58 protein-coding genes and 1 tRNA gene (1 of these 59 running past the window's edge) are annotated in these 55,034 nt (G+C 71.2%); 35 read left to right on the top strand and 24 right to left on the bottom strand.

The annotated features are described in order from the left end of the window. The 3 genes in view from ACH4ZA_RS27915 to ACH4ZA_RS27905 are tightly spaced (each overlapping or abutting the next) and all read left to right on the top strand, a layout consistent with a single transcriptional unit that may run on beyond the window. Window positions 1–99: the final stretch of a hypothetical protein gene (locus ACH4ZA_RS27915; RefSeq protein WP_398432158.1), read on the top strand. Its footprint begins 945 nt before the window's first position; only the last 99 of its 1,044 coding nucleotides appear in the window; its start codon lies beyond the left edge, outside the window; the stop codon is at window positions 97–99. After that, window positions 96–674, top strand: a complete 579-nt coding sequence (locus ACH4ZA_RS27910; RefSeq protein ID WP_319279177.1) for a hypothetical protein — start codon at window positions 96–98, stop codon at window positions 672–674. The genes ACH4ZA_RS27915 and ACH4ZA_RS27910 overlap by 4 nt, the downstream gene beginning before the upstream one ends. Beyond that, on the top strand, window positions 671–1,414 hold the full coding sequence (locus tag ACH4ZA_RS27905; protein ID WP_319279175.1) for an ATP-binding cassette domain-containing protein: 744 nt from the start codon (window positions 671–673) through the stop codon (window positions 1,412–1,414). Before ACH4ZA_RS27910 ends, ACH4ZA_RS27905 begins: the two co-directional genes overlap by 4 nt. Before the next feature lie 165 nt (window positions 1,415–1,579). Here ACH4ZA_RS27905 and ACH4ZA_RS27900 read toward each other — a convergent pair whose 3' ends face one another. Next, complete coding sequence (locus ACH4ZA_RS27900; RefSeq protein ID WP_057574627.1) at window positions 1,580–2,116, bottom strand: HNH endonuclease; 537 nt, start codon at window positions 2,114–2,116, stop codon at window positions 1,580–1,582. A 324-nt stretch (window positions 2,117–2,440) separates the two neighbouring features. Between ACH4ZA_RS27900 and ACH4ZA_RS27895 the strand changes: the two genes are divergently transcribed. From ACH4ZA_RS27895 to ACH4ZA_RS27830, 14 genes are all read left to right on the top strand, one after another. Next, window positions 2,441–3,553: a mechanosensitive ion channel family protein gene (locus ACH4ZA_RS27895; RefSeq protein WP_319279174.1), complete on the top strand. Its 1,113-nt coding sequence runs from the start codon at window positions 2,441–2,443 to the stop codon at window positions 3,551–3,553. A 274-nt stretch (window positions 3,554–3,827) separates the two neighbouring features. Continuing rightward, complete coding sequence (locus ACH4ZA_RS27890) at window positions 3,828–5,039, top strand: ROK family transcriptional regulator (RefSeq protein ID WP_319279173.1); 1,212 nt, start codon at window positions 3,828–3,830, stop codon at window positions 5,037–5,039. 116 nt (window positions 5,040–5,155) lie between these two features. Next, window positions 5,156–6,505: an ABC transporter substrate-binding protein gene (locus ACH4ZA_RS27885; protein ID WP_319279172.1), complete on the top strand. Its 1,350-nt coding sequence runs from the start codon at window positions 5,156–5,158 to the stop codon at window positions 6,503–6,505. 2 nt (window positions 6,506–6,507) lie between these two features. Next, the gene (locus tag ACH4ZA_RS27880; protein WP_319279171.1) at window positions 6,508–7,452 is read left to right on the top strand and encodes a sugar ABC transporter permease; all 945 of its coding nucleotides are present in this window, start codon (window positions 6,508–6,510) and stop codon (window positions 7,450–7,452) included. A 5-nt stretch (window positions 7,453–7,457) separates the two neighbouring features. After that, window positions 7,458–8,351: a carbohydrate ABC transporter permease gene (locus tag ACH4ZA_RS27875; RefSeq protein WP_398432157.1), complete on the top strand. Its 894-nt coding sequence runs from the start codon at window positions 7,458–7,460 to the stop codon at window positions 8,349–8,351. A gap of 6 nt (window positions 8,352–8,357) precedes the next feature. Beyond that, on the top strand, window positions 8,358–9,623 hold the full coding sequence (locus tag ACH4ZA_RS27870) for a 6-phospho-beta-glucosidase (RefSeq protein ID WP_398432156.1): 1,266 nt from the start codon (window positions 8,358–8,360) through the stop codon (window positions 9,621–9,623). Beyond that, on the top strand, window positions 9,614–10,585 hold the full coding sequence (locus ACH4ZA_RS27865) for an N-acetylglucosamine kinase (protein ID WP_398432155.1): 972 nt from the start codon (window positions 9,614–9,616) through the stop codon (window positions 10,583–10,585). Before ACH4ZA_RS27870 ends, ACH4ZA_RS27865 begins: the two co-directional genes overlap by 10 nt. Before the next feature lie 343 nt (window positions 10,586–10,928). Next, window positions 10,929–12,323 (top strand): hypothetical protein, encoded by a 1,395-nt coding sequence (locus ACH4ZA_RS27860; RefSeq protein WP_398432154.1) that lies wholly within the window; start codon window positions 10,929–10,931, stop codon window positions 12,321–12,323. 14 nt (window positions 12,324–12,337) lie between these two features. Then, window positions 12,338–13,372: a glutamate ABC transporter substrate-binding protein gene (locus tag ACH4ZA_RS27855; RefSeq protein WP_398432200.1), complete on the top strand. Its 1,035-nt coding sequence runs from the start codon at window positions 12,338–12,340 to the stop codon at window positions 13,370–13,372. Window positions 13,373–13,458: 86 nt separating this feature from the next. Then, a complete protein-coding gene (locus ACH4ZA_RS27850; RefSeq protein ID WP_319282496.1) occupies window positions 13,459–14,787 on the top strand; it encodes a hypothetical protein in 1,329 nt (442 codons plus the stop codon). 2 nt (window positions 14,788–14,789) lie between these two features. Continuing rightward, on the top strand, window positions 14,790–17,519 hold the full coding sequence (locus ACH4ZA_RS27845) for a tetratricopeptide repeat protein (protein WP_398432153.1): 2,730 nt from the start codon (window positions 14,790–14,792) through the stop codon (window positions 17,517–17,519). A gap of 3 nt (window positions 17,520–17,522) precedes the next feature. Further along, complete coding sequence (locus ACH4ZA_RS27840) at window positions 17,523–18,956, top strand: protein phosphatase 2C domain-containing protein (RefSeq protein WP_398432152.1); 1,434 nt, start codon at window positions 17,523–17,525, stop codon at window positions 18,954–18,956. A 170-nt stretch (window positions 18,957–19,126) separates the two neighbouring features. Beyond that, complete coding sequence (locus ACH4ZA_RS27835; protein ID WP_398432151.1) at window positions 19,127–20,473, top strand: VWA domain-containing protein; 1,347 nt, start codon at window positions 19,127–19,129, stop codon at window positions 20,471–20,473. A gap of 66 nt (window positions 20,474–20,539) precedes the next feature. Then, window positions 20,540–22,264 carry an FHA domain-containing protein gene (locus tag ACH4ZA_RS27830; RefSeq protein ID WP_398432150.1) on the top strand — a complete coding sequence of 575 codons (1,725 nt, stop codon included), beginning with the start codon at window positions 20,540–20,542 and terminating at the stop codon, window positions 22,262–22,264. Window positions 22,265–22,387: 123 nt separating this feature from the next. On the opposite strand, the gene ACH4ZA_RS27825 is transcribed toward ACH4ZA_RS27830, so the two are convergent. Then, a complete protein-coding gene (locus ACH4ZA_RS27825; RefSeq protein WP_398432149.1) occupies window positions 22,388–23,449 on the bottom strand; it encodes a methyltransferase domain-containing protein in 1,062 nt (353 codons plus the stop codon). 87 nt (window positions 23,450–23,536) lie between these two features. Between ACH4ZA_RS27825 and ACH4ZA_RS27820 the strand changes: the two genes are divergently transcribed. Further along, entirely contained in the window at window positions 23,537–23,950 is a 414-nt protein-coding gene (locus ACH4ZA_RS27820; protein WP_319278426.1) for a globin, read from the top strand. 27 nt (window positions 23,951–23,977) lie between these two features. On the opposite strand, the gene ACH4ZA_RS27815 is transcribed toward ACH4ZA_RS27820, so the two are convergent. Genes ACH4ZA_RS27815 through ettA form a run of 3 tightly spaced genes read right to left on the bottom strand, consistent with a single transcriptional unit; the run spans window position 23,978 to window position 26,739 of the window. Continuing rightward, window positions 23,978–24,658 carry a hypothetical protein gene (locus ACH4ZA_RS27815; protein WP_319278425.1) on the bottom strand — a complete coding sequence of 227 codons (681 nt, stop codon included), beginning with the start codon at window positions 24,656–24,658 and terminating at the stop codon, window positions 23,978–23,980. Next, window positions 24,655–25,068, bottom strand: coding sequence for a thioesterase family protein (locus ACH4ZA_RS27810; RefSeq protein WP_266717795.1), 414 nt, complete (start codon window positions 25,066–25,068; stop codon window positions 24,655–24,657). Before ACH4ZA_RS27810 ends, ACH4ZA_RS27815 begins: the two co-directional genes overlap by 4 nt. A gap of 6 nt (window positions 25,069–25,074) precedes the next feature. Then, complete coding sequence (gene ettA, locus ACH4ZA_RS27805) at window positions 25,075–26,739, bottom strand: energy-dependent translational throttle protein EttA (protein WP_319278424.1); 1,665 nt, start codon at window positions 26,737–26,739, stop codon at window positions 25,075–25,077. 1,074 nt (window positions 26,740–27,813) lie between these two features. Here ettA and ACH4ZA_RS27800 point away from each other — a divergent pair. Together ACH4ZA_RS27800 and ACH4ZA_RS27795 are read left to right on the top strand one after the other, a co-directional pair. Beyond that, window positions 27,814–29,013, top strand: coding sequence for a YqcI/YcgG family protein (locus ACH4ZA_RS27800; RefSeq protein ID WP_398432148.1), 1,200 nt, complete (start codon window positions 27,814–27,816; stop codon window positions 29,011–29,013). Between the two features lie 415 nt (window positions 29,014–29,428). Next, a complete protein-coding gene (locus ACH4ZA_RS27795) occupies window positions 29,429–29,989 on the top strand; it encodes an HD domain-containing protein (protein WP_398432147.1) in 561 nt (186 codons plus the stop codon). Here ACH4ZA_RS27795 and ACH4ZA_RS27790 read toward each other — a convergent pair. Both ACH4ZA_RS27790 and ACH4ZA_RS27785 read right to left on the bottom strand, forming a co-directional pair. Beyond that, window positions 29,977–30,447 (bottom strand): NUDIX domain-containing protein, encoded by a 471-nt coding sequence (locus ACH4ZA_RS27790; protein WP_319278419.1) that lies wholly within the window; start codon window positions 30,445–30,447, stop codon window positions 29,977–29,979. The genes ACH4ZA_RS27795 and ACH4ZA_RS27790 overlap by 13 nt on opposite strands. A gap of 34 nt (window positions 30,448–30,481) precedes the next feature. After that, complete coding sequence (locus tag ACH4ZA_RS27785) at window positions 30,482–31,213, bottom strand: XRE family transcriptional regulator (RefSeq protein ID WP_319278416.1); 732 nt, start codon at window positions 31,211–31,213, stop codon at window positions 30,482–30,484. Window positions 31,214–31,369: 156 nt separating this feature from the next. Between ACH4ZA_RS27785 and ACH4ZA_RS27780 the strand changes: the two genes are divergently transcribed. The 13 genes from ACH4ZA_RS27780 to ACH4ZA_RS27720 all read left to right on the top strand — a co-directional run bounded on the left by ACH4ZA_RS27780 (window position 31,370) and on the right by ACH4ZA_RS27720 (window position 38,665). Beyond that, on the top strand, window positions 31,370–31,726 hold the full coding sequence (locus ACH4ZA_RS27780) for a hypothetical protein (RefSeq protein WP_200735154.1): 357 nt from the start codon (window positions 31,370–31,372) through the stop codon (window positions 31,724–31,726). Between the two features lie 2 nt (window positions 31,727–31,728). Continuing rightward, window positions 31,729–33,084, top strand: coding sequence for an FtsK/SpoIIIE domain-containing protein (locus ACH4ZA_RS27775; protein WP_398432146.1), 1,356 nt, complete (start codon window positions 31,729–31,731; stop codon window positions 33,082–33,084). Between the two features lie 84 nt (window positions 33,085–33,168). After that, complete coding sequence (locus ACH4ZA_RS27770; RefSeq protein WP_319278411.1) at window positions 33,169–33,333, top strand: hypothetical protein; 165 nt, start codon at window positions 33,169–33,171, stop codon at window positions 33,331–33,333. Beyond that, entirely contained in the window at window positions 33,333–34,004 is a 672-nt protein-coding gene (locus ACH4ZA_RS27765; RefSeq protein ID WP_398432145.1) for a DUF2637 domain-containing protein, read from the top strand. Before ACH4ZA_RS27770 ends, ACH4ZA_RS27765 begins: the two co-directional genes overlap by 1 nt. Window positions 34,005–34,025: 21 nt before the next feature. Further along, window positions 34,026–34,220: a hypothetical protein gene (locus ACH4ZA_RS27760; RefSeq protein ID WP_319278405.1), complete on the top strand. Its 195-nt coding sequence runs from the start codon at window positions 34,026–34,028 to the stop codon at window positions 34,218–34,220. A 1-nt stretch (window position 34,221) separates the two neighbouring features. Further along, window positions 34,222–34,413 carry a mobile element transfer protein gene (locus ACH4ZA_RS27755; protein WP_062641684.1) on the top strand — a complete coding sequence of 64 codons (192 nt, stop codon included), beginning with the start codon at window positions 34,222–34,224 and terminating at the stop codon, window positions 34,411–34,413. Between the two features lie 12 nt (window positions 34,414–34,425). Continuing rightward, the gene (locus tag ACH4ZA_RS27750; RefSeq protein WP_398432144.1) at window positions 34,426–34,584 is read left to right on the top strand and encodes a hypothetical protein; all 159 of its coding nucleotides are present in this window, start codon (window positions 34,426–34,428) and stop codon (window positions 34,582–34,584) included. A gap of 12 nt (window positions 34,585–34,596) precedes the next feature. Beyond that, complete coding sequence (locus tag ACH4ZA_RS27745; protein ID WP_398432143.1) at window positions 34,597–34,920, top strand: SpdD-like protein; 324 nt, start codon at window positions 34,597–34,599, stop codon at window positions 34,918–34,920. A 92-nt stretch (window positions 34,921–35,012) separates the two neighbouring features. Then, window positions 35,013–35,564, top strand: a complete 552-nt coding sequence (locus tag ACH4ZA_RS27740) for a diguanylate cyclase domain-containing protein (RefSeq protein WP_398432142.1) — start codon at window positions 35,013–35,015, stop codon at window positions 35,562–35,564. An 85-nt stretch (window positions 35,565–35,649) separates the two neighbouring features. After that, complete coding sequence (locus ACH4ZA_RS27735) at window positions 35,650–35,835, top strand: hypothetical protein (RefSeq protein ID WP_398432140.1); 186 nt, start codon at window positions 35,650–35,652, stop codon at window positions 35,833–35,835. Then, the gene (repSA, locus tag ACH4ZA_RS27730) at window positions 35,828–37,204 is read left to right on the top strand and encodes a replication initiator protein RepSA (RefSeq protein WP_319278392.1); all 1,377 of its coding nucleotides are present in this window, start codon (window positions 35,828–35,830) and stop codon (window positions 37,202–37,204) included. Before ACH4ZA_RS27735 ends, repSA (ACH4ZA_RS27730) begins: the two co-directional genes overlap by 8 nt. A 1-nt stretch (window position 37,205) precedes the next feature. Further along, window positions 37,206–37,403 (top strand): helix-turn-helix domain-containing protein, encoded by a 198-nt coding sequence (locus tag ACH4ZA_RS27725; RefSeq protein WP_319278391.1) that lies wholly within the window; start codon window positions 37,206–37,208, stop codon window positions 37,401–37,403. Beyond that, window positions 37,403–38,665: a site-specific integrase gene (locus tag ACH4ZA_RS27720; protein WP_319278389.1), complete on the top strand. Its 1,263-nt coding sequence runs from the start codon at window positions 37,403–37,405 to the stop codon at window positions 38,663–38,665. Before ACH4ZA_RS27725 ends, ACH4ZA_RS27720 begins: the two co-directional genes overlap by 1 nt. Window positions 38,666–38,922: 257 nt before the next feature. Here ACH4ZA_RS27720 and ACH4ZA_RS27715 read toward each other — a convergent pair whose 3' ends face one another. From ACH4ZA_RS27715 to ACH4ZA_RS27695, 5 genes are all read right to left on the bottom strand, one after another. Continuing rightward, the gene (locus ACH4ZA_RS27715) at window positions 38,923–39,144 is read right to left on the bottom strand and encodes a hypothetical protein (protein WP_057574844.1); all 222 of its coding nucleotides are present in this window, start codon (window positions 39,142–39,144) and stop codon (window positions 38,923–38,925) included. A 591-nt stretch (window positions 39,145–39,735) separates the two neighbouring features. Then, window positions 39,736–41,154 (bottom strand): TQXA domain-containing protein, encoded by a 1,419-nt coding sequence (locus tag ACH4ZA_RS27710; protein WP_398432138.1) that lies wholly within the window; start codon window positions 41,152–41,154, stop codon window positions 39,736–39,738. 285 nt (window positions 41,155–41,439) lie between these two features. Beyond that, complete coding sequence (locus ACH4ZA_RS27705) at window positions 41,440–41,925, bottom strand: single-stranded DNA-binding protein (RefSeq protein ID WP_319278383.1); 486 nt, start codon at window positions 41,923–41,925, stop codon at window positions 41,440–41,442. Between the two features lie 447 nt (window positions 41,926–42,372). Then, a complete protein-coding gene (locus tag ACH4ZA_RS27700) occupies window positions 42,373–44,259 on the bottom strand; it encodes a GTPase (RefSeq protein ID WP_398432199.1) in 1,887 nt (628 codons plus the stop codon). Between the two features lie 486 nt (window positions 44,260–44,745). Further along, a complete protein-coding gene (locus ACH4ZA_RS27695) occupies window positions 44,746–46,353 on the bottom strand; it encodes a dynamin family protein (protein ID WP_398432137.1) in 1,608 nt (535 codons plus the stop codon). 320 nt (window positions 46,354–46,673) lie between these two features. On the opposite strand from ACH4ZA_RS27695, the gene ACH4ZA_RS27690 reads away from it, so the two are divergent. Beyond that, a tRNA-Arg gene (locus tag ACH4ZA_RS27690) sits at window positions 46,674–46,746 on the top strand. A gap of 179 nt (window positions 46,747–46,925) precedes the next feature. On the opposite strand, the gene ACH4ZA_RS27685 is transcribed toward ACH4ZA_RS27690, so the two are convergent. From ACH4ZA_RS27685 to ACH4ZA_RS27630, 12 genes are all read right to left on the bottom strand, one after another. Beyond that, complete coding sequence (locus ACH4ZA_RS27685; RefSeq protein WP_398432136.1) at window positions 46,926–48,320, bottom strand: tyrosine-type recombinase/integrase; 1,395 nt, start codon at window positions 48,318–48,320, stop codon at window positions 46,926–46,928. Further along, window positions 48,320–48,517, bottom strand: a complete 198-nt coding sequence (locus ACH4ZA_RS27680; protein ID WP_351004246.1) for a helix-turn-helix domain-containing protein — start codon at window positions 48,515–48,517, stop codon at window positions 48,320–48,322. Before ACH4ZA_RS27680 ends, ACH4ZA_RS27685 begins: the two co-directional genes overlap by 1 nt. Continuing rightward, a complete protein-coding gene (gene repSA / locus ACH4ZA_RS27675) occupies window positions 48,514–49,923 on the bottom strand; it encodes a replication initiator protein RepSA (protein ID WP_398432135.1) in 1,410 nt (469 codons plus the stop codon). The genes ACH4ZA_RS27680 and repSA (ACH4ZA_RS27675) overlap by 4 nt, the downstream gene beginning before the upstream one ends. Before the next feature lie 91 nt (window positions 49,924–50,014). Then, the gene (locus tag ACH4ZA_RS27670; RefSeq protein WP_398432134.1) at window positions 50,015–50,332 is read right to left on the bottom strand and encodes a SpdD-like protein; all 318 of its coding nucleotides are present in this window, start codon (window positions 50,330–50,332) and stop codon (window positions 50,015–50,017) included. Between the two features lie 11 nt (window positions 50,333–50,343). Continuing rightward, window positions 50,344–50,499 (bottom strand): hypothetical protein, encoded by a 156-nt coding sequence (locus ACH4ZA_RS27665; protein WP_334455440.1) that lies wholly within the window; start codon window positions 50,497–50,499, stop codon window positions 50,344–50,346. 11 nt (window positions 50,500–50,510) lie between these two features. Next, entirely contained in the window at window positions 50,511–50,702 is a 192-nt protein-coding gene (locus ACH4ZA_RS27660; RefSeq protein WP_398432133.1) for a mobile element transfer protein, read from the bottom strand. A gap of 1 nt (window position 50,703) precedes the next feature. After that, window positions 50,704–50,898, bottom strand: coding sequence for a hypothetical protein (locus ACH4ZA_RS27655; RefSeq protein ID WP_266717820.1), 195 nt, complete (start codon window positions 50,896–50,898; stop codon window positions 50,704–50,706). A 20-nt stretch (window positions 50,899–50,918) separates the two neighbouring features. Continuing rightward, a complete protein-coding gene (locus tag ACH4ZA_RS27650; RefSeq protein ID WP_398432132.1) occupies window positions 50,919–51,581 on the bottom strand; it encodes a DUF2637 domain-containing protein in 663 nt (220 codons plus the stop codon). Continuing rightward, a complete protein-coding gene (locus tag ACH4ZA_RS27645) occupies window positions 51,581–51,739 on the bottom strand; it encodes a hypothetical protein (protein ID WP_398432131.1) in 159 nt (52 codons plus the stop codon). The genes ACH4ZA_RS27650 and ACH4ZA_RS27645 overlap by 1 nt, the downstream gene beginning before the upstream one ends. Before the next feature lie 87 nt (window positions 51,740–51,826). Next, window positions 51,827–53,182: an FtsK/SpoIIIE domain-containing protein gene (locus tag ACH4ZA_RS27640; RefSeq protein ID WP_398432130.1), complete on the bottom strand. Its 1,356-nt coding sequence runs from the start codon at window positions 53,180–53,182 to the stop codon at window positions 51,827–51,829. A gap of 2 nt (window positions 53,183–53,184) precedes the next feature. Beyond that, window positions 53,185–53,547, bottom strand: a complete 363-nt coding sequence (locus ACH4ZA_RS27635) for a hypothetical protein (RefSeq protein ID WP_351004240.1) — start codon at window positions 53,545–53,547, stop codon at window positions 53,185–53,187. A gap of 139 nt (window positions 53,548–53,686) precedes the next feature. Next, window positions 53,687–54,466, bottom strand: coding sequence for a GntR family transcriptional regulator (locus ACH4ZA_RS27630; RefSeq protein WP_398432129.1), 780 nt, complete (start codon window positions 54,464–54,466; stop codon window positions 53,687–53,689). Between the two features lie 30 nt (window positions 54,467–54,496). Between ACH4ZA_RS27630 and ACH4ZA_RS27625 the strand changes: the two genes are divergently transcribed. Further along, window positions 54,497–54,988, top strand: a complete 492-nt coding sequence (locus tag ACH4ZA_RS27625) for an NUDIX hydrolase (protein ID WP_398432128.1) — start codon at window positions 54,497–54,499, stop codon at window positions 54,986–54,988. Window positions 54,989–55,034 lie beyond the last annotated feature (46 nt).

Raw genomic sequence — 55,034 nt, 5'->3', positions numbered from 1 at the left:
ATCAAGACCGACGTCACCCGGGTGCTGGCCGAACCCGCGGCCGAGCAGACCAAGTGGATCAAGCAGCAGCTCGACACCTGTCAGGCGAACCCGTCGTGAGGTGGTGGTTCAAGGCCCGGCGGGGGCACACGCTGCTGCCGCTCGCCCTCGTCGTCTTCACCGCCGCCCTCTACGCCGTCCAGGACACCACGGTGCTGCTGCCGGCCATCACCGGCAGTCCCAGGGTCGCGCTCGCCCTGTTCGTCCCGGTGCCGCTGTTCGCCATCCTGATGGCGATGCTGGAGTCCCGGCTGCCCGCGGCCGAGGTCTCCGGGGTACGGTCCGTCACCCGGCTCGACAACCTGCTCGTCACCGGGGTCGTGGCGACCGCCGTGCTGTGCAGCATCGTCGTCGCCGCCCTGCAGGGAACCGGGACGGCCACGACCGGAGGGCGCAACGCCCTGTTCCTGACCGGCCTCATGCTGCTCGGACGCGCCTGGGTCGGACAGGGAGCCGTGATGCTCCCCGTGGGATGGTTGGTCACCGTCGCAGTCATCGGGTTCCGTGGGAACGTCCCGCGCTCGTGGACCGTCATCGCGCTTCCTGCGGACGACCTGTTCGCAGCAGCCGCCTCCCTGGTGGTGTTCGCCCTCGGACTCGCCGCCCAGATCCGCTCGTCGAGGAAAACAGCGTGACACTCGAACTCCGCAACTGCACCTACGGCTACCGGCGCTGGAAGCAGCCCGTGCTGCAGGACTTCTCCTACAGCCTGCCGGAAGGCCTCACCGTGCTGCTCGGTCCCAACGGGGCCGGCAAGTCGACGCTGCTGAAGCTCGCGGCCTCGGTGACCGCCCCCCAGAAGGGGCGCGTCGCCCTGGACGGGGCGCCGGCCGGCACCGCGGCGTACCGGCAGGCCGTGGCCTGGATGCCGCAGGACATCGTGCCCATGCCGACGCTCACCGCCCGCGAGTACGTCGCCTACATCGGCTGGCTCAAGGGCATGAACCGCACGGACGCCTGGAAACAGGCCCGTAAGGCCCTGGCCCGTGTGGAGCTGACCGACAAGATCGACGCCCGCACGAGCCAGCTCTCCGGCGGCCAGCTGCGGCGCGTCGGCGTGGCGGGGGCGCTGGTGCACGGCGCCCGGGTCCTGCTGCTGGACGAGCCGACCGCCGGCATGGACCCCTACCAGCGCCGTGTGTTCCGCGACATCCTGCGCGGGCTCACCGGTGACGTGCGCGTCCTGCTGTCCACGCACGACGTCGCCGACCTTGCGGAGGAGGCGGACCACGTCACGGTCATGTTCGGCGGAGCCGTCCTCCACCACGGGACCACCCACACGTTCCTGGCCCACACTCCGCCGGGAACCCTCGAGGGGCGCGCCGCCGAAGCGGCGTACACCGCGCTGCTGAGAAGCCACAACGTCGCCGCATGAAGCCCGGGGCCGACCGCCGGGGTCGTATGCGAGGCCCCGGCGGCGGCGCGCGGCACCCATGGCGGCCCGGGGCGCATGGCCGGCCCGGGGCGACCGGACAGACACCGGCGCCGTGACCGGAAGGGTCTGCCGCGAGGCTCACGGCGCGCCTTCGCGGCCACGGCCCTAGGCGGAGATGCCGTCGATCCTGGCCAGGGCGTCGTCCGCGCCGTACGGCTGAAGGTACGGCAGCCAGCGCGGATCCCGGTGGCCGGTGCCGATGATGCGCCAGGCGAGGCCGGAGGGCGGCGCGGGCTTGTGGCGCAGTCGCCAGCCGATCTCGACGAGGTGCCGGTCGGCTTTGGTGTGATTGCAGCGGCGGCAGGACGCCACGACGTTGTCCCACACGTGCTTGCCCCCGCGGCTGCGCGGGACGACGTGGTCGACGCTGGTTGCGACGCCACCGCAGTACATGCACCGGCCCCCGTCCCGGGCGAACAGCGCCCGGCGGGTCAGCGGGACGGGCCCCCGGTAGGGGACCCGGACGAATCGCTTGAGCCGGACCACGCTGGGTGCGGGGACTGTGACGGTCGCGCTGTGCAGGAAGGCGCCGGATTCCTCGAGGGAGACCGCTTTGTTCTCCAGGACGAGGACGAGCGCGCGGCGGAGCGGTACGACGCCGAGTGGTTCGTACGACGCGTTGAGGACCAGGACGTGCGGCACGGATGCCTCCTTGGGCGTCGGCGGCGCGTGGCTCGCGCCGGGACGATCTGTGGTCAGTGTCCCCTCTCGCCTGCTGGACGCGCCACCATGTCCCGGTAACGGGCTGGGAGTGTTTTCGACCACACCCTGTCGCCTCCCCGGGATCATGGCCTGTTCAAGCGCAGGTGAGCACCGTCTCTCCTTCACCGATCGCGCCGAGCCACTCACAATGCCCCGTTAGTGTGGTGGTTCTGTCCGTCCGGTGACCTTTCCGTGACCTCGCCGAGCGCGTCGCCCCCGACCGCCGCACCGGATGGAGCAGTGCAGCACCTGGAGGTACCTGCCGTGTCCTTGCCCGCCGTCCTACTGGCCGCCGACTCGTCGCCGTCGCCGACTCCCTCGGAGTCGCCGTCGGCGGTGACGGTCCCGTCGCTCCAGGACGCCCAGGAGAGCGCGACGAACGCGGCCAGCTGGGTCGAGCAGAACTGGTCGACGTGGCTGGCGATCGGTCTGCGGGTGCTGCTGATCCTGGTGATCGCGGTGGTGCTGAGAGTGGTGGTGCAGCGGGCGATCACCAAGCTGATCGACCGGATGAACCGCACCGTGGCCTCGGTCGACGGCACGGCGCTGGGCGGACTGCTGGTCAACAACGAGCGGCGGCGTCAGCGCTCGCAGGCGATCGGCTCGGTGCTGCGCTCGGTGGCGAGCTTCCTGATCATGGGCACGGCCGCGCTGATGGTGCTGGGCACCTTCGAGATCAACCTGGCCCCGCTGCTGGCCTCGGCCGGTGTGGCGGGTGTCGCGATCGGTTTCGGCGCGCGCAACCTGGTCACCGACTTCCTCTCCGGCGTGTTCATGATCCTCGAGGACCAGTACGGCGTCGGCGACCAGATCGACGCGGGCGTGGCCGCCGGCGAGGTCATCGAGGTGGGCCTGCGGGTGACCAAGCTGCGCGGCGACAACGGGGAGATCTGGTACGTCCGCAACGGCGAGGTCAAGCGGATCGGCAACCTCTCCCAGGGCTGGGCGACGGCCGGCGTCGACGTGACCGTCAAGGCGTCCGAGGACCTGGACAGGGTGAAGGCCACCCTCGACGAGGTCGCGGAGAAGATGAGCAAGGAGGAGCCCTGGAACGAGCTCCTGTGGAGCCCGATCGAGGTCCTGGGCCTGGACAGCGTCCTGCTCGACTCGATGGTGGTCCGCGTCTCCGCGAAGACGATGCCGGGCAAGTCCGCGGCGGTCGAGCGGGAGCTGCGCTGGCGGGTCAAGCGCGCCTTCGACGCGGCCGACATCCGCATCGTGGGCGGCGCGACCGCCACCGCGACGGAGGACCCTGCGGACCCGTCTCCCGCGGTCGCGGCCCCCTCCGCGTTCGCCGACGCGGAGTCCCCGCAGTCGGCGGCGGCGACGCCGATCGCCCAGCCCCGCGCGGCGACGACCACCCCCTCGCCGAGGTAGCGGAACACTTCGGAACAGCTCAGCACACCCGTTCGAGACAGGGGCGGGGATTCCGACGGCGTCGGAGTCTCCCGCCCACGGGCGAACAAGACGCTCCCCCGGTAACGACTGCGTTGCCTCGGGGGCGTTTGTCGTTTCGCACCTTGACGACCCCTTCGCCCCGGGCTTACGTTCCCTTCCACCGATAGGAAACTTTCCTAACAGTGACCGGATGTGGACGTGCGTCCGGCGGACTTGAGAAGCTGGGCAGTTCAGAGAGGCAGGTGTCGACCCCATGGCAGGAACCGCCGGCACGCCGGGCACCCCGCGCGTCCTGCGCGCCATGAACGACCGCGCCGCGCTCGACCTCCTGTTGACGCACGGCCCGCTGTCACGTACCCGCATCGGCAAGCTCACCGGCCTGTCGAAGCCCACCGCCTCCCAGCTCCTGGCCCGCCTGGAGGCGGCGGGGCTGGTCCTCGCGACCGGCACCACGGCGGGGCGACCCGGCCCCAACGCCCAGCTCTACGCGGTCAACCCGGTCGCCGCGTACGCCGCCGGGCTCGACGTCACCCCCGAACGCGTCCTCGCCTCCGTCGCCGACATCACCGGCCGGACCGTGGGCGCGCACGAGGTGCCCACGCCCGGCAGGAACACCGCCGGAGCCGTCGTACGGCAGGTCACCGACGCCCTTGACGGCGCCGTCAAGGCCGCCGGCCTCACCCGGGACGACGTGCGCCGGCTCGTCGTCGCCACCCCCGGCGCCTTCGACCCCACCACCGGTCGGCTGCGCTACGCCTCGCACCTGCCCGGCTGGCACTCCCCCGCGCTGCTCGACGAACTCGCCGCAGCCCTGCCGATGCCGGTCGAGTACGAGAACGACGTCAACCTCGCCGCGGTCGCCGAACAGCGGCTCGGCGCGGCCCGCGGCCACGAGGACTTCGTCCTGCTGTGGAACGAGGGCGGGCTCGGCGCCGCCCTCGTCCTCGGCGGCCGGCTGCACCGCGGCTGGACCGGCGGCGCGGGCGAGGTCGGCTTCCTGCCGGTGCCGGGCGCACCCCTGGTCCGTCAGGTCACCAAGGCCAACAGCGGCGGCTACCAGGAGCTGGCGGGCTCGCAGGCCGTCCCCCGGCTGGCCCGGGAACTCGGCATCGACGACGTCCCCGAGGGGCCGTACGCCGAGGTCGCCGCCGCGCTCGTACGGCGGGCCGCCGCCGAGGACACGGCCCTGCACCGGCTGCTGCTCCAGACCTACGCCACCCGGCTAGCGACCGGTCTCGCCTCGCTGGTCTCCGTACTCGACCCCGAACTCGTCGTCCTCAGCGGCGCCTCCCTGACGGCCGGCGGCGAGGTGCTGCGCGCCCTCGTCCAGGACGAACTGGAGGAGCTGGCGGCGTCCCGGCCGAAGCTGGTCATGGGCGACGTCACCGAACGGCCCGTGCTGCGCGGCGCGTTGGAGAGCGCGCTGGCCGCCACCCGCGACGAGGTCTTCGACACCTCGCGCTGAGCCACACCCCGCACCCCTCGCCCGTCATTCCGTGAACCCGTAACCCGCGGCGGACCCGTCCTCCGCCTCTTCACCTCGCCTCACCTCACCCCGCCCTGTCCCTGGAAGGCTCCGCCATGCCCACACGCATACCCGAGGTCGTCCGAAAAGCGGCTTTCGCCCTCACCGCTTCCACCGCTCTGCTGCTGAGCACGACCGCCTGCACCGGCCAGTCCTCCTCCGACGCGAGCGACGACGCGTCGAAGGAGACGACCCTCACCTTCTGGCACGCCTGGAGCGCGCCGAACGAGGTGAAGGCCGTGCAGGCGCTGGTCGCCGGCTTCGAGAAGACGCACCCCAACATCCATGTGAAGGTCGTCGGCAACATGACCGACGACAAGATCAACCAGGCGCTGCGGGCCGGCGGCAGCACGGCGCCCGACGTGATCTCGTCCTTCACCACCAACAACGTCGGCAAGTTCTGCTCGTCGGGCGCCCTGGTCGACCTCAACCCCTTCTTCAAGAAGGCGGACATCGACCCGGCGACGACGTTCCCGAAGGCGATGAACGAGTACACCCAGTTCGAGGGCGACCGGTGCGCCGTCCCGCTGCTCGGCGACGCCTACGGCCTCTACTACAACCGGACGGCGTTCGAGAAGGCCGGCATCACCGCTCCCCCGAAGACCTGGTCCGAGTTCGCGGCCGACGCCAAGAAGCTGACGATCACCCAGGGCGCCACCTACAAGCAGCTCGGCTTCATGCCGAACTACCACGGCTGGGAGACGACCACCGAGCACTACATGGGCCAGTTCGGGCCGACCTACTTCGACGCGTCCGGCAAGTCGACCATCGGCACGGACCCGGCCGTCGCGGCGGCCTTCACCACACAGAAGAAGCTGGTCGACGAGCTCGGCGGGTTCAGGAAACTGGAGACCTTCCGCGCCGGCCTCGGCGACGAGTGGGGCCCGGGGCACCCCTTCCACACCGGCCAGGTGGCCATGCAGCTGGACGGCGAGTGGCGCCTGGGCATGGCCCTGGAAGCCAAGCCCGCCTTCGAGATCGGCGTCGCCCCGCTGCCCGTCCCGGACGACCAGGCGGCCCGGTACGGCAGGGGCTACATCACCGGAACCATCGCCGGCATCGCCGCCACCAGCAAGAAGCAGAACGCGGCCTGGGAACTGGTGAAGTACATGACCACCGACACGGACGCGGTCGTCGCCTTCTCCAACGCGATCCACAACGTGCCCTCCACCCTGGACGCCCTGAAGTCCCCCGCCCTGAAGTACGACCCGCGGTTCAAGACGTTCCTGGACATCGCCGCGAACCCGAACTCCACCACCTCCCCGGCGTCCGTCAACGGCGGCGTCTACCTGACGACCGTCCAGCAGCTCGGCTACGACTACGAGAGCGGCAAGGTCACCGACCTGACGGCCGGGCTGAAGAAGGCCGCCGCGCAGATCGACACGGACATCGCGCAGGCGAAGTAGCGATGGCGACGACCCACACGTTGAGGGCGAAGCACCGGCGCTCGGCCCTGCGCACCCTCGCCTTCCTCTCGCCCTGGCTGATCGGTTTCGCGGTCTTCTTCGCGTACCCGATGATCTCGACCGTCTACTTCTCGTTCATGCACTACGACGGCTTCCGGCCGCCGACCTGGAGCGGCACGAAGAACTGGACGTACGTCTTCGAGCACTACCCCTTCTTCTGGCCGGCGCTGCGCAACACCCTGTGGCTGGTCGTGATCATGGTCACCCTGCGGGTGCTGTTCGGGCTCGGGATCGGCATGCTGATCACGAAGATCAAGACCGGCACCGGAGTCTTCCGCACGCTGTTCTACCTGCCCTACCTCGCCCCGCCGGTGGCGGCGACCATGGCCTTCGCGTTCCTGCTCAACCCCGGCACCGGACCCGTCAACTCGCTCCTCGCGAACGTCGGCATCCCGGCGCCGGGCTGGTTCAACGACCCGGACTGGTCCAAACCCGCCCTCACGCTGATGTTCCTGTGGGGGGTCGGCGACCTGATGGTCATCTTCATGGCCGCACTGCTCGACGTGCCGAAGGAGCAGTACGAGGCGGCGGAGCTGGACGGCGCCTCGGCCTGGCAGCGGTTCCGGTTCGTCACCCTCCCCAACATCTCGCCGATCATCATGTTCGCGGTCGTCACCGGCGTGATCGCGGCGATGCAGTGCTACACCCAGCCCCTGGTCGCCGGAAAGGTCGCCTCGGGCGTGATCCAGGGCGCGGGCACCATGTTCGAGCCCGGCTACCCGGAGCACTCCACCCTCACCCTCCCCCAGCTCGTCTACAACCTCGGCTTCCAGCGCTTCGACTACGGCTCGGCGTGCGTCGTGGCCCTCGTCCTGTTCGCCCTGTCGATGGCGTTCACCGCGCTGCTGATGCGGCGCCGGGGCGGGCTCATCCAGGCAGGTGACTGACCCCTATGACGCAAGTACTGGACCGCCCGGCCGAGTTGACGACCACGTCCACGCCCGCCGAGCGCACCGCCCGCCGCAGGGCGCTGCTGGAATGGATCGCGGTGCACTCCCTCGGCGTCGCCGCCGCGCTCTTCTTCACCCTCCCGTTCGTGTTCGTGTTCCTGACCTCCCTGATGAGCGACTCGCAGGCGCTCAGCCGGGACCTGATCCCGCACACCTGGGAATGGGCCAACTACCGGAAGGTCTTCGACACCCCGGGCTTCCTCACCTGGTGGCGCAACACGCTGATCTACGCCGGCCTGGGGACCGTCCTCACCGTCCTGTCGTCGATCCCGGTCGCCTACGCGCTGGCCAAGTTCCGCTTCCGGGGCCGGAACCTGACGCTCATGCTGGTGATCTCGATGATGATGCTGCCCCCGCAGGTGGTCGTCATCCCGATGTACCTGTTCTGGGCCAAGCAGCTGGACCTGTCCGGCACCCTGTGGCCGTTGATCATCCCGCTGGCGTTCGGCGACGCCTTCTCGATCTTCCTGCTGCGCCAGTTCCTGCTGACCATCCCGGGCGAGTACCTGGACGCGGCGAAGGTGGACGGCTGCGGCGACCTGCGCACCCTGCTGAAGGTCGTCCTGCCGATGGCGAAGCCCGGCATCGCCGCCGTGGCCCTCTTCCAGTTCTTCGCCGCCTGGAACGACTACTTCGGCCCGCAGATCTACGCCTCCGAGAACCCGGACGCGTGGACCCTCTCCTACGCCCTGGAGTCCTTCAAGGGAGCGCACCACACCGACTGGAACCTCACCATGGCGGCCACCGTGCTGGTCATGGCCCCCGTGATCCTCGTGTTCTTCTTCGCGCAGAAGGCGTTCGTCGAAGGTGTCACCCTCACCGGAGTGAAGGGTTAACAAGGCATGAAACTCACCGTGGTCGGCGGCGGCTCGACCTACACCCCCGAACTGATCGACGGCTTCGCCCGGTTGCGCGACACCCTGCCCGTCGAGGAGCTGGTCCTCGTCGACCCGTCGGCCGAACGCCTCGAACTGGTGGGGGCCCTGGCCCGGCGCATCCTCGCCCGCCAGGGCCACCCCGGCACGGTCGTGACGACGAACGACCTCGACCGGGCCGTCGAGGGCGCCGACGCCGTGCTGCTCCAGCTCCGCGTCGGCGGCCAGGCGGCCCGTGAGCAGGACGAGACCTGGCCGCTGGAGTGCGGCTGCGTCGGCCAGGAGACGACCGGCGCGGGCGGCCTGGCGAAGGCGCTGCGCACGGTCCCGGTGGTCCTGGACATCGCCGAGCGGGTCCGCAGGACCAACCCGGACGCCTGGATCATCGACTTCACCAACCCGGTCGGCATCGTCACCCGCGCGCTGCTCGAGGCCGGCCACAAGGCCGTCGGCCTGTGCAACGTGGCGATCGGACTCCAGCGCAAGTTCGCCGCGCTGCTCGACGTCGCCCCCGCGGACGTCCACCTGGACCACGTGGGCCTCAACCACCTCACCTGGGAGACCGGGGTACGGCTGCACGGGCCCGAGGGCGAGGACGTCCTGCCCCGCCTGCTGGCCGGCCACGGCGACGCCATCGCCGCCGACCTGCGGCTCCCCCGCCCGCTCCTGGACCGTCTCGGTCTGGTCCCCTCCTACTACCTGCGCTACTTCTACGCGCACGACGAGGTCGTCCGCGAGCTGCGCACCAAGCCCTCGCGGGCGTCCGAAGTGGCCGAGATGGAACGCCGGCTGCTGTCGCTGTACGCCGATCCCGCGCTGGACGAGAAGCCGGAGCTGCTCGCGAAACGCGGCGGCGCCTACTACTCGGAGGCCGCGGTGGACCTGGCCGCGGCGCTGCTGACCGGCACGGGCAGCCCCTACCAGGTGGTGAACACGCGCAACGACGGCACACTGCCCTTCCTCCCGGACGACGCGGTGATCGAGGTCCAGGCGGCCGTGAGCCGGAAGGGAGCGACGCCGCTTCCCGTGACGCCGCTCGATCCGCTCTGCGCGGGTCTGACGGCGCAGGTGACGGCCTACGAGGAGCTGGCCCTGCGGGCGGCCCTGCACGGCGGCCGCGACCGGGTGTTCAAGGCCCTCCTGGCACACCCGCTGATCGGCCAGTTCGCGTACGCCGAGCAGTTGACGGACCGGCTGATCGCACACAACCGGGAGCACCTCGCGTGGGCCTGACGGCAGGTGTCCTCGCGATCGACGCGGGCAACAGCAAGACCGACGTCGCGGTGGTCGCGGCCGACGGGGAGGTCCTCGCCACGGCCCGCGGCGAAGGCTTCCGTCCTCCCGCGGTGGGCGTGACGGCGGCGATGGACGCCCTCGCCGAGACCGTCGCGCGCGCGTACGGGGCGGCCGGGGTGACGGCGGCGTCCCATGTCTCGGCCTGTCTGGCCAACGCGGACCTGCCCGTGGAGGAGGAGCAGCTGTCGGCGGCGCTGGACGCGCGCGCGTGGGGCGCGTCGGTCGACGTCCGCAACGACACGTTCGCGATCCTGCGGGCGGGCGTGGCCGAACCCCGGGGCGTGGCCGTGGTCTGCGGCGCCGGCATCAACTGCGTGGGCATGCGCCCCGACGGCCGCACCGCCCGCTTCCCGGCCCTGGGCCGGGTGTCCGGCGACTGGGGCGGCGGCTGGGGCCTGGCCGAGGAGGCCCTCTGGCACGCGGCGCGGGCGGCGGACGGCAGGGGCGGACCGACGGACCTGGCGCGTGCGCTCCCCGCCCACTTCGGGCTCCCCTCCATGTACGCGCTGATCGAGGCCCTGCACCTGGAGCACGTCCCGCCGGCCCGACGTCACGAGCTGACCCCGGTCCTCTTCGCGACGGCCGCGGCGGGCGACCCGGTGGCGCGCGCGATCGTCGACCGGCTGGCCCAGGAGGTGGTGACGATGGCGGCGGTGGCCCTCTCCCGTCTGGATCTGCTGGCGGAGGAGACGCCGGTGCTGCTCGGCGGCGGCGTCCTGACCGCGGGGCACGGGCAGTTGGACGACCGTGTCCGGGAGCTGCTCGCCGCGCGGGCCCCGAAGGCCGTCGCGCGCGTGGTGCGGGCACGGCCCGTGCTGGGGGCGGCGCTGCTGGGCCTGGACCGGACGGGAGCGGAGGTGGCGGCGCAGGACAGAACGCGCGCCTTCTTCGAAGGCTGAGCCGCCCCCGGCGGGGGGCGCGGGCCGAGACGCGGGGGCGCGGGCCGAGACGCGGGCACGGGCCGAGACGCCGGCACGGGCCGAGACGCCGGCACGGGCCGAGACGCCGGCACGGGCCGAGACGCGGCGGCCGTGGCTCCGCCACGGGGGCGCGCGACCAGCCACGACGCCCCGCGCACCGAAACCGGCGCATACCCCCGGGAAGGAACCGAACACCCGCCCCAGGCGTATTCATGGACAGGGGCAGCTGCGATCTGATCAAGATCCAGTGAAGGCCGGTGCGCAGTACCGCTCCCGCCAGGGATACTGACCGGCGGGAGATGACCATGGGGGAGGTCGAACAGTGGCAGATCCGGCAACCAGCACGGCACCACCGCCGGTCAAGGCGCCTGCGCCGACGCCGTCCGGCCCGCGCCGGACGGCTTTCGCCGAGGGCCTCGACAAGGCCCGTGCCGCGGCGACCACCGAGCCCGGGCGGCTGCGGGTCATCGGCGCCGTCCTCGCCCTGCTCGTCGTCGCCTTCGGCGCGGTGACCGCGTGGCAGACCACCGACCGCGCGGCCGCCGCCGACGACGTGCTGCACAAGAGCCAGCCGCTGAGCTCGGCCGCGGCCGACATCTACCGGTCGCTGGCCGGCGCCAACACGGCGGCCTCCAGCGGCTTCCTGGCGGGCGGCCAGGAGACGGCGACGTCCCGGCAGCGCTACGAGGAGAACATCGACAACGCGGCCGAGAAGCTCGTCAACGCCGCCAACAGCGCCGACGCCGACTCCGCCTCGAACGAGTACATCGTCAAGCTGAACACGATGCTGCCCGAGTACAAGGGCCTGGTGGAGCGCGCGCGGACGTACAACCGGCAGGGCTTCCCGGTCGGCGGCGCCTATCTGCGCTACGCCAACCAGAAGATGCAGGACGAGATGCTCCCGGCGGCCCAGGAGCTCTACGACAGCGAGAACCGGCGGCTGCAGGACGACTACGGCGACGCCACCCCCTACCCGTGGGCGGCGATCGCGCTCGGCGTGATCGCGCTGGCGGGCCTGGCCTGGGCGCAGCACCGCAACTACCGCCGTACCAACCGGGTCCTGAACCACGGACTGGTCGCCGCGACGGCCGCCACCACGGTCGTGCTGCTCTGGCTGGTGGTCGGGCACAGCGTGGCCCGCGCGGGGCTCGACGACTCCTACGAGCACGGCGTCCGCTCGCTGAACGTGCTGCACGACGCGCGGATCGCCTCCCTCAAGGCCCGGGGGAACGAGAACCTCACCCTGGTGGCGCGCGGCGCCGAGACGGTGAAGGTGACGGCCGACGGCAAGGACCTGACGCTCGACAAGTACGACCACGACTTCACCACCGACATGGCCGACCTCGGCAAGGGTCTCGCCCGGGCGGCGAAACTCGCCGACGACGAGTCCGGCGAGAAGCCGGTCGCGTCGGCCGAGAGCAACATGACGGAGTGGAAGAAGCGCCACGCCGCGGCCCGCGCGCAGGACGACAACGGCAACTACGAGCAGGCGCTGGCCCTGGTGATCGGCGGGAAGGACGCGACCGGCGCGTGCTTCGACAGCGTCGACGACAATCTGGCCACGGCACTGGAGCACGAGCGGCTCGAGTTCCGGAAGGCGGCGAGCGGCGGTCTGGACGCGATGACGGGGCTGCCGGCCGGCGCCGCCGCGCTCGCCGTCCTGGGCGCGGCGGGCGCGATCCTCGGCATCGGCCGCAGGCTGTCGGAGTACCGGTGATGGGGGGCGTGACGATGCTTGTGCGACGGGTGCGGGCGGGCCTGAAGGGCTGGGGCGGAGTAGGCGCGATGGCAGGCCTGTGCGCCCTCGCGCTGGCCTTCGTGCTGATGTTGCCGTCGGCCGGCTCGGGACCGGCCGCCGACGCGGGAGCCGGCCAGGGCGGCCGGGGCCTCGCTTCGGGCGCTCCGGCGACCGACGCCGGCTGCACCGACCCGGAGAAGCAGACGCTGGCTCCGTCGAGTGCGGACGGTGCGACGATCGCCGCGATCAAGGCCCGGCAGGGCGAGAAGCGCAAACTGGTCGTCGGCGTCGACCAGAACAGCTACCGCTGGGGCTACCGCGATCCCAACAACTCCGGCGCGGAGCTCGAGGGCTTCGACATCGACCTGGTCCACCGGATCGCCCAGGACATCCTCGGCGACCCGAACGCCGTGCAGTTCAAGGCCATCCCGACCAACCAGCGCGTCCCGGCCATCCAGGAGGGCCGGGTCGACATGGTGGTGCGCACCATGACGATCTCCTGCAGCCGGCTCGGCGAAGTCGCCTTCTCCGCGCCGTACTTCAAAACCGGCCAGCAGGTCCTCGCTCCCAAGTCCTCGCCCGTGAAGGGCTACGACGCCACGCTGGCGAAGAAGAAGATCTGCGCGGCGGCCGGCTCGACGGCCTACACCAGGCTGACGGACGACCAACGGGCCGGCAAGCTCGCCGCCGGCGCCACGATCGCCTCCGTCCCCAACCAGCTCGACTGCCTGGTGCGGTTGCAGCTCGGCGAGGCGGACGCGGTGGTCACCGACGGTGCGCTCGCGGCCAGTCAGGCCGCACAGGACCCGACGGTGGAGCTCAAGGGCGCGCCGTTCACGACCGAGTACTACGGCGTGGCGATGAAGAGCAGCGCGAGCGATCTGGTGCGCCGGGTCAACCAGATCCTGGTGTCGTACAGCGCGAGCGGCTGGCAGGCGTCGTACGACAAGTGGCTGTCGGCCACACTGGGCGGTGACGCGGCCACGTCGAGGCCGCCCACACCGCCGCAGTACCTGCGCACGAGCTGACGGCCACCGCCGGCGGCACGCCGCGGGGCCGGCGGGCGGGGCAGACAGACAGAGCAGCGGACCGACACAGCAGCGAGAGGTGATCGATGGGCGTCACGGGACCCCCCGGGCCGGTCATGGACCGGGACGAGGTCGACCGTGCGCTGGCGCGGCTCGGCGCGGAACACGAGGCGATCGAGACCTCGCTCCTCGCCCTGCAGGACCACGCGGGCCGCAGGCTCCTCGAAGGCGCCGAGCTCACCGGCGTCACCAAGGAGCGCTGGGCGTCCGCGGAGGCGTCGATCACCCTGCTGTGGGCGTACTTCGACGCGTACACGGCCGCCCTGCGCGGCGCCCGCGAGATCCGCTCGCGCCGCCGCTGGTCCAGTCGTGAGGACCTGGTGGAGCTGACGGAGCTGCTGCGCGGCGAGTCCGTCACCGTCGCGGGCTCGCTCGCGGGTCCGACGGCCAACGCACCGACGCTGCACGGCGCGGGCAAGCTCAGCCAGAGCTTCTCGCTGACGACGCTCGTCGACCGGATGAACGAGCTGTACGCGTCGTCGCTGGACATGGTCGTGGCCGCCGACGCCGTCTGGTCGGCGCTCCCCGCCCGGATAGATTTACTGGCCGCGGAGCTCCAGCGCACCCGCCGGCTGGCGCACTCCGTCGGCGTCCGTCCCGGCGAGCACCCGGCGGGCGACGACCTCGAGCGCATCACGCACACGCTGACCGCGCTGCGCGAACAGGTGGTGTCGGACCCGCTCGCCTACTGGACGCCGGCGCAGGGCAGTTCGGCGCCGGGCGGCGGCCGTCCCGACACCACGGTGTACGACCGCGAGGCCCGCGCCCTGGACGACGTGCGCAGGGAGATCGACGCCGTCCTGACGGTCCGCCAGGACGCCGAGCAGCGGCTGGTGCGGCTGCGGGACGTCCTGAGTCGCGCCGACCGCACCCTCGCCGAGGCGCGCGCCGCGCGCGGCGAGGTGCTGGCGAAGATCGCCGCCATCGAGGTGCCGGTGGTCAGCGGCCCGCCGACCGTGCTCCAGGAGCAGCTCGCGACGGCCGCCGAGTACCGCCGCCATGCCCAGTGGCACCGCCTGTCCCCGCTCCTGGAGTCCCTGGAGCAGAAGGCGGAGGACGAACTGCTGCGTGCCCGCGAGTCGTTGGGCGCGGTCACCCAGCCGCTGGCGGTCCGCGCGGAGCTGCGCGGCCGTCTCGACGCGTACAAGGCGAAGGTCGCCCGCCACGGGCTCGCCGAGGACCCGTTCCTCATCGAGCGCTACGACGCGGCGCGGCGCATGCTGTGGAGCGCGCCCTGCGATCTGCGCGTCGCCGAACAAGCCGTCCTGCGCTTCCAGCAGGCGGCCGCCGAACTGCTCAGCGCGCCACGCGTGCCTGAGCAGGGCGGGCCTCAGGACCACAGGGGGGAGCAGTAGCCATGAGTCAGGCAGGGCAGGCGTGTCAGCGGCCGGGCTGCGAGGGGTCGTACGAGGACGTGGGCGGCGGCGAGCTGTACTGCGACACCTGCGGACTGGCCCCCGTCGTGGCGTCCGGGGGCCCCTCCTCGGGGGAGGGTCTGGTGGGCTCGCCGCCGACCGGGGTCACCGGCGGCGGCAAGGGCTCGTCGGGCAGCTCCAGTTCGCGCAACAGCGCGCGCAGCTCCCGTACGACGTCGCAGTCGGCGAAGTCGCGCCGCTCGGTGTCCGGGCGGCTGTCGCGTTCCCTCTCGGGCAAGTCGACGGGCCGGTCGGTGTCGGTGCGCAGCTCCGGCTCGACGTCGAACTCCTCGGGGCGGGCCCGGCTGGGCGCCGGACTGGTCATGGTGCCGCAGGTGCCGAAGCCGGACCCGCGCTCGATGGTGCTGGAGAACCCCGAGGTGCCCGAGCGCAAGCGGTTCTGCTCGCGCTCCGACTGCGGTGCCCCGGTGGGCCGTTCGCGCGGCGAGCGGGAGGGCCGCACCGAGGGCTTCTGCACCAAGTGCGGCCACCCGTACTCCTTCGCTCCGAAGCTGAAGGCCGGCGACGTCGTGCACGGCCAGTACGAGGTCGTGGGCTGCCTCGCGCACGGCGGGCTCGGCTGGATCTACCTGGCCATCGACCGGCCGGTGGGCGACCGTTGGGTCGTCCTGAAGGGCCTGCTGGACACCGGCGACCAGGACGCGATGGCCGCGGCCATCTCCGAGCGGCGCTTCCTCGCCGAGATCGAGCACGCCAGCATCGTGCGGATCTACAGCTTCGTCGAACATCTGGACCAGCGCACCGGCTCCCTCGACGGCTACATCGTCATGGAGTACATCGGCGGCAAGTCCCTCAAGGAGATCGCCAACGACCGCCGCACGGCGCAGGGCAAACGGGACCCGCTCCCCGTCGAGCAGGCCTGCGCGTACGGCATCGAGGCGCTCGAGGCGCTCGGCCATCTGCACAGCCGCAACCTGCTGTACTGCGACTTCAAGGTCGACAACGCGATCCAGAGCCAGGACGAGCTCAAGCTGATCGACATGGGCGCGGTCAGGCGCATGGACGACGACGAGTCGGCCATCTACGGCACGATCGGCTACCAGGCGCCGGAGGTCGCCGAGGTCGGCCCCTCGGTCGCCTCCGACCTGTACACGGTGGGCCGCACGCTCGCCGTGCTGACCTTCGACTTCCAGGGCTACACGACCGTCTTCGTGGACTCGCTGCCCGACCCCGACAACATCGAGGTCTTCCGGCAGTACGAGTCCTTCTACCGGTTCCTGGTCCGCGCCACGGACCCCGACCCGGACCGCAGGTTCGCCTCCGCCCAGGAGATGGCCGAGCAGCTGACGGGTGTGCTGCGCGAGGTCGTCTCCCTGCAGAGCGGCCGGGCGCGGCCCGCGCTGTCGACGCTGTTCGGCCCGGAGGTCAAGGTCACGGACACCGAGCTGTTCCCGAAACTGGACGGGGAGGTGTCGCGGCTGGGCGCGCGCGTCGCCGTCCCGTCCCGCGGGCTGTTCGGGAGCTCACGGTCCACCACGGCGACGGCCGGCGGCGACGGCCGCCCGCCCGCCCTCGCCGCCGCCTCCGGCGTTCCCGCCGCCACGGCCGGTTCGTCCTCCGCGCCGCCGGGCGGCGCCGCTCTCGCGCTCGCGGGCCCGACGTCCCCTGTCCCGGCCGGAGCCGCGCTGCCGGCCGCGGGCGGTGCGGGAGCGCCCGGAGCGCCCGGAGCGCCCGGCATGGCCGCCGCGCCGATCGCGCCGGTCGTCACCCCCGGCCTCGTCAGGGCCGTTCCCGCGCCCGCCGCGGCCCTCGCGCTGCCCGCCCCCCATGTCGATCCCGCCGACCCCAACGCGGGTTTCCTCGCGGGTCTGCTGGCGTCCGCGCCGGGCGAACTGATCACGGCTCTCGCGGCCGCGCCGGCGCCGTCGGTCGAGACCCGGCTGCGGCAGATCCGCGCCTGGCTGGAGAACGGCGACCACCAGGCGGCCCTGATGTCGCTGGCGAAACTGGAGGGCGAACGGCCCGACGACTGGCGGGTGGTCTGGTACCGGGGCATGGCCTCGCTGGTCACCGGCGACCACGAGGGCGCCGCGCTGGCCTTCGACGCGATCTATGACGCCTTCCCCGGCGAGACCACGCCGAAGCTGGCGCTCGGCCTGTGCGCCGAGGTGCTGGGGCAGCTGGACAACGCCGCCGAGTACTACCGGCTGGTGTGGACGACGGACCCGAGCTATGTGAGTTCCGCGTTCGGCCTCGCCCGCGTCCAGCTCGCGGCCGGCGACCGGGCGGGCGCCGTACGGACGCTGGAGTCGGTGCCCGAGTCCTCCATCCACTACACCGCGGCCCGGGTGGCCGCGGTGCGCGCGAGGCTCCGGCAGCGGACCGCCACCGCCTCCGACGTACCCTTCCTGGAGGATCTCACCGCCGCCGCGGCCCAGGTCGAGGCGCTGGACGCGTACGGTCTGGACCCGACGCGGCGCGAGCAGCTGTCCGCCGAAGTCCTCGGCTGCGCCCTCGACTGGATACTCTCCGGTGGCCAGGGCGCGGGCCCGGCCGCCCGGGTGCTGCTCGGCAGCCGACTGGACGAACGGGGGCTGCGCTTCGGGCTGGAGCGCTCGTACCGCACGCTGGCCCGGCTGGCGACCGGCGGTGAGGAGAGAGTCGATCTGGTGGAACGTGCCAATCGTTACCGCCCCCGGACGTGGGTGTAGTTGATGTCGCAGATGCCCCGGCAGGCCGCCCTGCCGACGTGTCCGAGCTGTGCGGAGCCGCTCGACGCGGGTGACCGTTTCTGCGGTGCGTGCGGATACGACCTGTCCGTCGTGCCGCCGAGCCCGGACGACCACCCGACCCTGACGATGAACGGCTCGGCCCTGCCGGCGCCTTCGCAGACCCCGGGCGCGGTCCGTGAAGCCCGGGAGGACTGGCGAGCCCAGGAGGCGCCCCCCGGCGCCCCCACGGCCCCCGGCGCCCCCGCCGTTCCCGCCGTTCCCGGTGTTTCCGCCGTTCCCGGTGTTTCCGGGGTTTCCGGCGAACCGGGTGCGGCTGACGTCTCCGGCGCCCCCGACGGCTCGGGCGCGCCCGGCGTTCCTGGTGACTCGGGCGCCCAGGGCGCGGCTGACGTCACCGGCGTTTCCGGCGTCCGGTTCGACCGGCCCGCGGAGCCGGACGAATACGCCCTGCAGGCCCCGGACCCGCGGGTCGCGGCCGAGGCCGCCGTCGTGGCGGAGAGCGCGAAGGTGTGCGTGGCCTGCCGTGCGGGCCGGGTCGACGACGACGGGTACTGCGAGAACTGCGGCCACGCCCAGCCGCGCGAACGCGACCACATGGAACTGGAGTCCGGCCCGATCGCCGCCGTCAGCGACCGCGGTCTGCGCCACCACCGCAACGAGGACGCCTTCGGCCTCGGCCGCACCGCCCTGCCCGACGGCTCGCCGGCGCTCGTGGCGATCGTCTGCGACGGCGTGTCCTCCGCCACCCGCCCGGACGACGCCTCCCTCGCCGCGTCGAAGGCGGCGAGCGAGACGCTGCTGGCCGCCCTGCCGCGGGGAACGCACCCCCAACAGGCCATGCACGAGGCGATCGTCGCCGCCTCGCACGCGGTCAACGCGCTGGCCGAGGAACCCGCCACGGCCCGCGAGCACGCCCCGCACCAGAACGCCCCCGCCTGCACCCTGGTGGGCTCGGTGGTCACCGCCGGGCTGCTGGTCGTCGGATGGGTCGGCGACAGCCGCGCCTACTGGGTCCCCGCAGACCGCAGTTCGCCCCCGGCCCGCCTCACCGAGGACGACTCGTGGGCCGCGCAGATGGTCGCCGCGGGCCTGATGAACGAGGCGGAGGCCTACGCCGACGAACGCGCCCACGCCATCACCGGCTGGCTCGGCGCCGACGCCTACGAACTCGAGCCGCACACGGCTTCCTTCAAGCCGGACCGCCCTGGTGTGGTGGTGGTGTGCACGGACGGCCTGTGGAACTACGCGGAGGCCGCGGAGGAGATGGCAGGCGTCGTCCCGCCGGACGCCTCGGCCCGGCCCCTGCACAGCGCACGCGTACTGGTCGGCCACGCCCTGGACGGCGGGGGCCACGACAACGTAACAGTGGCCGTCGTGCCGTTCCCCGCCCCCGCGCAGGGGGCAGGATCGGCCTGAGGCCGCAGAACGAACTACGGGAAACCGGGAATCACGGGCAGCACACGAACCCCGGGATTCACGGCGACCACGGCAATCACGGGGAAGCACGCGTGCGGACCGGAGGGGACCGGTCCGTGCCCAGACATCACCCCACCGATGTGGGGTTTCCGAGGGGGATTTGAGTAGGCATGGCCAATTTCTCGAAGTCGAACGTGCCGCAGTTCTCGGTGGACGTCTATCAGAACGAGTACCTGCCGGAGGGCGGCCGCGAGGTCAACGCGATCGTGACGGTGACCGCCACCGGCGGCGGCACGGTGGGCAGCGCCGTGGCCTCGCCGCACCTCTACTCGCCGAGTCAGGGCCCGTCGGCCGCCGTGGCGATCATGGTGGACTGCTCCGGCTCGATGGACTACCCGCCGACGAAGATGCGCAACGCCCGCGACGCCACCGCCGCAGCCGTCGACACCCTGCGCGACGGGGTGCACTTCTCGGTGATCGACGGCACGCACGTCGCCAAGGAGGTCTACCCCGGCGGAGGCCGGCTCGCGGTCGCCGACGCGACCACCCGCGCGCAGGCCAAGCAGGCGCTGCGCCGGCTCAGCGCGGGCGGCGGCACCGCGATCGGCACCTGGCTGCGGCTGGCCGACCGGCTGCTGTCCACGGCGGACGTAGCCATCCGGCACGGCATCCTGCTGACCGACGGCCGCAACGAGCACGAGTCGCCGCAGGACCTGAAGGCCGCCCTCGACGACTGCGCCGGGCGTTTCACCTGTGACGCACGCGGCGTGGGCACCGACTGGGAAGTGAAAGAAGTCACAGGGATCGCGTCGGCCCTGCTCGGCACCGCCGACATCGTCGCCGACCCGGCCGGCCTCGCCGCCGACTTCACGCAGATGATGGAGACGGCGATGGGCAAGGAGGTCGCGGACGTCGCACTGCGGCTCTGGACCCCGGTCGGCACCGCCGTCAAGTTCGTCAAGCAGGTCGCCCCGACGGTCGAGGAACTGACCGGACGCCGCACGGAGGCGGGCCCGCGCGCGGGCGACTACCCCACCGGTTCCTGGGGCGACGAGTCCCGTGACTACCACGTGTGCGTCGAGGTCCCGGCGGCGAACGTCGGCCAGGAGATGCTCGCCGCACGGGTCTCGCTGGTGATCCCCGAGACCGGGGGCAGCGTCCGGAACCTGGGCGCGCAGGGGCTCGTGAAGGCCGTCTGGACCGACGACATGGCCGCCTCCACGTCGATCAACCCTCAGGTCGCCCACTACACCGGCCAGGCCGAACTGGCACAGGTCATCCAGCAAGGGCTCGACCTTCGCAAAGCGGGAGATATGGACGGAGCAACGGCCAAACTGGGGCGCGCTGTCCAGCTCGCGAGCGTCTCGGGGAACGCCGATACTGCGAAACTGCTTGCGAAGGTGGTGGACGTGGTCGATGCCACGACAGGTACTGTGCGACTGAAGGCGAAGGTCGCGGACGCCGACGAGATGACGCTCGAGACCCGGTCCACAAAGACTGTTCGTGTAAAGAAGTGACCTGAACGAGCTCCCAGGCGCCGAAGGGCTTCCGGGACACCGAAGAAGAGAGGGGGACGCGCCGACATGCCGACCTGCCCGAACGGACACCAGTCGGGTTCCGACGACTGGTGCGAGGTCTGCGGTCACCGCATGGCCGGTGCCGTGCCTCCGCCGCCCCCGCCGCCCCCCACCGCGGGCGGCGGCTACGGCTTCCCGCCGCCCCCGCCCGGCCAGGGCGGCGGCCGGCCCGACGGCCGCCACCCGTCCTCGGCGCCCGGCCACGAACCCGAGCTCTGCCCGCAGTGCCGCACGCCCCGGGAGGGCGGCGCGCCCTTCTGCGAGGAGTGCCGGTGGAACTTCCTCACCAACACCGCGACCTCGTACACCCCGGCCGCCCCCCGCACGCCGGGACCGGGCCCGGGTGGCCCCGGTCCCATGGGCCCCGGCGGACCGGGTCCCGGTGGTCAGGGCGGTCCGGGTCCCGGTGGGCGCTTCCAGCCACCGCCGCCGTCGTACGGGGGCGGCGACTCCTTCGAGTACCAGGGTTCCCGACCGTCGCAGGTGAACCGTCCCGCGGAACCGATTCCCCCGGGTCCGCCGTTCGGCGGCGAACCGTCGGGGCGGCAGGGCGGTCCCGGCGGCGTGGGCGGCCCCGCGGGGCAGGCCGGCGGCCCCTTCGGACGCGAGCCGGGCGGCCCGGGCGGTTCCGGCGGCCCGGGCAGACCCGGTGGCGGCTCCGGTCCGGCCGGCGGTCCCCCGGCGGGCGCCTTCGGCGGTCCCCCCACCGCTCCGGGCGGCGACCCCTTCGGACGCGAGCCCTCCGGTCCCGGCGGCCGTCCGTCCGGCCCGGCCGGCGACCCCTTCGGACAGCCTTCGGGCCCCTACCGGCGAGAGCAGGGCGGCCAGTCCGCCGATCCCTTCGGACGCGAGCCGTCCGGACCCTCCGGCGACCCCTTCGGACGCGAACCGTCCGGACCCGGCGGCCGTCCGCCCGGCCCCGCCCGCCCCGGAGACGGCGGCCCTTCGGGCTTCGGCGGCGAGTCCTCGCGGCCTGGCCCTCCCGGACCCCCGCCCACGACAGGCGGCGGCTTCCCGGGCCAGGGCCAGGGCGGTCCCGCAGGTCACGGTGGTCCGGGCGGCCCCGGGGCTCCGCAGGCCTACCAGCCGTCCGGCCCGGCGTCCCCGCCCGGCTACCCGCAGGAGACCGGCCGGCAGCAGCCCGGCGGCCGGCCCTTCGGCGGCGGTGACGACGACTGGGTGATCTCTCCGCCGTCGCACACGGGCCCCGGCCAGGGAGACCCGAGGAGTCAGGGCGCGCCCCAGGGCGGCGGTGGCTACGGCTACCCGCAGACCGGCGCAGCCCAGGCCCCGCCCCCGCCCAACCCGGCGTACTCGCAGCAGCCGGTGACCTGGACGGCGACGATCGGCCCGGACCGCTCGTACTTCATGGCGATGATGCACCGCTCGGGTCCGGAGGCCGCGGGGCTGAACCTGCCCGCGTACTCGCCCGAGCAGCAGCGCACGCTCACCGGCAACCAGATCACCATCGGCCGCCGCCGTCATTCCACCGGCGAGACCCCCGACATAGACCTGTCGGTGCCGCCGGAGGACCCGGGCGTCTCGCACCAGCACGCGGTGCTGGTCCAGCAGCCCGACGGCAGCTGGGCCGTCGTCGACCAGAACTCGACGAACGGCACGACCGTCAACGGCTCGGAGGAGCCGATCCAGCCCTTCGTCCCGGTGCCGCTGCAGGACGGCGACCAGGTCCACGTGGGCGCCTGGACGACGATCACCGTCCGCCGCGGCTGACGGCGACAGGACGGACCGCGACGGGACGGACGGCGACGGGACCGAGGGCGGCCGGCTGACGGCGACACCGGCCGGGCCGTCCGCGTGGTCCTGCCGTCGTGCAATCGTGCCGTCCCGCTCGTTCTAGCGATCGGGACGGCGGTCAGGGCGGTGATCGGGAAGGCGGTCGGGCCGGCCCTCGACCGGGTCGGTGCCCGGCGAACCCGGCAGTGGCCAGGCGTACGGGCCCTCCGGATCGTCGAGCCACGCCCACGCGCGCCCGTCGCCGACCGTGACTCCGTAGCGCTCCCGCCCGGGCATGCCCTCGCGCTCCCACAGGGAGTACGCCTCCTGCGGGTCGAGGGCCTCGCGGGTCAGGGTCAGCAGGAAGCGGAACCGGTCGCTCTCCCCGGCCCGGCGGGGCACCCCCGAGAAGGCCACCGGCTCCGGGTCGGGCCGGTCCGACCCGCGCAACGGCACGAAGTACGCCGGGGTGTGCAGGAAGCGTCCTTCCGCGTGGCCGGCGTCCCGTACCGTCAGCGCGATCAGCCCGGTGGCGAGCGGCGCGAGGATCAGGGCCCCGGAGGCACACTGGGCGAGCCAGGCGCGCGGCACGGACGCCAGCGTGCAGGTCGCGATGATCCGGTCGAAGGGGGCGCGTTCGGGGACCCCCCGTGCCCCGTCCCCGGTGACGACGGCGGGCCGGTACCCGGCGTCCGCGAGATGCCGGCGGGCCGACTCGGTGATCTCCGGATCCAGGTCGACGGTGGTGACGTTCTCCTCGCCGAGCCGGTACGACAGCAGCGCCGCGTTGTACCCCGTGCCCGCGCCGATCTCCAGAACCCGGTCGCCGTCCTCGACGCGCAGCTCGACCAGCATCAGCGCCATCAGCGAGGGCTGACTGCTGGACGTGAGCAGCACCCCGTCGCGCAGCCGGGTCGCCAGCGGGGTGTCCTCGTACGCGCCCCGCATCCAGCGCTCCCTGGTGCGCCGGTCGGGACTCTCGCCCCAGCGCCGCTCGTAGCCGCCGGCGCCGGCGACGTAGTAGTACGGCACGAAGAGATGGCGCGGCACCGTAGCGAAGGCCTCCCGCCATCGCGGATCCCCGGCGAACGCTCCGCTCGCCTCGATCTCCCGCACCAGCAGGGCCCGGGCGGAGGCGGCGAGGCCGGCCTCACCGGCGGGGTCGGGATCGTGGGCGCCCATGACCCCACTGTGCGGCGCGCGGCCCCCGGAAGCGAGCACCCGGGGGTGGTCCTACGCCTCGAGTCCTCCGTCGCGCCGTCTGAGACCATGGGAGGCGTGACAGAGATTCGGCGCGGCACGCTTCAGGAGCAGACCTTCTACGAGCAGGTCGGCGGGGAGGAGACCTTCCGCCGGCTGGTCCACCGTTTCTACCAAGGGGTCGCCGAGGACCCGCTGCTGCGGCCCATGTACCCGGAAGAGGACCTGGGCCCGGCCGAGGAGCGCTTCGCGTTGTTCCTCATGCAGTACTGGGGCGGCCCGACGACCTACAGCGACCAGCGCGGTCACCCGCGGCTGCGCATGCGGCACGCCCCCTTCGCCGTGGACCGGGCGGCGCACGACGCGTGGCTGAAGCACATGCGGGTCGCGGTGGACGAGCTCGGCCTGTCGGAGGAGCACGAGTACACGCTGTGGAAGTACCTGACGTACGCGGCGGCGTCGATGGTGAACACCCCGGAGTAGACGCCGAGGAGAGGCCGACGGACGGCGTCAGCGCACGCTGACGTCGAGCGTTCCCAGCTGCCCCGCGCGCCGTACCGCGACGGACCCGTACGGGGTGCGCAGCCGCAGCCACGCGCCGAGCGAGAGCAGCGCAAGGTCGCCCGGGGCGGCCGCGGGCCGCAGGAAGCCGAGCGACTGGGCCGCGTGCACGGCCCGCACGGGAAGCGCCGTGTCCCCGAGCGTCCGGGACCAGATCTCCCGTCCGATCCGGTCAACCTCCGCCCGGGTCCGCAGTTCGGCGGCCAGCTCCTCGGTACGGGAGCGGAATTCGGCGACGGCCGAGCCGACCGCCTCCCGCAGCGCGTCCGGAGCGGGCAGGCCCGCCTCGGGCCGCCACCCGCCGCGCGGCGGCAGCACGCCGGCCCACGGCGGCCCGGTGACCGCGGCGGGGACGCCGGCCGTGGCGGCGCTCTCGGCCACGGACTCCAGCAGCTCGCCCGCCGAAACCGTCACGTCCAGCGTGACGTCGAGGCCGTCCTCGTACGGTTTCGCGAGCCGCACCGCGCGGATCGCGAGCACCTCGAAGGACGGCGGCCGTCCGAAGACGGCGAGCGCGGTGCCGGCCGCCTGCAGTCGCACCGCCGCTCCGCGGTCGTAGTGGAGCAGCCGGGAGAGGAAGGCCGCGAGATCCGCGGCCTCCCCCTCGTCGGCGAGATGGAGCACCGTCATGCGGCGACGGCCTTCTCGGCGTCGTCGTCCTGATACTCCTCGAGGAAGAGACGTTCCTCGGCGGTGATCCGGCGCGGCCGTTGCGTCGCGAAGTCGAACGGCACGATGACGGTGGACGCCCGCACGTAGACCACGTCGTCGTCCTTCACCTCGTAGGAGATGGTGAAGGACGCCGCCCTGATGTTCGTGACCCACAGCTCGATGTCCACGGGCGTGTGCCGGTGGACGAGCTGCCGCTTGTAGTCGATCTCGTGGCGCGCCACCACGGACCCCTGCTGGAAGTCCTTCTCCGGACGGAACAGGAAGTCGATACGGGCTTCCTCCAGGTAGCGGAGGAAGACCACGTTGTTGACGTGGCCGTACGCGTCCATGTCCGCCCAGCGCAGCGGGCAGCGGTAGATGTGCCGCAAGATCGATCAGTCCCGGGTCAGCTTCTTGTAGGTGGCACGGTGCGGACGCGCGGCGTCCGCGCCCAGCCGCTCGATCTTGTTCTTCTCGTACGACTCGAAGTTGCCCTCGAACCAGAACCACTTGGAGTCACCCTCGTAGGCGAGGATGTGGGTGGCGACCCGGTCCAGGAACCACCGGTCGTGGGAGACGACCACGGCCGCGCCCGGGAACTCCAGCAGCGCGTTCTCCAGGGAGGACAGCGTCTCCACGTCGAGGTCGTTGGTCGGCTCGTCGAGGAGGAGCAGGTTGCCGCCCTGCTTGAGGGTGAGCGCGAGGTTCAGGCGGTTGCGCTCACCGCCGGAGAGCACGCCGGCCGGCTTCTGCTGGTCGGGCCCCTTGAAGCCGAACGCGGAGACGTACGCGCGCGACGGCATCTCCACCTGCCCGACGTTGATGTAGTCGAGCTCGTCGGAGACCACGGCCCACAGCGACTTCTTCGGGTCGATGTTCTCGCGGCTCTGGTCGACGTACGAGATCTTGACGGTGTCGCCGACCTTGATGGACCCGGAGTCGGGCTCTTCGAACCCCTGGATCATCTTGAAGAGGGTCGTCTTGCCGGCGCCGTTCGGGCCGATGACGCCGACGATGCCGTTGCGCGGCAGCGTGAAGCTCAGGTCGTCGATGAGGACCTTGTCGCCGAAGGCCTTGGAGAGGTTGTTGACCTCGACGACGATGGAGCCCAGGCGCGGGCCCGGCGGGATCTGGATCTCCTCGAAGTCCAGCTTCCGCATCTTGTCGGCCTCGGCGGCCATCTCCTCGTACCGGGCGAGACGCGCCTTGGACTTGGCCTGACGCCCCTTGGCGTTGGACCGCACCCACTCGAGCTCTTCCTTCAGACGCTTGGCACGCTTGGCGTCCTTCTGCCCCTCGACCTTGAGGCGGCTCTGCTTCGTCTCCAGGTACGTGGAGTAGTTGCCCTCGTAACCGATGGCCCGGCCGCGGTCGAGCTCCAGGATCCAGCCCGCGACGTTGTCGAGGAAGTACCGGTCGTGGGTGACGGCGACGACGGTGCCGGGGTACTTCGCGAGGTGCTGCTCCAGCCACTGCACGGACTCGGCGTCCAGGTGGTTGGTGGGCTCGTCGAGGAGCAGCAGGTCGGGGGCCTCGAGCAGCAGCTTGCACAGCGCGACGCGGCGACGCTCACCGCCGGAGAGGTTGGTGACGGGCCAGTCGCCGGGCGGGCAGCCCAGGGCGTCCATGGCCTGCTCGAGCTGGGTGTCCAGGTCCCACGCGTTGGCGTGGTCGAGGTCCTCCTGCAGCTTGCCCATCTCGTCCAGCAGCGCGTCGGAGTAGTCCGTCGCCATGAGCTCGGCTACCTCGTTGAAGCGCTTGAGCTTGCCCATGATCTCGGCCGCGCCGTCCTGCACGTTCTCCAGAACGGTCTTGGACTCGTCGAGCGGCGGCTCCTGCAGCAGCATCCCGACGCTGTAGCCGGGCGACAGGAACGCGTCACCGTTGGAAGGCTGCTCCAGTCCCGCCATGATCTTCAGAACGGTGGACTTACCGGCGCCGTTCGGCCCGACCACACCGATCTTCGCGCCGGGCAGGAAGCTCAGCGTTACGTCGTCAAGGATGACCTTGTCGCCGTGTGCCTTGCGCGTCTTGCGCATGGTGTAGATGTACTCAGCCAAGAGAAACCGTCCGGCAGCTTGAAATCTGGCAGTGGGCAGATACACCCCATCTTGCCTGACCGCCACCCTTGGGTGGTAACTCGAATGGTCGGGCTCGGCTGGCCTGGGGTTTTGAGGTTGACGACCGTGGCACGTCTGTCGTTGCCGGTCGCTGATGAGTGGCGTCGGCCATCGTCGCACGGCCCAGAGACGGCCCAGGGTCATGGCCCCGACCCGCCCGCCCGGCCGACGAGGGACACCTGCGACGCGGCCCGTCCGAACCCCAGCCGACGACAGCCCGCCACGACGGCGCGCCGGCCAACCGACCAGGCGCGCGTATGCCTCGCCGCACCCCCACCGACCTCGGCCACGCTGCTTCCTTGTTCTAGCGAGCAGGCCGGGGACTTTGCCCCTCCCGTCCCAGCAAGCCTCTTCCGCGTGCCGATCGCTCAGTACAGCCACAACTGACCATGGGCGGCCGTGACCTGCGGCCGCCTAATCGATCAACGCCCTCACCTGCTGCTGAGCTGTCGGCAGTTGTCGACCTTGGTCACCATTGAGTGCCCTTCCACAGCCCGAGGACGACCCGGAAGGGCGCTTGTGCGTTGGGGGGAGAGACCCTGCCCCTGGCGGGGGTTCGCTTCCCGGCGGCTGGTCAGGCGCTTAGAAGATGCGGGCACACCTCAGGAGGACAGACCAGCGGTTCCGCAGGACTTCCGCAGCAGGCTGCCGACTGTTGTCGTCGTCCGCGCTCGTTGCCGTCAGCGTTGCCGTCATCGCCGCCCGAGTGCTGATGTGGACCGCCGTTCTTCGAATCGAAGCCACCTCGCCTGGCCGCAGCACGCCTCGCGGCACGGGTGCCGTAGGAGTATCTGCCGGTTGTCACTGCTGGTCGTGGGTGTTGATGTCAACGTCACCTTAATCACGCGGTCAATTATTTCTGCATGGAATAGTTGAGGTCCTGACGTCGGAAAGTTGCGGAGAGACGCAAGGCTGGCAGTATAGGAAGAGAGGTCGATTAATCCTGCCGGTATAGGGGGTGATTCACTCATGGGTCACCTTTACGTCTTCGATGTCCAAACCGCAGTGCATAGAATGGTGCAGAAATATGGCGGTTATTGGCAGCCAACTTCTGCCGCCTTTCATTTGTATGAAGAACTCATAGCTGTCGATGAAAGCTTGGAAGCGGCAGACGCAGATAGGGCCGAAATAGGTGCTCACCTCATGGAAATCTTGGTGAGTAGCGTTTGCATTGCAACACAGTACAGCGTGGATCTGAAACGAGCTTATAGGGAGGCCGGATACAACCCGGACATCTTGAAGATTTGCGAAGATCGCCTTGCGTCCAATGTGACGCAGAAGAAGTTCGAGGGCGTCGTTAAAGACGTCAAGCGGCAGACAGCTTCCATTGCTCGCGTAATTACCTTCTATCAGCTGGATCGCCTTCCTGTCGATGCGCTTGCGTTCCCCACGTTGCATGAGGCTATCCCCCGCCTGCATTCGTCGATTATCGAAGCGCTTCTCAGTGCCGGGATGTCCTTCCGGGATCTGTTGCAAGAGAATCTGCGGAAGGCTGCGGACTCTAATAGGTTTGAAAGGCCCTTTGACCCGGGTACGGCCCCTTGTCTCGCAGACTTTGCCCCCATCAAGCAGTACACCGCCTGCCCCTTCGCGGGCGGCGCCCGCCTATGGGGGGCGCCTGCCTACCAGCCGTCACTCTCCATTCGCGAGAACCTCCGATCATCACTTCCTTTGCTTGCATCGTTCACGCGGGTCGCACAAAAGGAGATACTCGACGGGTTCCTCTACGCTTTCCCCGTGAGTGTTTTTGGGTCGACACTGGATGACCTATGTCGGCTAGTTAAGACGTTCGTGTCGTTTTTGGTGGCCAACGATCCTCTAGATCCACGGGTATTCGCACGCGAAGAGGCGACCAGGGCGGAATGGCGCTTCTCATTCGGAGGTGAAGAGTACTTCGTAAATGTATTCTCGCCACTGTATCGGCATGACCATTCCAGGTATACGCATGGCGTGTCAGATACGATATTCATTATGCTTCAACCCGAGAAGTCGTTCCATCTACAAATTCCCAAGGACCGCTATCACGCAACACGAGATATGATCCGGGGGAAATTTGACGACACCCTGCAAGGGTACGAGCTTGATGATTTGGAGGCGCACCGTTTCGTCCTGCCGAGGACGCATGGTGATCCACCTGTTCGTTGGTACGATCTCCAGGAATTCGAGGAAAGCATTGGAGGGTATGTGATCCCACCGCCGGAGCACCATCCTTGACGCACGCACGCACGGTCGGTCGGCGGAGCGGCTTTGGGCTGGAGCTGCTTTGGGGCGAGTGATCATGGCCCCGTAAGCTCATGGCGAGTCGGGCAGTCTGTGGACCTGCCCGTAAAGCACGACGTTGGGGCCATGATCTTAGAGGCTCGCCCCAAAGTGGCTGCCTAAAGCCGTGGAGCCGACCGCCCCAGCCACAGAGGGTGTCTCCCACCTTCATGCCCGCAGCCGCCGAGCGCGCCGCCGGGCGCGGCCAGCCGGGGCGGAGACAGGAGGCAGGCCGCGCCGCAGAGGCGGCGCGCGCCCGCGCCGTGCGCGGGCACTTGATGATGTAGGGAAAGTCGTACCGCGCTCGTGATCACGAACCGCTGGATCGTGGCCTGTCGGCTCCGTGCTCGTCTCGGCTACCGTTCCATCCATGCCTTCTGCACTGGACACGCCCCAAGGGGCAGCGGAACTCGCCGAGTCCCTGCTTCCGCCGCTCGGGAACCGCTGGCTGCACACCCAGTCCGTGGCCGCCCGGGCTCAAGAGATCGCCGGGGCTGTGTCTGAGGCTGACCGCGATCTTCTCGTCGCCGCCGCGTGGCTGCACGACATCGGCTACGCCCCCGAGCTGCGTGACACCGGCTTCCACCCCATCGATGGCGCGCGCCATCTGGAATCGCTGGGTGCGCCGGCACGCCTCGTAAGGCTGGTAGCCCATCACTCGGGGGCCGTGTACGAGGCGGAGCAACGCGGCCTCACGGCGGAGCTGGCCGTCTACGAGCGGGAAGACTCGCCGGTCCTGGACGCTCTGATCATGGCCGACATGACGACGGGTCCCGCCGGGCAGTCCTTCGACTTCGACACCCGCATTGACGAGATCCTCGTCCGCTACGAGCCGGGCAGCGAAGTGCACAACGCGATCAGCAACGCGCGGCCGTACCTCAAGGGCGCTGTCGAGCGGACGCGTGCCCGCATGGTTCATCAGCCGATGTAGGGCTCTGCCCGGCCGGCCAACCCGTGCTCGATACGCATGCGCATGGACGGGTGGATGTTCAGGTCGTCCAGCCTGCTCGGTTCGACGAACGCGACTTCCTTGCTCTCGCTGCTGGTGCGCACCTCGCCCCCGGTGATGCGGGCCGTGAAGCAGATCGAGAACTGCTGCCGGACTTCGCCGTCGTCGTAGGCCATGACGTGGCCGGGGTCGGTGTAGAGACCGACCAGGCCTGTCACCTCGACGTCGAAGCCGGTCTCTTCCTTGGTCTCGCGCACCGCTGCGTCCGCGACCGACTCACCGACGTCGACGCCGCCACCCGGCAGGGCCCACAGGTTGTTGTCGGTCTTGTGGATGAGCAGGACCTCTCCAGCCTCGTTGCACGCAACGGCGGTGACGGAGGGGACGATGCTGTTCGCCTTCGGGGCGTTCGGATCGTTGATGTAGTCGACGCGGGCCATACCTCCAGCCTCGCACGACGGGCCCGCAGTTGGACTAGGCGGGCCGCCCTCGCTCCCAGGTGTAGTCGAAGCTCCGCATGTAGTGCCTGAACGTGCGGGCGCCAGGGATGTAGCGGAAGTGCAGTACCGGGTTCTGTCCGGCGGGAGCTCCGAGCACGTGCGGGTTCACGAGCACGTCTTCGTCGAAGCGGTAGATGGAGTTGTAGAGGATCGTGTCGTGCAGCCGGATCTCCACGCCCGGCGTCTTCATCGCGGGCTCGAGGTAGCGCCGGGTGATCCGGGCGCGTGCGGCCAGGTCGTCCCCTATGCCTTCCTCTTCGCCGCGCTGGCGGACCATCTCCGACTCCGGGTCGCCGAGGAGGACGCGCACCTGAGCTCCGGACTTGGCCTTGTCGGCCAACTCGTACGGCAGGTCGGGGTGGTTGTCGAAGAGGAACAGCCCCGCGTACACGAGGATGTCCACTTGGTCCGCCGCCTTCTCGATAAGCGATGACCACAGAGCGGCCGGCACCGCGCCCCGGTGCGGGTAGTACGTGATGAGCTCGGACGTGCTCGCCGTCTCGGCCTGCTTCTCGACGGCCGGCCACAGGTAGACCTCGTCGACGCCGAGGTAGCTCGCGGCCTTCCAGCGGTGTCCTCGATGCGGCGTGCGGTCGGTCGTGATCCAGCGCTCCACGCTCTTGGGGTCGACTCCGACGTGCTGAGCCACGGACTGGATGGTCTCGCCCTTCGCTGAAATCGCCGCGCGCAGACGCTCGTTCGCCATGGCTTGCCCTTCCTGGGACACCTCGGGGACGTTTTGACGATAGCTCAAACGTCCCCAAACGTCCATACGGGCCGTGATGCGTCCACCCCCTCTCGCGGTCTCCTGATCTCACCGACGGGAGTCGGTCAAGAACCCGCTTCAGCAGGAGACAAGACGATGCGTCAGATCCCCGTGGACACCTCCGCCGCGACCGTGATGGTCGCCAAGACCCCCCAGCCGAAGGTCAAGGACCGCCGTACCGGTGAGATCGCCACCGACATGGAGACCGGCGCGAAGATGATGACCGTGGACGTGATGTTCGCGGCGAACGACGAGGTGGAGATCCTGTCCATCGCGGTTCCGGAGCCGGGTATCTCCGGTGAGCTGGCCATGGGTACGCCGGTTGCGCTCACGGGCCTGGTCGCCCGGCCGTGGGAGAACGACTTCAACGGTCAGAAGCGGCACGGGATCGCCTTCCGCGCGGTGGCCGTCACGTCGCTGGTCGCCGCTGCCGCGTCCTCGAAGGCGGCCTGATCATGACCGTCTTCACGGTCGCGCTGGTGCTGGTCGTCGCCGCTGCGGGTCTCCTGCGGTGGCGGCGTCCCGCCTGGTACTGGATGAGCTTCGGCGTCACGCTCGCCACGCTGCGGGTCCTGGTCCGCTACGCCTCGGTCATGGATGCCTGCGGGCTGACGGTCCCGCCTTCGCGCTGGCGGCTCGCCCTGGCTCGCATCGCCAACCGGGAGATGCCGCAGTGCCGCCCGCCGCGCATCCTGCGCGTCCGGCCGACCCGGACCGGTCTGGTCCTGCGGCTGGGGCTGCGGCCCGGACAGGACGCCTTCGACGTCGCCGCCTCCTCGGACCGGCTTCGGCACTCGTTCTCGATGTACGGGGTCACCTCGCGTGAGCTGCGCTCCGGGGTCGTCGAAGTGCGGATGACCGGCTATGACGTCCTCAAGCGGGTGCAGATGCCCGCCACCGCCGACACCCGCCCGATGCTCGTCCCGGTCGCCCTGCGCGAAGACGGCTCGGTCCACTACCGCGACTACCGGGCCGTCCCGCACGCCCTCACCCTCGGCGCGACGGAGTCGGGGAAGTCGGTCTATCAGCGCAACCTGGTCGCCGGGCTCGCGCCGATGGACGTCGCCCTGGTCGGCATCGACTGCAAACAGGGCGTGGAGCTGTTCCCTCTCGCCCGCCGCTTCTCCGCGCTGGCCGACAACCCCGACACTGCCGCCGAACTGCTGGACGCCCTCGTGTCCCGGATGGAAGGCGTCTACCAGGTCATCCGCGCCGAACAGCGCATCACATCCGCCATCGCGGACGCGGAGATAGCCGCCGACATCTGGGACCTGCCCGAACACCTGCGGCCTATGCCGGTCGTGGTCCTGGTCGACGAGGTCGCCGAACTCGCGCTGGCCACGAAGAAGAGCGACCCGCGCCGCGACCGGATCATCAAGGCCCTGGTCCGCCTCGCCCAGCTCGGCCGCGCGGCCGGCATCTACCTGGAGATCTGCGGGCAGCGCTTCGGCTCCGAACTCGGCGACGGCATCACCATGCTCCGCGCCCAGCTCACCGGCCGCACCGCCCACCGCGTCAACGACGAAACGAGCGCCAAGATGGCCTTCGGCGACATCTCCCCGGACGCCGTCCTGGCCGCCATCCAGATCCCCGCCGAACTGCGCGGGGTCGCCATCGCCGGAGACTCCACCGGCGGCTGGCACCGCATCCGCGCCCCGCACACCTCCCTGCGCCAAGCCGTCAACACCTGCAACCGGCACGCCCACCGCACCCCGGACCTGCCCGAATTCGCGCCCTTCCGGCCCGAGCTGACCGGCACCGCCCCGGCTGTCGAGCAGTTGGCCGAAGCCACTGCTCCCGCCACGGCCTGACCCCTCCCCGCTTTCACGGTCGGCGCGACCGCTTCACGCCGGGTCCCTACCCCTGCCATGCCTGATGAAGGGAGAACCCCCGTCATGTGCCCCGACTGCGAGGACTTCGCCCGCACCGTCCTGCTCCTCGGCCAGCTCGCCCTGTACGCCGATACCACCGGCGCGGACCTCGACTTCGTCGACGCCGTCAGTCCCGCCCTGGCCGCCTCGCTCCCCGAGCCGCCCGCCCTGCCCGGTGAGGGGTCCTGATGGCCGCCCGCCACGGACTTCGCGTGGACGCCGTCCTGGTCCAGGCGGTGATTGCCGGAGCGCTGTCCTTCGCCCACCTGCACGACCTCGCTGCCGCTGCCGGGCAGGACGGCTGGAAGGCCTGGGCCTACCCGATCAGCGTGGACCTGCTCCTGGTCGCCGCCTGGCGACGACTGCGCTCCGAGGGCCCGTCCCGGCTGGCCTGGTGCTGGTTCCTCATCGCCCTGTTCGCCTCCCTCGGCGCCAACGTCGCCACCGCCGGATTCCTCGACCTGGCCGACCCGCCCGCCCTGCTCCGCCTGGGCATCGCCGGGTGGCCCGCCCTCGCCTTCCTCGGCGGCACCCTCCTCGCCCACTCCGCCAACCACACACCCACCCCGCCGGCACCCGCCCCGGCCCCGGAACCCGACTCCGCCACCGATCCTGAGCCGCTTCCCGAGCCCGTGCCCGTGCTGGAGCCCGAGCCCTCGCCCGTCCCGGTGGAAGAGCCCCCGGCCCTCCCGGCCGCCGACCCGGGGCCCGCGGTTCCCGCCGTCCTCGTCGACCACGCCCGCAAGGTCGCCGCCGACTACCGCGCCCGGACCGGCGGCCCGATCGACACCGACACCCTGCGCGCCCGCCTCGGCGTCCCGCCCCACCTCGCCGACGCCATCGCCGCCCAACTCGCCTGACCAGCAACGGGAGGAAGCCCCATGACCAGCAACCCAGCCGATCTGACGAGTGCCGACTACCTCGACGGCGCCCGCGAGATGACCGCCGCCGACCGGCCCTACCTCGCCCACCTGCTCGCCGAGGAAGCCGCCCAGCGCACCGCCGACCCGGCCACCGCCGCCGGCATCCGCGCCAGCTTCCCCGACCCGACCGCGACCCGTGAGGAGACCGACTGACATGCCCGCCCGCGACAACTTCCACTCCGTCATGCGGATCGGCCCCGTGCAGATCGGCACCCACCGCGACCGCAACGGCCGCACCAAGCACGCCGCCGTCTGCACCGCCGACCGCTGCGGCTGGTCCGCCGACTACTCCAGCGGCACCGCCGCCCAGCTCGCCGCCCGCACCCACCGCTGCCGCGTCCGCTAGGAGACACCCCTCATGCAGGTCCCGCTCTGGTTCGCCCTGGCCGTCGTCGGCTACCTCGGCTGCAAGCTCTTCCGCCCGCCCCTCTGGCTGGTCCTGGTGCTCCTCCTCGGCGGCTACCTCATCGCCGACAGCCTGCTCGCCCCCGTCATCGACACCGCCCTCACCGAGTAGGGAGACCCCGTCATGCTCCGCCCCAAGATCCCCACCATGCCCACCCCGACCGGACTCGTCTCCCGGCCCACCGTCCTCGAGTCGACCACCGTCATCCAGCACGCCCCCGCCCCGACCGCCCAGACCGCACCGGTCGCGCCGGCCTCGACGTCCCGGCCCACGGTGCAGCTCACCCCAGGGTCCGTGCTCGCCCTGGTCGGCGGCGGCACCGCCGTGGTCCTGGTCGTCGGCACGGTGCTCGTCTCGATGCTCCTGGCGGTCGCCGTCACCGCCGCCTCGGTCGCCGTCTGCGCCCTGGTCGTCCGCTCGCTCATCTCCTCCCAGCACCGCCGCTGAAAGGTCCCCGGGGCGACGCACAAGCCGCCAAGCACGCCGCCGCCTCTGGGACCGCGTTCCGGAACGCCAACCGCATCGCCAAGGAGAACGCCATGGAAGCGCACATAGCCGCGAGCATCCTGCCGTTACTGGGCTGGGCCGTGCACGGCAGCATCCTCGCCCGCCGCCTCGCCTCCGCCCGCCGCGACCCGCTCACCGGCCTGCACACCCGCGCCGGATGGACCGCCCGCGCCGAGCACCTCATCCGCCGGCACCCCAACGCCGCCGTCCTCCTGGTCGACCTCGACCGCTTCAAGACCCTCAACGACAGCCACGGCCACGCCGCCGGGGACGCCGCCCTCGCAGCCACCGCCGACCGGCTGCGCACCTGGTGCGGACATGACGGGATCGCTGGCCGCCTGGGAGGGGACGAATTCGTCGCCGTCGTACGGGACTTGAACGCCGCCGATCTCGACGCGCTGATCGCCGCGCTTCACCGGCCGCTCGACTACGACAACGTCTCGCTGCCCCTGGCTGCATCTGTCGGGGCCTGCAACGTCGCCGAGCTGGCGGTGCCCGTCCTGACCGATGCGCTCGCCGCCGCCGACGCAGCCATGTACGCCGCCAAGGGCCGTGGCCGCCGGAGCTCCCGCACCACTCGCTGAGAGGCCACCGGGTGGCGCACAAGCCGCCAAGCACGCCGCCACCCGGGGCCGTTCCTTCCAACCGCAATCGAAAGGAACCACCATCATGGCCCACCACAGCTCGCCCCCGCCGAGGATCTGCCCGGCCTGCGACGGCTTCGCCTCCGTCGCCGTCACCCTCGGCGGCCGCGACCACCGTGGCCACCTCCGCACCATCACGGCGCACTGCCCGGCCTGCCAGGGCACCGGCACCACGCCCATCCGCCGCGACCGCGAGGGCGCCCGTGCCTGACACCCTGCTCGACCCGACCACCCTCGGCGACCTCCTGAGGGTGGCTTCGGCGTCCGACTACACCCGGTGGGAAGACCAGATCCGCCGCACCGGCGGCTGCGCCGACCCCATCCACCTGACCGGCTGGACCCTCACCAAGGACAAGACCACCGGCGAGACCCTGCACCACTACTCCACCGAGAACGAGCCCGGCGGACGCCTGCGCCTGGCCTGCGGCAACCGCCGCGCCTCCCGCTGCCCCTCCTGCGCCTGGACCTACGCGGGCGACACCTACCACCTGATCCGCGCCGGGCTGGCAGGAGACGACCGCCGGGACATCCCCGCAACGGTCCGCGATCACCCGCGCGTCTTCGCCACCCTCACCGCCCCGTCCTTCGGCCGCGTCCACAACCGTCCCAATCACAGCGTCTGCCGCTGCGGCACCCGCCATGCCGCCGACGACCCCGCCCTCGGCACCGCCCTCGACTCGACCACCTACGACTACGCGGCGGCCGTGCTGTTCAACAACCACGCCGGACAGCTCTGGCAGCGCTTCACCAACCGACTGCGCCGCGAGATCGCCGCCCGCGCCGGCCTCTCCCAACGGGAGCTGAAGGAAGCCGCCCGAGTCTCGTACGGCAAGGTCGCCGAGTTCCAAAAGCGCGGGGCCCTGCACTTCCACGCCGTCATCCGCCTCGACGGCCCCGACGGACCCGGCACCCCGCCCCCGGCCTGGGCAACGGTCGGCCTCCTCGCCGACGCTGTCCAGGCCGCCGCCGCCCACTCCTACACCTCGGTCTCCGCGCCCGCCGCCGGGGACCAGCCCGCCCGTACCTTCCGCTGGGGCACCCAGCTCGACGTCCGCCCCATCAAGGCCTTCGGCGACGGCTCCGACATCACCGAGCAGGCCGTCGCCTCCTATGTCGCCAAGTACGCCACCAAAGCCGCCGAGAACACCGGCACCCTGGACCGCCGCATCGGCGAACTCTCCGAGCTCGACCGCCACGGCGTCCCCGACCACGCCCGCCGCCTCATCACCGCCTGCAAGGAACTCGACCCGCTCTACCCCGACCGCCGCCTGTGGGCCTGGGCTCACATGCTCGGCTTCCGCGGGCACTTCTCCTCCAAGTCCCGCCGCTACTCCACCACCCTCGGCGAGCTCCGCCAGGCCCGGGCCGACTACCGCGCCGCACAGGAACACGCCGCCCTCGGCCTCGAGGACGTCGAGCCGGACACCGTCCTCGTCCTGGCCGACTGGCAGTACGCAGGCCACGGCCACACCCCCGGGGAATCCGCCCTCGCCGCCACCATCGCCCGCGACCTCCAGCACAACCGCGAGACCGCCCGCGAAGCCCTGCGCGATCTGCCCACCGACGAAAGGGAGTGGTGACATGTCCTCCGAGCTGCCGAACCGCTTCCTGACGCCCGACGACCTCGTGGAGATGTTCGAGCTGCCCAGTGTCGAGACGGTCTACCAGTGGCGTCGCAAGCGCACCGGTCCCCGCGGCTTCCGCGTCGGCCGGCATCTGCGCTTCGACCCGAACGACGTGCGGGCCTGGGTGGACACTCAGCTAGGGGAGGCCGCCTGATGGCCGGGCACGTGCAGGATCGCTGGTTCCGGACGGAAGTCGGCCCGGACGGCAAACCCCGCAAGGTCAAGACCGACCGCCACGGCCTCGGCCTGCGCTACCGGGCCCGGTACGTCGCCCCGGACGGCACCGAGAAATCGAAGAGCTTCCCGGACAAACAGAAGCGACTGGCCGACGCCTGGCTGACCAACATCGAAGCCGACATGACGCGCGGCCAGTACATCGACCCTCAGGCGGGCCGCGTCACCTTCCGCGAGTACGCCGAACGCTGGCTCGCCGCACTCACGACCGACCTCACGAGCCGGGCCGCCGTGGAGGGTCGGTTGCGCCTGCACGCTCTCCCATACCTGGGCACACGCCCTGTCGGGTCGTTCCAGCCCGAGCACATCCGCGACTGGAACCGCCAGCTGGAGGACGCCGTCGCGTCGGCCCGGTACCGGCGTCTCATCTTCGACGCGGTCTCCTCGGTCCTCAGCGCGGCCGTCGATGACCGTCTGCTGGCCTCGAACCCTTGTCGAGTCCGATCGGTCAAGGCACCTCGCCCTGCGCCGTCACGCGTGCATCCGTGGACCGCAGAGCAGGTCTTCGGCGTCCGGGCCGGGGTGCCCGAGCGATATCGGGCCATGGTGGACGTGGGCGCCGGGTGCGGGCTGCGTCAGGGCGAGATCCTGGGGCTGGCCGTCGACAACGTCGGAGATCTCGGCTGGGTGTACGTCCGGCAGCAGGTCAAGAAGGTGCGCGGCACGCTCGTCTTCGCCCCGCCCAAGCGCGGCAAGCTCCGTGACGTCCCGCTCGACCCTGAGGTGTCCGCCGCTCTCCGCGAACATATGGAGCGCTTCCCGCCCGTCGACGTGACCCTGCCCTGGCTGACCCCGACCGGGCCCAAGGTGACACATCGCCTCGTCTTCACGAGTGGGGTCGGCTCCGCCCTGTGGAGCCAGGCGTTCAATGATCAGGCGTGGAAGCCCGCCCTGGCGTCGGCCGGCATCATCCCCGTCCCCGAGAAGGGTCAGCGATACGCCGCAGCCCGCGAGCACGGCATGCACGCCCTTCGGCACTTCTATGCCTCGGTGCTCCTGGACGCCGGGGAGAACATCAAGGCCTTGAGCCTGTACCTCGGTCACAGTGACCCGGGGTTCACGCTCCGTGTGTACACGCATCTCATGCCGTCCAGCGAGACGCGGACCCGGAACGCCATCTCCGCGATGTACAGGGCCGTCGGTCACGCTCATGACGGCCCAGAGACGGCCCAGGCTGCCTGACACGGCCCCTCATCGGTGGGAAAGCTGCTGGTGAGGGGCCCTTTCGTGCCCTCGTATGGCAAGTAACACCCCATCTTGCCGGACGGCTACCCCTCGGGGGAAACCCGTCCGGGCAGGGGGCTTTGATCTGGGGTTTTCGCCGGGAGGTCCCGGAGCGGGGCGCCGGCGGCGCCGTTGACGGGCAAGCGGTGCCGATGGTCGGCGGGCGGCCGCGGCGGTGCTCCGTCGCGGCACGCCGCCCGTGGTGCCGTGCGGTGCTAGAGCTTGGTCATCTTGGCGTAGGGGCTCAGGATTCGCTCTTGTGCCGAGCCGAAATCCACGAGCGCGGCGATCCCGTCCTCGATGCCGATCACTCGGCCGAGGCCGTACATGTCGTGTGTCACCTGGTCACCCACGGCAAAGTGCTTGGGCACGAGTGTGGCCGGCGCCTTGAAGGGGCTGGTGGGCAAGTGACGCTTCGGTGCAGAAGGTTTTGTCATTGCCTTCAGTATGCGCCTGGATCGGGGTGGAATTCGGCTGGAGTCCGCGGTCCGGGATCCGCCAGGGGCTCGCGGGTGGACCGGAACAGGTGGCGCGACCGGTACGAAGCCCCGGATCCGACGCCTGCCCGACGCCTGCCCGACGGCGGTCGACGGTGCAGGAACGGGTGTCGCCGGCGCCGGACGATTCGCCGCGCCGCCCGCGCCGGGCAGTGGGCCCACGCGCCGGACGCGGGCGCGACCTGCCGGGCGTTCTGCCTGGTCAACCGCGCCGCGAGGAGGTTCGGGCGCGACCGGTGGAGCTTGATCGGCCCGGCGTCGGCGAGGCCCTCGACGTCGTCCCGCCGGCCGGCCCCGCCCCGGTCGAGGCCGTCGCCGCCGACGCGTCCGTCCTTGATCACCACGCTGGGACGACGCACGCCGGCATCGTGCTTCGCGAAGTCTTCGCGGACTCTTCGGAAACATCGCGGATTCGGACGTCGAACGCAACGTCGACGCGTGCACGCGGCTGTCCGCGACCGTTGGCCGGTGGGACCGGACCGGGAAGCGCACGGCACCACGCCGGTCCGGAGCTCCGCGGCTCCGGATCCGTCAGCCCTGCGGGCCGTTCTCCTTCCGCCCCGCGAGCAGGAGCGCCGCTCCGCCGATGACCACCAGGCCGATGGCCGTGCCCGCGATGAGCGGGGTGGCGCTGCTGCCGCCCGTGGCGGCGAGGTCGGTGTCGTCCGCGGCCGCGACGCCGCCCACGGTGGCCGGGCTCGGCTCGCTCAGGGTCTGCGTGGTCAGGCCGGCGATCTCGTCGGCCTGGGTCCGGCAGTCCAGGACGCCCGTGAACCTGCTCTGACCGCCCTGCGGGCCGACGATCGAGAAGTCGTAGGCCTGGTCCTCCTGCAACGGGACCGTCACCGTCCGGGACCCGCGGGCGGGGATGGTGTGCTGCACACCCATCAGTTCGAACGTGAAGGCCTCGTCGCCCTGGTTGGCGGCGGCGATGTCGACGCCGGCCTTCGAGCAGTTCTTCGCCTCGGACAGTGCCGGCACTGCCCCCTTCTGGGCCCACGTCGCGCTAGCCGTCGCCGACACCGTGGACTCGCTGGAGCCGGCGAGGATCTGGGTCTGGCTGCGGCTGTCGGAAGTGAAGGCGCGGCCGACCGGGACGGTCGTGGAGGCCTGCACGACCAGCCGGGCCGAGCCGGCGGCCGTGTCCGCGGGCACGTCGAAGAACAACTGGGTGCCGTCCGACACGGCGGTGAGCGGTCTGCCGTCCTTGCCGACGATGCGCACCCCGCTGGTGGCGGCGTCCACCGGCGGCGTCACCGTGGCGCTCGTCGCGTCGGTGTGGACCGTCACCGGGCCGAGCAGTCCGCCCGGCCTGCCGGCCACGGCGGGCACGTCGAGGGTGAGGGAGGCCGTGGGCTCGGCGACCACCCGGGCGGCCTTCTGAAGGTAGTCCGCGAGCCGCTCGGCCTGCGGGTCGACGGCGTCGACCGACGCGCCGTCCGAGTAGCGCCAGACGGCCACCTGGGTGCCGGCGGCCGCGTCCTGCTCGGTGAGACCGGCGCCGATGCCGGCCTTGTCTGCGAGCGAGGCGAGATCGTTCACCTGCGGGTAGGAGTGCTGCAGGATCCAACGGATGCGGCCCGCGTTCCGGTTGGCGGCCAGCAGCGTCCCGCTCCAGGGCGTCTCGTGGTACTTGGCTTCTCTCTGCGTGGGGTTGTAGAGGTCGACGCTGTACGTCTGGAGGGTGCCGCCGCCCTCGACGGACATCTCGAACAGGCCGGCCGACACCTCCTGGTCCCCGCTCTTGGCGTGGACCAGTGCGGCGCCGTAGGTCTTGAGACCGCCGATCGTCGCCGTGGCCCCGCCCTGACTCTGCGTCACCTCTGCCGCGGCGGCCGTGCCCGCAGTGGCGAGCACGCCGACGGCGACGAGGCCGGACGCCACGGCGGCCGCCGCGAGTCGGGCCGGGCCCCGCCCGCGCGCGAACAACGCGGAGATCGAAGAAATCACACAATTCCCCTTCGAGCAGGACCCGTTGATGTGGGGGTACGGTCCCACCAGCAGAATCAGAAGCCACAGTGAGCTACGTCCGGCATCCTAGAGACGCCGCGCACCCCGCTTACCGGTCATCTCGTCGGATCACCGATCCGACTCGGAATCGTTATCCCAAGATCGGTCACGGGTGAGGCATGTCGACTTGTCCACCTCGCGGCTTCGTGCAGATGCGCCGAAATGCCGCCGCCCGCTGCTGACCGACCGTCACCATCGGACTCCACTGCGGATCGTGGGGGCCGCTCAGGTCACCGTCGCCGGCTCGCGACGCCGCGCGTCGTCGTCGGACTTCGCGTCCTGCGCACCGGCGACCGGGGTCTCCCAGTCGGGCTCGGGCTGAGCCGGCGGCCCCGCCGCCGCGGGCTCGGCACGGCCCTGCCGCCGGAAGGCCGACGTGCCGCGCGCGATGTCGTGGCCGATCGCCACGGCGTCGATGTCCGCCGAGGTCCAGCCCTGCTGCCCCTCGCGCGACTCCGTGCGCACCTTCAGCCTGCCCTGCACGATCACCGGATCCCCGACGTTCAGCGAGGCCATCGCGTTCTGGGCCAGCTGCCGGTTGGCCCAGACCGTGAAGAAGTTGGTGTGGCCGTCGGTCCAGGCGCTCTTCTCCCGGTCCCAGTAGCGCGAGGTCACCGCCAGCCGGAACCTCGCCGACGCGCCCGCCGCCAGGTCCCGGTAGACCGGCTGCGTCGCCACGTTCCCCACTGCGCACACCATCGTCTCGTTCATGCGAACCCCTCCCTCACCCGGACGTCCTGCCGCCCGGTCACGCGCACGGGCCCCTCCCGTACGGCTGCGTCCGCCGCGACGGCCGCGGTGGTGTTCACCGCGTGCCGTCGGCGCCGTCCGCGGCGACCGCGTCCGTCGCGACCGCCGCGAAGCCAGACTGCCTCCGTCGGGCCGGGCCCGCCGAGCGCTGTGGACCACCGCCCACCTGGGGAAAACTCCACCACCCGGAAGAGTGATCCGCGCCTGCGCTCCCCGTGATCACCCCGGCGGAACCAGCCCGCCGCCCGGGCCCTCAGGGCCCCACACCCCCATGTCGATCACCACCATGCCGCCTCGGGCCCGTTCCTCTCGGGCCCGTTCCTCTCGGGCCCTTTCGTCTCGGGCCCGTTTGTCTGGAGCGTGTTCGTCTCGGGGCCCGTTCCGCTCGCCCGCTCCCGGTCATCTGGGTCACCGCGCGCCGGACACCGCCCCCGTGACCCTGGCGTACTGCTCCCGCACCTCCCGGTAGCGCAGCAGCTCCGCGGCGACGGGGTCCAGCACCCGGGCACGTCCGCAGCCGGCCGCAGCCTCCCGCAACCGGCGTTCCGCGTCGTGCCCGTACCGCCGGGCCGGCCCCCGTGCCGCCATCCGGCAGCTCCATTCGACCAGCGGGCCGCCGATGATGCCGGACACCATCAGCAGCACCGGTACGCCGAGGTTGGGGGCCATGACTCCGACGATCTGGCCGACCAGCCACAGACCGCCGACGATCTGCAGGAGCGTCATGCACGCCTGAGCCAGGACAGCGACCGGCCACCAGCCCGGCCGGGGCGGTCGTCCCGGCGGCAGCCCGGCCCGCGCCGCCAGGTCGTCCAGCGCCTCGGGCAGCCCCTGCGCTCCGCGTACCGCCGCCTCCCGGACGGCCTGCGCCCAGGGCGCCGGCAGCCCCGCAGAGGCCCGCTCGGACACCGTGCGCACCGCCTGCTCTACGCGCTGCCGCGCCGTGGCCTCCTCGTCGACCTGGGCGCGGACCGGCAACCGCCCGGTGGGAGGGTCGCGCCGGTCCTGCTGCCAGCGCCACAGACGCAGCCAGGGCGTGCCGCACGCGCGGTTGGCGTTGCGCAGCCAGGCCCGTTCGGCGGCCTCGCCCGCCGCGGTGGCGCCCACGGCGTCCGCCAGCCGGGCGGCGAACTCGTCCCGCGCCTGCTCGCTCAGCCCGACGCGTCGTCCGGTGGCGTAGAGGGACCGCAGTCGCCAGGCGGCGGCGTCCACGTCGGCCGAGATGCGCCGGGCGGCGGCGCCGCGCTCCGCGACGAACTGGCCCAGCGCCTCGCGCAGTTCACCGACGCCGTCTCCGGTCAGCGCCGACAGCGCGAGCACGGTGGCGCCCGGTTCACCGTACTCGCCGAGGGCGACGCCGTCCTCGTCGAGCAGCCGCCGCAGGTCGTCGAGGACCAGCTCCGCGGCCTCGCCGGGCAGCCGGTCGACCTGGTTGAGGACGACGAACATGACCTCCGCGTGTCCGGCCATGGGCCGCAGATACCGTTCGTGCAGGACGGCGTCGGCGTACTTCTCGGGGTCGACGACCCAGATGACGGCGTCCACGAGCGCCAGCACGCGGTCGACCTGCTCACGGTGCTGCACGGCCGCCGAGTCGTGGTCGGGCAGGTCGATCAGGACCAGCCCGCGCAACTGCGCCTCCGCCTCCACGCTCTGCACCGGCCGTCTGCGCAGCCGGCCCGGGATGCCGAGCCGGTCGATCAGGGACGACGCTCCGTCGCTCCAGGTGCACACGATGGGCGACGACGTCGTCGGCCGACGGACGCCCGTCTCCGAGAGCGCGACGCCGGCGAGGGCGTTGAACAGCTGCGACTTGCCACTGCCGGTGGCGCCCGCGAGGGCGACCACGGTGTGCTGCCCGGAGTGCCGGCGCCGTGCGGCCGCCTCGTCCAGGACCCGGCCCGCCTGGGCGAGCGTCCTGCTGTCGAGGCGCGTGCGGGAGAGCCCCACGAGTTCGCGCAGCGCCTCCAGCCGTGAGCGCAGCGGTCCGTCGTAGACGAGCGGGGTCGAGGGCAGGGCCCCGCCGCCTCCCCCGGACCGGGCGGCCTTGTCGGCGGCCGCCTGCTCGGCGGCGGCCTCGTTCACGCGGCGCGCGATGAGACCGTCGCCCCAGGCGTCGTCCGGGTCCTCGTCGGCGTCCGCACGGGTCGACGGAGACGTGCGCGCGGCCGGCGATGGGGACGGCTCCGGGGCCGGAGCGGCGTTCGGCCGCGGCAGAGCGGCCTCGGCGCCGTCGGCCACGCGCGCGTGGCCGCCTTCCGGCTCCTGCGCCGGAGCGTCCGCCTCTTCGGACAGATCGCCGCCGCTCTCCGGTTCCGTCCCCTCCCGCCCCGGGCTCTCGGCGCGCTCCCGGACCCCGTGATCGTCCTGGTGTCGCCACCGGTCCTCACGATCCTGCCACTCGTGCTGCCGCTCATGCTGCTGCTCGTGGTGTTCCTGGTGCTCCTGATGACTCTTGGGGTCCTGCGGACTGTCGTGGTCGTGCGGACTCTTGGGGTCTCGGTGCCCTTCGGGAGCCGGATTCTCGTTCTCTTCCTCGTCCGCGTGGCGCGTCTGGCCCGCGTGACGCGTCTGGCCCGCGTGACCTGTCTGGTCCGTGTGGCGTGTCTGGTCCGTGTGGCGTGTCTGGTCCGTGTGGCCTGTGTGGTCCGTGTGGCCTGTGTGGTCCGTGTGGCCTGTGTGGTCCGTGTGGCCTGTGTGGTCCGTGTGGCCTGTCTGGTCCGTGTGGCCTGTCTGGTCCGTGTGGTCCGTGTGGTCCTGGTCAGTGACGGCGGTCACCGGTCACCTCTCCTTCTGCAGTACGGACAGCGCGGCGATGAGTTCGGCCTGGGGTTCGGGGTGGACTTCGAGTCCGTCGAGGGGCGCGAGTCGGAGTTCGCGTTCGGCGTGCATGACCCGGTCGAGGTGTTCGGCGAGCAGCCGCCCGCCCCGGTCGCGCAGCCGCAGCGCCCCGTGCGCGCCGATCCGCTCGGCGAGTCCCTCACCCGCGGAACGCGCCCTGCGGCCGCCCAGCAGCGCCGTGGCGACGAGAGCGGCGACCGACTCCGGGTCGGGCGCGGCACTGCGCTCCAGGCCTCGCACCTCGTCCTCGGCGTACTCCTCCAGCTCGCGCCGCCACCGGCGAACGGCGAGGCCGATGCGGTGCTCGGCGCTCTCCGGCGAGGCGTCACGGTCCGTCAGTGCCGATGCCCTGGAGGCCGGTTCGCGACGCCAGGCCTCGTCGACGCGTTCGTCGGCGGCGGCGACCGCGCACAGCAGCAGTGCGGCGAGGCTCTCCGCCAGGGCCTCGAGGAGTTCGCCGGCGGTGCAGTCCAGGGGGAACGCCCGCCAGCGCTTGAGCGCATCGCCGGCGAGCACGGCGCCGCTCTGCAGACGGCCCCGCACGCGCGTGTACTCGCTGTCGTACGCCCCTTCGACGGCCGAGGTGAGCCGCAGTGCGGCCGCGTGCTGCGCGGCGGCGGCGCCGGCCAGTTCGGGCATCCGTGCCTTGAGGGAGTCGAGGACGCCGTGGGCCGTGCGGGCGAGGGCGTGGTTGCGGGCGACGGGGTCCTGGGCGTGGTGGACGAGCCAGGCGCGCAGCTGCGCCACGGCGGTGGCCGGAAGAAGCCCACCGCCCCAGGCGGACTCGGGCAGTTCGGGGACGGTGAAACGCGGTACGTCGCCCAGGCCGGCCTTGCTGAGCAGCGCGCCGTACTGCCGGGACACCTCGGAGACGACCTGGTGGGGCACCCGGTCGAGGACGGTCACGAGGGTGACGTCGTACTCCTTGGCGGTGCGCAACAGGTGCCAGGGCACGGCGTCCGCGTAGCGGGAGGACGTCGTCACCATCACCCAGATGTCGGCGGCGCAGATCAGTTCGGCGGCGAGTACGCGGTTGTCGGCGACCAGCGAGTCGATGTCGGGCGCGTCGAGGAGGGCGAGACCGGGCGGGAGCGTGTCGGCTGTCTCGATCCGCAGCACGGGTCTGCCGTTCTCGCCGGTGAGCAGGGAATCGTCCGCCGACTCCTGATGAGGGGCCCACGCGCGGGCGAGCCCGGGCAGCACCCGCATGCCGCTGAACCAGTGATGGTCCTCCGGGTGGCACACGAGCACCGGGGTCCGTGTCGTCGGCCGCAACACGCCCGCCTCGCTGACACGTCGCCCCACCAGGGAGTTGACGAGCGTCGACTTGCCGGCGCCGGTGGAACCGCCCACCACCGCCAGCAACGGCGCGTCGGGCTGCCGGAGCCGTGGCACCAGGTAGTCGTCGAGCTGGGCTAGCAGTTCGTCGCGGTTGGCACGCGCGCGCGGGGCCCCTGTCAGGGGCAGCGGGAAGCGTGCGGCGGCGACACGGTCGCGCAGGGCGGAGAGTGCGTCGAGCAGCTGAGGCCTTACGTCCAAGGTCACCACACGCGAAGAATGCCCAATTTTAGGGGATTTATGAAGCATATAGGCATGTCTGCGCGCCGATAGGACACAAGGGACGGAAGGCGCGAGTGGGGCAGAGGCACTGCGCAGGCATAACGAGTGCACAACACCCGTGGCCAGGGACGCCAAAAGCGGTGCACGATTCGCACCTGCCTGCGATTATCAGGACCGCTTCACCGAACCTCCACATTGAGCCACGGAGGGGAAGCAACCAGGACAAGGAACCGGGAGCCCTATCCTTGTCCCCGGCAACGTCACGGATCAGCCCACACCCGGGCAGCACGTACGAGGCCACCACACCGGCCCCCGTAGCTCAGTGGATAGAGCAGGCGCCTTCTAAGCGCTTGGCCGCAGGTTCGAGTCCTGCCGGGGGCGCAAGTCTCCGCCCTCCCTCCGGGAGGGCATTTTTGCTGTTCAGAGCACGTTTCACGCGACACGGCGAAGCCCCGGACACTCCCCCGATGATCAAGGGGAGGGTGCGGGGCTGTCCGGCTGTCACCGGGTTTTCGCGGGTGGCTGTGTCGAATACGTGTCGAAGTTTTCGGCGAGAGGCGTCAGCCCGCGTCAGTCGGCTCGGGAAGATCCCCGGCGGCCTCCAGGCGCTTTTTCAAGTCAGGCAGCTGCCCTTCGACGCACCGTGCGTAGGTAGCCAGCAGCACCGGCACACTGTTCCCGGCCCATTCGGCGACTTCAGCGGGCGGGATCCCGTCATTGAGCCACTTGGTGAGGCGCGTGTGCCGGTTGTCGTACACCCGCTTTCCCGTGGGCGACTCGAAGACGTGCGGGGGCAGGACGGCCTTGCGCGCACTGCGCCACGCCCGACGAATGACCGAGCCGGCGAGAATGCCGCCCGTCTCCCCCTGGAACAGCAGATCACCGGGCTTGAGCTGTTCGTCCTGGATGTGCTGCCGCAGGATGCGGGTCAGGGCAGGGTGCCCCGGCACGGTGCGCGTCTCGCCCTCGGCGCGGCCCTTCAGATCACGTTCCTCGTGGATCTCCCCGGTGTCGGTCCACTGCTTGCCGACCTCCGGAGTCGCCGTGTGGATCAGCAGCTCACACCACTGGTCCCGGAGGTTGGGGTCGGGAAGCGTCACGTCCTGCACTCGCATGGCTACGGCTTCCTCCGGCCGCAGAGCGCAGTAGTACAGCGTGGCGAAGAAGGCGTGCAGCCGCGTTCCCCCGCGTGGCCGGCGCCGGATCCAGTCGAGGAGCGCCGCCGCCTGGTCCGCGTTCATCAGAGACCGCTTGTCCACGGCGTTGCTGGTCTTGGTGACGGTCGTCGCTTCCTTGCCCTTGGGGAGCGGGTTGGTCCGCAAGACGCGCCGCCGGATTGCGTGCTTCATGACGACGTTGAGAATCCGGCGGTTGCGCTTCCTGGACCAGGCCGCCGCCTGCTTGCCGTCGAGACGCGTGTCGATGGCTCGCAGGACCTCATCAACCCTCTCCGGCTCCTCCCAGACGGAGACCGGCAGGGAGTTGCGCTCCACCCACCTGAGGATGGTCACCACGTCTCGCGGGGCATCCGCACGGCGTGTCGCATTGAACGCCCACTCGCGCAGCGCGGTCCGCACAGCCACCGGGGCGAACTGGGTCGGCTGGACACGCAGCAGCGCGACGGTGACCGCCGTCAGGGTCTTGGCGGCGTTCTTACGGCTGTTGCCGCCGAGCTCCGCCCAACGGGCGTCCACGTACCCGACGGCGAACGCGTACCAGCTCATCGAAGCCGACTTGGAGCGGTGGGACACCGGCAGACCGGTGGCGATGACGAAGGCCTCGCCTTTGCCCGTGGCCCGGATCAATTCGGAGCGGAAGCCCTCAGCAAGTGCGACGGTGCCGAAGGGTTCACGCCAGCGCTTGCCCGCGACCTCCCAACGCACGGTGTAGGTGGTCTTCCGGGCACCCTTGTACGTGAGGATTTTGTAGACCTTCACGTCGTACGTGGTCTCCATCAGGCAGCGTCCTCACGGTCGTCGAGCCAGTGGTCGAGATCGCTCCGCCGGATCCTCAGGTCGCCGTTCGGAAGCTTGATGCAACGCGGCGCACGCCGCTTCGCCCGCCAGTCGTAGAAGGTCGAGCGCGAGACGCCCAGTTCCTCGCAGACCTCCGCGAGGGTCAGCATGCTGCGCGACCGGACGGCCGTGGTCATTCCGTGTTCCCTTCGCTCCGGAGGACTTCGCGGGCGGTCTCGCGGTTGGTGTGCAGGTCGCGCGCGATGGTCGCGGCGAGGGCGGCTTCACCCGGGGTGTGGCCGTGGCCGGCGTACTGCCAGTCGGTCAGGACGAGGACGGTGTCCGGTTCGCGGTCGTCGAGGCCGAGGGCGGACGCCTCCTGCGCGGCGCGGAAGTCGGCGCGTTCCTGGCGGAGGGCGCCGAGGGTGGTGGAGTAGACGCGCGACTTGGACGAGAAGTGCCCCCGGAAGCCGAGCATGTGCGCCCAGGCCCAGAGACGTCGATCCGGGTACAGGGCGTCGAGGTCGCGGCACGCGGTGATGAGCCGCCGGGTGTGGTCGGGAACGCCGTGGCGGTCGAGTTCGGCGAGTTCACCGATGCGGCGGTCCAGGGTGCCGGTGTTCTCGGCGGCTTTGGTGGCGTACTTGGCCACGTACGAGGCAACGGCCTGTTCCGTGATGTCGGAGCCGTCCCCGAAAGCCTTGACCGGGCGGACGTCGAGCTGTCGGCCCCATCGGAACGTCCGGGCGGGCTGGTCGTCGGCGGCCGGAACCGAGACGGACGTGTACGAGTGCGCGGCGGCAGCCCGGAGCGCGGCCGTGAGCACGTCGACTGTGGCCCAGGCGGGCGGCGGTGTGCCGGGTCCGTCAGGGCCGTCGAGGCGCACGACGGCATGGAAGTGCAGAGCCCCGCGCTTCTGGAACTCAGCCACCTTGCCGTACGAGACGCGCAGGTGGTCGGCGAGCTCCCGGCGGGCCAGGCCGCCGCGGGCAGCGAGTTCGCGGCGGAGCCGGGTGGTGAAGCGCTGCCAGAGCTGTCCGGCGTGGTTGTTGAACAGGACGGCGCCTGCGTAGTCGTAGGCGTCCGGGTCGAGGGCGGTGCCCAATTCCGGGGCGTCGGACGCGTGTCGGTCTCCGCAGCGGCAGGGGCCGCCGTGATCGGGCCGGTTGTGGACCGGGCCGAACGAGGGGGCCGTGAGCGTGGCGAAGACGCGCGGGTGATCGCGGACGTCGGCGGGAATGTCGCGCCGGTCGTCCCCGGCCAGGCCGGCGCGGATCAGGTGGTAGGTGTCGCCCGCGTAGGTCCAGGCGCAGGACGGGCAGCGGGAGGCCCGGCGGTTGCCGCAGGCGAGGCGGAGACGTCCGCCCGGCTCGTTCTCGGTGGAGAAGTGGTGGAGCGTCTCGCCGGTGGTCTTGTCCTTGGTGAGCGTCCAGCCGGTCAGATGGATCGGGTCGGAGCAGCCTCCGGTACGGCGGATCTGGTCTTCCCAGCGGGTGAAGTCGGAGGCCGAGGCCACCCGGAGAACGTCTCCGAGGGTGATCGGGTCGAGTGGACGGGCGGACGTGGTCACCTTGGGTGCCGCGGATGAGGCCCGGTGGGCCATGCTGGGTGTTCCTTCCGGTTGCGAGATCGATCGGTGGGGACGGCTCCCGGGCGGCGGATGCTTGGCGGTATCAGGGCCGCCCGGGGGCCGGTCAGCGTCGCTTGGCGTCAGAGGCGAGCAGGGAGCGCAGGACGACGGCGCACACGGCGACAGACGCGCCGGTGATGGCGACCGCCAGGAGCAGCGAGACCAGGACGGCACCGAGGACCAGGACGGCGGCCGTTCCGGCGCCGACGAGGGCGAGGGCGGTGCCGGGGGTGAGCTGGACGACTGGGCGGGACGGGACCGGGGCGACGAGCGTCGACGGCGGTACCGGAACGCCTGGGGTGACGGCTGTCGGCTCGACGGCGGCGGGCCGGGAGACGTGACCGGTCGGGGTAGGCATGGTGGGGATCTTCGGACGCAACACGGCGGATCTCCCTACTTGATGGCGGTGTCGATGACGGGGGCGAGGAGGCTGTCGGCGATGAGGTAGCCGCCGAGGAGCAGCACCAGGACCAGCCAGAGCGGCGGGCGGAAGAGCTTGCAGCCGAGGTAGCCGACGACAGCGAGGGCGAACCAGAGCGGGACCTGCATGGCGGTGTCTCCTAGCGGACGCGGCAGCGGTGGGTGCGGGCGGCGAGCTGGGCGGCGGTGGCGCTGGAGTAGTCGGCGGACCAGCCACAGCGGTCGGCGGTGCAGACGGCGGCGTGCACGGTCCTGCCGTTGCGGTCGCGGTGAGTGCCGATCTGCACGGGGCCGATCCGCATGACGGAGTGGAAGTTGTCGCGGGTGGGCATGTCAGTCGGTCTCCTCACGGGTTGCGGTCGGGTCGGGGAAGCTGGCACGGATGCCGGCGGCGGTGGCCGGGTCGGTGGTGCGCCGGGCGGCTTCCTCGGCGAGCAGGTGGGCGAGGTAGGGCCGGTCGGCGGCGGTCATCTCGCGGGCGCCGTCGAGGTAGTCGGAGGCGGTCAGGTCGGCGGGGTCGGAGGTCATCTGTCGTCCTGTCTTCCGGGTCAGGCGAGCTGGGCGGCGATGGCGTCGGCAAGGTGCGGCGGGACACCGAGGCGGGCGCGCAGGGTGTCGGTGTCGATCGGGGCGCCGGTGCGGTCGCGGTACTCGTCGGCGACCTTGCGGGCGTGGTCGACGAGGACGGCGGGAACCGCGGGGGCCGGGTCGGCGGGCGGAAGCGCCGGCGGTTCCGCCACCGGGGCCGGGGTGGGCGCCGGGTCCGGCACGGGTTCGGCTTCCGGCTCGGGGTCTGTGACGGAGTCGGTTTCCGGTGCGGGTGCCGGCTCATCCGGGAGCCGGTGGTCGGCGGAGTGGGCGAGGAGGGTGCCGCCGAGGAAGGCGAGGGCGGGCCATCCGGCGATGCCCAGGCGCAGCAGGGTTGGCGGGTCGGCCAGGTCGAGGAATCCGGCGGTGGCGACGTTGGCACCGAGGGAGGCGAACAGGGCGATGAGGAACCAGCACCAAGCCAGCCGGGACGGTCCGTCAGCGCGGAGGCGTCGCCAGGCGGCGACCATGAGCAGATCCACGCTGACCGGGTAGGCCCAGGCCTTCCAGCCGTCCTGTCCGCCAGCGGCGGCCAAGTCGTGCAGGTGGGCGAAGGACAGGGCACCGGCAATCACTGCCTGGACCAGGACGGCGTCGACACGCAGGACGTGACGGGCGGCCATCAGGACTCCTCCCCGGCCGGCGGCTCGGGAAGCGAGGCGGCCAGGGAGGGGCTGACGACGTCGACGAAGTCGAGGTCGGCGCCGCTGGTGTCGGCGTAGAGGGCAAGCTGGCCCAGGAGCAGGACGGTGCGGGCGAAGTCCTCGCAGTCGGGGCACATGACGGGGGTTCTCCCTTCATCAGGCATGGCGGGGGTAGGGACTTGGCGCGAAGGGCGGTCGCGCCGGCCGATGGGACGAGCGAGAGATCAGGCGGTGGCCGGAGAAGGCTTGACCGACGGCACGGGAGCGGCGGCGGGTCCGGCGAGGGCGGCCCGGAACGGTGCCAGTTCGAGCAGGGCCGGGGTCCGGTCGGCGTGCCGGTTGCAGAGGTTCACGGCTTGGCGGAGCGAGGTGTGCGGAGCCCGGATGCGGTGCCAGCCGCCGGAGGAGTCGCCCGCAATGGCGATCCCCCGCAACTCGGCCGGGATCTGGATGGCGGCGAGGACGGCGTCCGGGGAGATGTCGCCGAAGGCCATGTTGGCGCTGGTCTCGTCGTTGACGCGGTGGGCGGTGCGGCCGGTGAGCTGGGCGCGGAGCATGGTGATGCCCTTGCCGAGTTCGGAGCCGAAGCGCTGTCCGCAGATCTCCAGGTAGATGCCGGCCGCGCGGCCGAGCTGGGCGAGGCGGACCAGGGCGGTGATGATGCGGTCGCGCCGCTTCTCCTCCTCCTTGCTGGCGAACAGGGCGAGTTCGGCGACCTCGTCGACCAGGACCACGATCGGGGTCGGACGCAGTTCGTCGGGCAGATCCCAGATGTCGGCGGCGATCTCCGCGTCCGGCACGTCGACCGTGATCCGCTGCTGGGCACGGATGAGCTGATAGACGTCTGCCATCCGAGTCACGAGCGCGTCGAGCAGTTCGGCGGCGGTGTCGGGGTTGTCGGCGAGGGCGGAGAAGCGGCGGGCCAGCGGGAACAGCTCGACCCCCTGTTTGCAGTCGATGCCGACGAGAGCGACATCCATCGGGGCGAGTCCGACGACCAGGTTGCGTTGGTAGACGGACTTGCCGGATTCTGTGGCGCCGAGAGTGAGGGCGTGGGGTATCGCCCGGTAGTCGCGATAGTGCACCGAGCCGTCCTGCCGTAGGGCGACGGGAACCCGCATGGGCCGGGTCTCGGTCGTGGCGGGCATCTGCACCCACTTGAGCACGTCGTAGCCGGTCATCCGCAGCTCTACGACACCGGACCGCAGCTCACGCGAGGTGACCCCGAACATCGAGAACGAGTGCCGCAGTCGGTCCGAGGCGGCGGCGATGTCGAAGGCGTCCTGTCCGGGGCGCAGTTTGAGCCGTAAGACCAGGCCGGTGCGGGTCGGCCGCAGCCGCAGGATGCGCGGTGGACGGGACTCCGGCATAGGGCGGTTCGTGGCCCGTGCCAGGGCGAGCCGCCATCTCGCGGGCGGTACGGTCAGCCCGCACGCATCCATGACGGAGCCGTACCGGACCAGAACCCGCAGCGTGGCCAAGATGACCCCGAAGGCCAGCCAGTACCAGGCGGGACGCCGCCACCGCAGGAGACCCGCGGCGGCGACGACCAGCACCAGGGCGACCGTGAAACCGGTCATGATCAGGCCGCCTTCGGCCCTGCGGCGGCGTTGACGTTGGCGAGCGAGGTGACTGCGACCGCGCGGAACGCGATGCCGTGCCGCTTCTGGCCGTTGAAGTCGTTCTCCCACGGCCGCGCGACCAGGCCGGTGAGCGCGACCGGCGTGCCCATGGCCAGCTCACCGCTGATCCCGGGCTCCGGGACGGTGATGGACAGGATCTCCACCTCCTCGTTCGCCGCGAACATCACGTCGACCGTCATCAGCTTCGAGCCGGACTCGATGTCCATGGCGATCTCGCCCGTGCGGCGGTCCTTGACCTTGGGCTGCGGGGTCTTGGCGACCATCACGATCGCGGCGGAGGTGTCGACGGGAATCTGACGCATAGCGGAGCACTCCTCTATAGATGCTGAGCTTCGCCACTCATGTATATGAGTGACATGAAGAAGAGTGCACCACTCCTGTACATGAGTCAACCCGCCGCGAAGAAGAACTCGCGACGGGCTGCGGTGAGTTGAGCGGGCGTCAGTCGTCGGCGGGGATGCGGTACTCGAAAACGAACTGGTCAGCGGCCATGAGCGTGTCGCACACCTCGACCACGAGACCCGCGGTCGTACGAGCTTCACGGATCAGATGAACCACAGGGGCACCCGGACTCAGCGCCAGCTCCGAGGCTTCCGCCTTCGAGGCCGGCCGCGCTTGCAGCGTCTCGACGAACTCCGCGAACTCATGTCCGTGGTCCTCGAGTCGGGCGTAAATGCCACCGCCGCCCGGGTTCTCGGCGAACAGCTCCGGGATCTCCTTCACGACGTCCCACGGCAGGTAGGACGCAGCCGTCTCGACCGGAACGCCGTTGCGGAAGTACAGGCGCCGCCGGGCCAGCACCTGCGCACCAACGGAGACGCCCAGCCGTTGGGCGGCATCCTCGGGAGCCTCCATGGGCCCGATGTAGAGGACGCTCACCTTTGCGGTGGCGCCGGACTGCGCGGACTCCGCAAGGTAGGCCGCTTGCCCCCCCTGCCGCAGCGAGCGCCGGAAGCGATCGGAGGAGCGGTGCCGCACAGGAGGCCGGTTCTTCACGATCGAGCCCTTGCCGTGCCGGGTCTCGACGAGTCCACTCGCCCGCACCTCAGCCATGGCCTTACGGATCGTTCCGCCAGACACGCCGTAGCGATCCACCAGCTCGGATTCACTCGGCACCATGTCACCAGGCTTCAGAACACCCGCCCGGATCTGCTGCACGATCTCTTCCGCGATCTGCACATACCGAGGCCCGGCCGTGCCCCCTCCAGCAGCAGTTCCCATTGTCCTTCTCTGCCTCCTAAGCTCCTCTACATGAGTCAACCACAGGAAGCGACACCGCCTCCCCTGCACTCCGTATCCGTAGCCGGAGTAGTGGTGCGCGAGGACGGCCGCCTCCTGGCCATCCGCCGAGCCGACAACGGCACCTGGGAGCTCCCGGGCGGCATCCTCGAACTCGACGAGACCCCAGAGGCCGGCGTCGCTCGCGAGGTCCGGGAGGAGACCGGCATCCACATCGAGGTCGACGAACTCACCGGTGTCTACAAGAACATGACCCGCGGAGTCGTCGCCCTGGTCTTCCGCTGTAAGCCCTCAGGCGGCATCGAACGCACCTCCGGCGAGTCCACGGCGGTCTCATGGCTCACGCCCGACGAGGTCAGCGAGCGCATGTCCGAGGCCTTCGCCATCAGGCTCCTGGACGCCTTGGACGGCAACGGCCCGCATGTACGGAGCCACGACGGCAAGCACCTCATCCCTGTCGGGTCCCAGGTGATGCCTGACGTTCTGATCCCAGATGATGCTTGACGGTGGGCCTAGACAACATCGAAGACTTCACGGGGCTTGTTGGCTT

It is taken from the genome of Streptomyces sp. NPDC020597, from assembly GCF_044335095.1.
Taxonomy (GTDB): Bacteria; Actinomycetota; Actinomycetes; order Streptomycetales; family Streptomycetaceae; genus Streptomyces.
The sequence above is the reverse complement of the archived record's forward strand: the minus strand, read 5'-3'. Positions and strand labels throughout refer to the sequence as shown.

Coding starts and splice junctions, on each gene's coding strand:
- ACH4ZA_RS27890 (WP_319279173.1), top strand. CDS start 3,828: ATGGCAGGAACCGCCGGCACGCCGGGCACCCCGCGCGTCCTGCGCGCC.
- ACH4ZA_RS27885 (WP_319279172.1), top strand. CDS start 5,156: ATGCCCACACGCATACCCGAGGTCGTCCGAAAAGCGGCTTTCGCCCTC.
- ACH4ZA_RS27880 (WP_319279171.1), top strand. CDS start 6,508: ATGGCGACGACCCACACGTTGAGGGCGAAGCACCGGCGCTCGGCCCTG.
- ACH4ZA_RS27875 (WP_398432157.1), top strand. CDS start 7,458: ATGACGCAAGTACTGGACCGCCCGGCCGAGTTGACGACCACGTCCACG.
- ACH4ZA_RS27870 (WP_398432156.1), top strand. CDS start 8,358: ATGAAACTCACCGTGGTCGGCGGCGGCTCGACCTACACCCCCGAACTG.
- ACH4ZA_RS27855 (WP_398432200.1), top strand. CDS start 12,338: ATGCTTGTGCGACGGGTGCGGGCGGGCCTGAAGGGCTGGGGCGGAGTA.
- ACH4ZA_RS27850 (WP_319282496.1), top strand. CDS start 13,459: ATGGGCGTCACGGGACCCCCCGGGCCGGTCATGGACCGGGACGAGGTC.
- ACH4ZA_RS27845 (WP_398432153.1), top strand. CDS start 14,790: ATGAGTCAGGCAGGGCAGGCGTGTCAGCGGCCGGGCTGCGAGGGGTCG.
- ACH4ZA_RS27840 (WP_398432152.1), top strand. CDS start 17,523: ATGTCGCAGATGCCCCGGCAGGCCGCCCTGCCGACGTGTCCGAGCTGT.
- ACH4ZA_RS27835 (WP_398432151.1), top strand. CDS start 19,127: ATGGCCAATTTCTCGAAGTCGAACGTGCCGCAGTTCTCGGTGGACGTC.
- ACH4ZA_RS27830 (WP_398432150.1), top strand. CDS start 20,540: ATGCCGACCTGCCCGAACGGACACCAGTCGGGTTCCGACGACTGGTGC.
- ACH4ZA_RS27825 (WP_398432149.1), bottom strand. CDS start 23,449: ATGGGCGCCCACGATCCCGACCCCGCCGGTGAGGCCGGCCTCGCCGCC.
- ACH4ZA_RS27820 (WP_319278426.1), top strand. CDS start 23,537: ATGGGAGGCGTGACAGAGATTCGGCGCGGCACGCTTCAGGAGCAGACC.
- ACH4ZA_RS27815 (WP_319278425.1), bottom strand. CDS start 24,658: ATGACGGTGCTCCATCTCGCCGACGAGGGGGAGGCCGCGGATCTCGCG.
- ACH4ZA_RS27800 (WP_398432148.1), top strand. CDS start 27,814: ATGGTGCAGAAATATGGCGGTTATTGGCAGCCAACTTCTGCCGCCTTT.
- ACH4ZA_RS27795 (WP_398432147.1), top strand. CDS start 29,429: ATGCCTTCTGCACTGGACACGCCCCAAGGGGCAGCGGAACTCGCCGAG.
- ACH4ZA_RS27790 (WP_319278419.1), bottom strand. CDS start 30,447: ATGGCCCGCGTCGACTACATCAACGATCCGAACGCCCCGAAGGCGAAC.
- ACH4ZA_RS27785 (WP_319278416.1), bottom strand. CDS start 31,213: ATGGCGAACGAGCGTCTGCGCGCGGCGATTTCAGCGAAGGGCGAGACC.
- ACH4ZA_RS27780 (WP_200735154.1), top strand. CDS start 31,370: ATGCGTCAGATCCCCGTGGACACCTCCGCCGCGACCGTGATGGTCGCC.
- ACH4ZA_RS27775 (WP_398432146.1), top strand. CDS start 31,729: ATGACCGTCTTCACGGTCGCGCTGGTGCTGGTCGTCGCCGCTGCGGGT.
- ACH4ZA_RS27770 (WP_319278411.1), top strand. CDS start 33,169: ATGTGCCCCGACTGCGAGGACTTCGCCCGCACCGTCCTGCTCCTCGGC.
- ACH4ZA_RS27765 (WP_398432145.1), top strand. CDS start 33,333: ATGGCCGCCCGCCACGGACTTCGCGTGGACGCCGTCCTGGTCCAGGCG.
- ACH4ZA_RS27760 (WP_319278405.1), top strand. CDS start 34,026: ATGACCAGCAACCCAGCCGATCTGACGAGTGCCGACTACCTCGACGGC.
- ACH4ZA_RS27755 (WP_062641684.1), top strand. CDS start 34,222: ATGCCCGCCCGCGACAACTTCCACTCCGTCATGCGGATCGGCCCCGTG.
- ACH4ZA_RS27750 (WP_398432144.1), top strand. CDS start 34,426: ATGCAGGTCCCGCTCTGGTTCGCCCTGGCCGTCGTCGGCTACCTCGGC.
- ACH4ZA_RS27745 (WP_398432143.1), top strand. CDS start 34,597: ATGCTCCGCCCCAAGATCCCCACCATGCCCACCCCGACCGGACTCGTC.
- ACH4ZA_RS27740 (WP_398432142.1), top strand. CDS start 35,013: ATGGAAGCGCACATAGCCGCGAGCATCCTGCCGTTACTGGGCTGGGCC.
- ACH4ZA_RS27735 (WP_398432140.1), top strand. CDS start 35,650: ATGGCCCACCACAGCTCGCCCCCGCCGAGGATCTGCCCGGCCTGCGAC.
- ACH4ZA_RS27725 (WP_319278391.1), top strand. CDS start 37,206: ATGTCCTCCGAGCTGCCGAACCGCTTCCTGACGCCCGACGACCTCGTG.
- ACH4ZA_RS27720 (WP_319278389.1), top strand. CDS start 37,403: ATGGCCGGGCACGTGCAGGATCGCTGGTTCCGGACGGAAGTCGGCCCG.
- ACH4ZA_RS27715 (WP_057574844.1), bottom strand. CDS start 39,144: ATGACAAAACCTTCTGCACCGAAGCGTCACTTGCCCACCAGCCCCTTC.
- ACH4ZA_RS27705 (WP_319278383.1), bottom strand. CDS start 41,925: ATGAACGAGACGATGGTGTGCGCAGTGGGGAACGTGGCGACGCAGCCG.
- ACH4ZA_RS27685 (WP_398432136.1), bottom strand. CDS start 48,320: ATGGAGACCACGTACGACGTGAAGGTCTACAAAATCCTCACGTACAAG.
- ACH4ZA_RS27680 (WP_351004246.1), bottom strand. CDS start 48,517: ATGACCACGGCCGTCCGGTCGCGCAGCATGCTGACCCTCGCGGAGGTC.
- repSA (WP_398432135.1), bottom strand. CDS start 49,923: ATGGCCCACCGGGCCTCATCCGCGGCACCCAAGGTGACCACGTCCGCC.
- ACH4ZA_RS27665 (WP_334455440.1), bottom strand. CDS start 50,499: ATGCAGGTCCCGCTCTGGTTCGCCCTCGCTGTCGTCGGCTACCTCGGC.
- ACH4ZA_RS27660 (WP_398432133.1), bottom strand. CDS start 50,702: ATGCCCACCCGCGACAACTTCCACTCCGTCATGCGGATCGGCCCCGTG.
- ACH4ZA_RS27655 (WP_266717820.1), bottom strand. CDS start 50,898: ATGACCTCCGACCCCGCCGACCTGACCGCCTCCGACTACCTCGACGGC.
- ACH4ZA_RS27650 (WP_398432132.1), bottom strand. CDS start 51,581: ATGGCCGCCCGTCACGTCCTGCGTGTCGACGCCGTCCTGGTCCAGGCA.
- ACH4ZA_RS27645 (WP_398432131.1), bottom strand. CDS start 51,739: ATGTGCCCCGACTGCGAGGACTTCGCCCGCACCGTCCTGCTCCTGGGC.
- ACH4ZA_RS27640 (WP_398432130.1), bottom strand. CDS start 53,182: ATGACCGGTTTCACGGTCGCCCTGGTGCTGGTCGTCGCCGCCGCGGGT.
- ACH4ZA_RS27635 (WP_351004240.1), bottom strand. CDS start 53,547: ATGCGTCAGATTCCCGTCGACACCTCCGCCGCGATCGTGATGGTCGCC.
- ACH4ZA_RS27630 (WP_398432129.1), bottom strand. CDS start 54,466: ATGGGAACTGCTGCTGGAGGGGGCACGGCCGGGCCTCGGTATGTGCAG.
- ACH4ZA_RS27625 (WP_398432128.1), top strand. CDS start 54,497: ATGAGTCAACCACAGGAAGCGACACCGCCTCCCCTGCACTCCGTATCC.